The sequence below is a fragment of the Variovorax sp. GW823-FHT02B07 genome (assembly GCF_058797695.1).
This window is the reverse complement of sequence record NZ_JBXAJX010000012.1, coordinates 1-55,153: the sequence shown is the minus strand read 5'-3', so window position 1 is coordinate 55,153 and position 55,153 is coordinate 1. Positions and strand designations below refer to the sequence as shown.

Sequence of the window (55,153 nt, the reverse complement as noted above, 5' to 3'; positions counted from 1 at the left end):
TCCACACCACCGGGTCGCCGCACACCAGCGCGAGCGCCGCGTTCCACGACCACACGGCCACGGGAAAGTTGAAGGCCGAGATCACGCCGCACACGCCCAGCGGATGCCAGGTTTCCATCATCCGGTGCTCGGCGCGCTCGGTGGCCAGCGTGAGGCCGTAGAGCTGGCGCGAGAGGCCGACCGCGAAGTCGCAGATGTCGATCATTTCCTGCACCTCGCCCGCGCCCTCGGACGGGATCTTGCCGGCCTCCAGCGTGACGAGGCGGCCCAGGTCGCGCTTGGCGGCGCGCAGCTCTTCGCCCAGCAGGCGCACCAGCTCGCCACGGCGCGGCGCCGGCACCAGGCGCCAGGCCTTGAAGGCCTCGTGCGCGCGGCCGATGGCGCCGGTGGCTTCCACCGCCGTGGTCTGCGGCACCTGCGCGATCACCTCGCCGCTGACCGGCGAGCGCACCGTGAGCTCGCCGCGGGTGTGGGCGGTGCGGGGCACGCCCAGGCGATGCAGCAGTTGTTCGACCTCGGCGGGGAGGGACACGGGGGTCTGGGCTTCTGGCATGGACGCTCCAGGGAGAAGGAAGGACAGAAGAAGAAATGCGACAGCAGGAACGGGCCAATATGTGCGAAACCCGCGCCCTTGCCTAGCGAAAAATTGGAAGGACTTGGTGCGTTTTGCGAATGAACTTCGTGGCAACACCTTCGTTCGACGCACGATAAGCGCCTGCCCGCACAATGCGCGCGTGCCCCGAAAACCGCCCGATCCCTCGCCGCCCCCACCCTATTGGCTCTACCTGCTGGAATGCGAAGGCGGCGTGTACTACGCGGGCATCGCGCTCGACGTGGAGCAGCGCTTCTTCCAGCATGTCTTCGGGCTGGGCGCCAAGTTCACGCGCGCGCGCCCGCCGCAGCGCGTGCTGGCCGCGCGCCAGTACCCCGACAAGGGCGCCGCGCTGCGGGCGGAGATCGCGCTCAAGGCGCTGCCTCGCGCGCGCAAGCTGGCGTTCTTCGACAGTTAGCCACCCGCCGCAGGCGACCTGCACAGCATCACCGGCAGACACTGCAGATAGCGCACGGCGCCGGCCAGCCCTGCGCCGTGGGCTGGAGGAGCAGGCGGCACCGCCCGATGCGGAAATCCGGCAGCAGGCGCTCGATGCCGCCGCGGCCTCGCGCCCGCTGCTGGCCGAGGCCTTCGCCAGCTACCGCAAGGCCGGCCCCGACGCGATGTTCGAGGTCGGCGTGGACCTCATGCTCGAAGGCGCGAAGGCGCGCCTGGCGGCTGACACCCAGCGCAGCGCCAAGCCGCGCCGCTGAGCCGGCTCAGCGGTTGCGGTTGTCTTCCAGGATCCAGCCCGCCGCCTTCTCCGCCATCATCAGCGTCGGGCTGTTGGTGTTGCCGCTCGTGATGGTGGGCATCGCGCCCGCATCGACCACGCGCAGGCCGTGCACGCCGCGCACGCGCAGGCGCGCATCGAGCACCGCCATCGGGTCGCCGTCGGCGCCCATCTTCGTGGTGCCGACCGGGTGGAAGATGGTGGTGGCGATGTCGCCGGCCAACCGCGCGAGGTCGTCGTCGGTCTGGTACTGCACGCCGGGCTTCCACTCCTGCGGCTTGTACTTGGCGAGCGCGGGCTGCTGCGCGATGCGGCGCGTCACGCGCAGCGAATCGGCCGCCACCTTGCGGTCTTCCTCGGTGCTCAGGTAGTTGGGCGCAATGGCGGGCGCGTCTTCGAAACGCGCGCTCTTGATGTGCACCGTGCCCCGGCTCGTCGGGTTCAGGTTGCACACGCTCGCGGTGAAGGCCGGGAAGCTGTGCAGCGGCTCGCCGAAGGCGTCGAGCGACAGCGGCTGCACGTGGTACTGGATGTTGGGCCACGCGCGGTCGGGCGAGCTGCGCGTGAAGGCGCCGAGCTGCGACGGCGCCATGCTCATCGGGCCGCTGCGCTTGAGCAGGTATTCGAGGCCGATCTTCGCCTTGCCGACCAGCGACGAGGCCAGCACGTTGAGCGTGGGCGCGCCCTCGATCTTGTAGACCGCGCGGATCTGCAGGTGGTCCTGCAGGTTGGCGCCGACGCCGGGCGCGTCCAGCGCCACGTCGATGCCGTGCTGGCGCAGCAGCTCGGCCGGGCCGACGCCCGACAGCTGCAGGATCTGCGGCGAGCCGATGGCGCCCGCGCTCAGGATCACTTCGCACTCGGCGTGCGCCGTGGTCATCTCGGTGCCGTCCCACACCTGCGCGCCGGTGCAGCGTTTCGTGCCGTCGGGCAACGTCTCGAACAGCAGGCGCGACACCTGCGCGCCGGTCCACAGTTCGAAGTTGGGGCGGCCGTAGCAGGTGGGCCGCAGGAAGGCCTTGGCGGTGTTCCAGCGCCAGCCGTTCTTCTGGTTGACCTGGAAGTAGCCCACGCCTTCGTTGCTGCCGCGGTTGAAGTCGGCGGTGTGCGGCACGCCGGCCTGCACGGCCGCGTCGGCAAAGGCATCGAGGATGTCCCAGCGCAGCCGCTGCTTCTCGACACGCCACTCACCGCCCGCGCCGTGCATCTCGTCGGCGCCCAGGTAGAAGTCTTCGTGCTTGCGGAAGGCCGGCAGCACGTTCTCCCAGCGCCAGCCTTCGTCGCCCGTGAGCTCAGCCCAGTGCTCGTAGTCGCGCGACTGGCCGCGCATGTAGATCATGCCGTTGATGCTGGAGCAGCCGCCCAGCGTCTTGCCACGCGGATAGCGCAGCGTGCGGCCGTTGAGGCCCGCGTCGGGCTCGGTGTTGTAGAGCCAGTCGGTGCGCGGGTTGCCGATGCAGTACAGGTAACCCACCGGAATGTGGATCCAGTGGTAATCGTCCTTGCGGCCGGCCTCGATGAGCAGCACGCGCTTGGTCTTGTCGGCGCTCAGCCGGTTGGCGATGAGCGAGCCGGCGGTGCCGGCGCCGATGATGATGTAGTCGAAGGTGGTGTCGCTCATGGCGGCTGGCTTTTTGTCTCTCGTTGTTCTTCGGATGCGAAGCGCCGCGCGTGCGGCGCCCCCTTTTACCTTTACTTCGCTGTCGGCATCACGAACTCGGCGCCCTTGCCGATGCTCTCGGGCCAGCGCTGCATGATCGACTTCTGCTTCGTATAGAAGCGCACGCCCTCTTCGCCATACGCGTGCATGTCGCCGAACAGGCTCTTCTTCCAGCCGCCGAAGCCGTGCCAGGCCATCGGCACCGGGATCGGCACGTTGATGCCGACCATGCCGACCTGGATGCGGCGGCCGAACTCGCGCGCCACGTTGCCGTCGCGCGTGAAGCAGCTCACGCCATTGCCGAACTCGTGCGCGTTGATGAGGTCGACGGCTTCCTTGAAGGTCGCGACGCGCAGGCAGCCCAGCACGGGGCCGAAGATCTCTTCCTTGTAGATGCGCATCTCGGGCGTGACGTGGTCGAACAGCGTGCCGCCCATCCAGAAGCCGTCGCCGCAGCCTTCGCCCGCCTTGTTGCCGTCGAAGCTGCGGCCGTCGACCAGCAGCTTCGCGCCTTCCTTCTCGCCCTGCGCGATGTAGCCGGTGATGCGCTCGTGCGCGGCGCGCGTGACGATCGGGCCCATCTCGGCCGCGAGGTTGGTGCCGTTGAGCACCTTCAGCGTCTTCGTGCGCTCGACGAGCTTGGGCAGCAGCCGGTCGGCCACGTCGCCCACCAGCACCGCGACGCTGATCGCCATGCAGCGCTCGCCGGCCGAGCCGTAGCCGGCGCCGATGAGGGCGTCCACGGCCTGGTCGATGTCGGCGTCGGGCATGACGACCATGTGGTTCTTCGCGCCGCCCAGCGCCTGCACGCGCTTGCCGTGGCGCGCGCCGGTTTCGTAGATGTAGTTGGCGATGGGCGTGGAGCCCACGAAGCTGATCGCCTTGACGTCGGGGTGCTCCAGCAGCGCGTCGACCGCGGCCTTGTCGCCCTGCACCACGTTGAACACGCCGTCGGGCAGGCCGGCCTTCTTGAGCAGCTCGGCCATCAACAGCGACGGGCTCGGGTCGGTCGGGCTGGGCTTGAGCACGAAGGTGTTGCCCGCGGCGATGGCCACCGGGAACATCCACATCGGCACCATCACCGGGAAGTTGAAGGGCGTGATGCCGGCCACAACGCCCAGCGGCTGGCGCAGCGTCCAGTTGTCGATGCCGGTGCTCACCTGGTCGGTGAAGTCGCCCTTGAGCAACTGCGGAATGCCGCAGGCGAACTCGACGATGTCGATGCCGCGGCTGACCTCGCCCTGTGCGTCGGTGAACACCTTGCCGTGCTCGGCGGTGATGAGGTGGGCGAGCTCGTCCTTGTGCTGGTTGAGCAGCTCGAGGAACTTGAACATGACGCGCGCCCGGCGGATCGGCGGCGTGTCGGCCCAGGCCGGGAACGCGGCCTGCGCGGCGGCCACGGCGGCCCCCACCTGGGCGGCGTCGGCCAGGCCGACCTTGCCGGTGACGGCACCGGTGGCGGGGTTGGTCACGTCCTGCGTGCGGCCGGAGGTGTTGGCGGCGGGGGCGCCGGCGATGTGGTGATCGATATTTCGGGTGCTGATGGGCATGTGCGGGTCTCCTGAAGGCAATTTGGCCCAATCCACGAAGAGAAAGCCAATGAATTCGCGTCGATGGCGCTATAAATCAGTCTTATATGACTACGTCATCGATGGACCTCCAGATTCTGCGCGCCTTCATCCTGGCGGCGCGCGAGGGCAACGTCTCGCGCGCCGCCGAAAAGCTGCACCTGACGCAGCCCGCGGTGAGCCTGCAGCTCAAGCGTTTCGCGGAAGAAACCGGGCTGGTGCTGTTCACCCGCACGCCGCACGGGCTGGCGCTCACGGCCGACGGCGCGGCCATGCTGCCGCAGGCCGAGCGCGTGCTGGCGGCCGTGGGCGACCTGCAGCAGGCCGCGCGCAACCTGCAGGTCACGGTGCGCGGGGCGCTGCGCATCGGCACCATCCTCGACCCCGAGTTCACGCGGCTGGGCGTGTTCCTGCGCGAGCTGGTCGAGGCCGCGCCGCAGATCGAGACCGAGCTGCGCCACGGCATGAGCGGCAGCGTGCTGGCGCAGGTGCTGCGCGGCGAGCTCGACGTGGGTTTTCACCTCGACCCGGGCAATCCGGACGACGCACCCGACGACGCCGCCCCGGCGCCGCTGGCGGTGCGCACGCTCACCCGCTTCAGCTACCGCGTGGTCGCACCGGCCGGCTGGGGCCCGCAGGTGCTGGGACGCGACTGGAAGGCGCTGGCCGCCCTGCCCTGGCTGGCCACGCCGCCCGAGTCGGCGCACCACCGGCTGCTGGAGCGCGTGTTCGGCCCGCTCGGCCTGGCGCCCCGGCGCGTGGCGCTGGTCGACCAGGAGGCCTCGATGCTCGACCTGCTGAAGTCAGGCGTGGGCCTGAGCCTGGTGCGCGACTCGATCGCCATCCGCGAAAGCCAGGCCCACGGCCTCGTGCTGGCCGACCGCGTGCGGCTGGATTGCGCGCTGCGTTTCGTCTCGCTGGCCGCGCGGCGCGACGAGCCCGTGATCGCCAGCGCCTGGGATGCGCTGGCCCGGGCCTGGAGCTGAAGATTGGCTGAAAAAAACGGCGTCTGGCCCTACGCAAACGAAGGGCCAGACGCACACAAGCCCCGGATGCACGCGGTTACGATGCGCGCTCTCGCTTGGACCTTTGTTTACGTTTTGTCCCGCACCTTTGCCCATGTCGCCCACCCCGTCGCCCGCTGACGCCCCCGCCACCGACGACGCCTTCGCGCCGCCGCGCGCGCAGACGCAGGACGTGGACGGCCGCACCTGGGCCGTGGCCAGCGGTTGCTGGACCACGCTGGCGATGTCGACGCGCCCGGCCTGGGAGGCGCTGGCCAAAGACCTCGCGGCGCTGCCGCCCGCGGACGACCGGGCCTGGGACCTGCGCCCCATCGGCCAGCTCGACCACATCGGCGCCCAGCTGCTGTGGGAACACTGGCGCCAGGCCTGGCCGGCCACGATCGAGCTGTCGCCGCAGCACCAGGCGGTGCTCGACCAGGTGGCGAAGTTCACGGTGGCCACGCCCGACGAGCCACCCAAATCGCTGAGCGACCGGCTGCACGCACTGGCCCACCACGGCCCGCGCGCGATGGTCGTGCTGCGCGACTTCGTCGGCCTCATCGGCCAGCTCGCGCTCGACCTGTGCACGCTGGCGCGCGCGCCGCACCGCGCGCCATGGCGCGACTTCTCGGGCCACCTCTATCAGTTCGGCGCCACGGCGCTGCACATCACGGCGCTGGTCGGCCTCTTGATCGGCGTGGTGCTGGCGTACCTGATCTCCCAGCAGCTGCGCAACTATGGCGCCGAGGCCTTCGTGGTGAACATCCTCGGGCTGTCGCTGATCCGCGAGCTCGGGCCGGTGCTGGCCGCCGTGCTGATCGCGGGCCGCTCGGGCTCGGCGATCACGGCGCAGATCGGCGTGATGCGCGTCACCGAAGAACTCGACGCGATGCGCGTGATGGGCATCCCGCACGGCTTCCGTCTCGTGATGCCGCGCGTGCTGGCGCTGGCCATCGCGATGCCGCTGATCAGCCTGTGGACCTCGATGGCGGCGCTGGCCGGCGGCATGCTCGCGGCCGATGCGGCGCTGGGCATTTCGCCGTCGTACTTCCTGTCGGCATTGCCGCGCGCGGTGCCCATCTCCAACCTCTGGCTGGCCCTGGCCAAGTCGGCGGTGTTCGGCGTGCTGATCGCGCTGATCGGCTGCTACTTCGGCATGAAGGTCAAGCCCAACACCGAGAGCCTGGGGCGCGGCACCACGTCGTCGGTCGTGACCTCGATCACCGCCGTGATCCTGGTCGATGCGCTCTTCGCAGTGCTCTTCAAGGGCATAGGATTCCGCGGATGAACGCCGCCGCGACATCCCCGTCGAGCACCGTGGTCGACATCCGCAAGCTCTGGACCGTGTTCAAGAGCCCCGATGGCGAACAGGTGGTGCACCGCGACCTCGACCTGCACCTTGACCGCGGCGAGGTGCTGTCGCTGGTCGGCGGCTCGGGCACCGGCAAGACGGTGCTGCTGCGCCAGATCCTCGGGCTGCAGAAACCCACGAAGGGCGCGGTCGAGGTGCTGGGCCGGGCGCCGGGCGAACTCAGCGCGGCCGGCGCGGCCAACGTGGGCATGCTGTTCCAGCACGGTGCGCTGTTCTCGGCCTTCAGCGTGCTGGAGAACATCGCCTTTCCGCTGCGCGAACTCAAGCTGCTGCCCGACGAGCTGATCCGCAACGCCGCGCTCGTGAAGCTGCAGATGGTGGGGCTGGAGCCGCAGCATGCGAACAAGAGCCCGTCGGACCTGTCGGGCGGCATGATCAAGCGCGTGGCGCTCGCGCGCGCGCTCATCATGGACCCGCCGCTGCTGCTGCTGGACGAGCCCACGGCCGGCCTCGACCCCGAAGCCTCCGACAGTTTCTGCGACCTGCTGCGCGGCCTGCACCGCGAGTTGGGCCTGACGGTCGTGATGGTCACGCACGACCTGGACACCCTGTTCGACCTGAGCACCCGCATCGCGGTGCTGGCCGACCAGAAGGTGATCGTGAGCGGCACGGCGCGCGAAGTCATCGCCTACCCGCATCCCTTCATCCACGAATACTTTCTCGGCGGGCGCGGCCAGCGCGCCCTGGAGGCGCTGCACGACAAGCCCGCCGCCGGCAAAGCACCACCCGCGCCGCGGCCCGAGGCCGCGCGCGCTGACGAAAGGTAGGTCCCCTCATGGAAAACAAGGCCCATGCCCTCGCCGCCGGCGCCTTCGTGCTCGGCCTGATCGCCGCGCTCGTCGCGCTGGTGGTCTGGTTCACGCGCGACAACACCGTGCGCAACGTCTACGAACTCTCCACCCGCGACGCCGTGAGCGGCCTGCAGCCGCAGGCCCAGGTGCGCTACCGCGGCATCTCGGTCGGCAAGGTGACCTCGATCGATTTCGACCCCAAGACCAAGGGCAACGTGCGCGTGCGCATCACGGTCGATGAGCGCGTGCCGCTCACCACCTCCAGCTTTGCCACGCTGAGCTACCAGGGCGTGACCGGCCTGGCCTTCATCGCGCTGGACGACGAGGGCGAATCGACCGTCGCGCTCAAGCCGAACAACGACAACCCGCCGCGCATTCCGCTCAAGCCCTCGATGCTCGCGAAGCTGCAGGACCGCGGCGAGGAAATCATCGACCAGGTGGAAGAAGTGACCAAGCGCGCCAACGCGCTCTTGGCCGACGCGAACCAGAAGCGCGTGGCCGACGCGCTGGAGAACATCGCGGCCGCCTCGGCCAGCGCCAACACGCTGCTCAAGCAGCTCGACAACACCGTCAAGACCGGCCTGAACCCGACGCTGGCCGCCATGCCCGAGACGCTGTCGACGGTGAAGAAAGCGGCCGGCGACGTCTCGCGCGTGGCCAACAACTTCAACTCCACCGTGGGCCGGCTCAACGCACCCGACGGCCCGGTCGAGCGCCTGAGCGAGGGCACCAAGGCGCTGGCGCAGGCGGTCGACTCGTTCAACGCCGCCACCCTGCCGCGCGTGAACCGCGTGGCCGACGACACCGCCCACGCGGTGCGCCGCCTGGGCCGCGCGGCCGACAGCATCAACGACAACCCGCAATCGCTGCTGTTTGGCAACGGCGGCGCGGCCGCGGGCCCGGGCGAGCCCGGCTTCGTTGCGCCCGCCGCACGCCACTGACCGGGAGCAGACCAACCATGCGCATGAAGAACACCCTCCCCGCCCTCGCCAGCCTCGGCTGCGTGCTGCTGGTCGCCGGCTGCGGCATGCTGCCCGACAAGCCGGCGCGCGCCACGCTGTACGACTTCGGCCCCGGCCTTTCGGCCACGGCACCGGCCACCGCTGCCGCGCCGGCCACCGCGCTGCCGGCGCTGTCCCTCGCGGAGTTCGACAGCAACACGCGCCTGGACGGCACGCAGATCCTGTACCGCCTGGGTTATGCCGACGCCAACGAGCTGCGCCCCTACGGCCAGTCGCGCTGGAGCCTGCCGCCCGCGCAGCTGCTGCGCCAGCGGTTGCGCGACACGCTGGCCGAGCGCCGCACCGTGCTCGGCCCCGAAGAAAGCGCGACGCTCGCGCGCACCGAGGGCATCGTGCCCGACACGCTGCGCATCTCGCTCGACGAGTTCAGCCACTACTTCGACGCGCCGGCCAGCAGCACGGGCCTGGTGCGCCTGCGCGCCACGCTGGTCCGCAGCGCCACCGGCGGCGACCGCGTGATGGGCCAGCGGACCTTCACCGTGCGCCGCCCCGCCGCCAGCGCCGACGCGCCCGGCGGCGTGAAGGCGCTCATCGCGGCGAGCGACGCGGCCATGGCCGAGGTCGTGCAGTGGGTCGACCAGTTGCAGCAGCAGGAGCCGCCGCAGCCGCGTGTGGCGGCGCCACGGCGCTGAACGGCTTTTCATTCCAACCAACCCTGAGGAGACCCGTCCCATGAACGCAACGCGCATCGTCGGCATCCTGCTGGTCGTGGCCGGCATCGCCGGGCTCGGCCTGGGCGGCTTCAGCTTCACCAAGGAAACCCACCAAGCCAAGCTGGGCCCGCTGGAGTTCTCGGTGAAGGAAAAACAGACCATCAACATCCCGGCCTGGGCCGGCGTGGCGGCGATCGTGGTGGGCGGCGCGCTGGTGCTGCTGGGTGGCAAGAAGGGCTGAGCGCCCGACCACCGCCATGGCCGACGCCTTCGTGCCGCTGGAAGGCGGCTGCACCTGCCGGCAGGTGCGCTACCGCCTGAACGCCCCGCCGCTTTTCGTGCACTGCTGCCACTGCCGCTGGTGCCAGCGCGAGACGGGCTCGTCCTTCTCGCTCAATGCACTCATCGAACCCGAGCATGTGCAGGTGCTGCAGGGCGCGGTCGATCTGGTGCTCACGCCCTCGGCCAGCGGACGCGGCCAGAAGTACGCGCGCTGCCCGGCCTGCCATGTCGCGCTGTGGAGCCACTACGCCGGCGCCGGCGACGCCGTGAGCTTCATCCGCGTGGGCACGCTCGACACGCCCGACCGGCTGCCGCCGGACCTGCACATCTTCACGATGTCCAAGCAGCCGTGGGTGGTGCTGCCGCCCGGCGCACCGGCGGTGCACGAGTACTACGACCGCAAGGACTACTGGCCCGCCGAGAGCCTCGCGCGCTGGCGCGTGCTGCGCGAGAAGATGCGGGCCGGCTAGGACTTCAGTCGCCCGCCATCCCGGCGACCAACTTCGGCAACAGGTCTTCCGACGCCCCCCGCAACACCACTGCCGCCGCATCGTCCAGATGCGGCAGCGGCTCGATGTTCAGCGTGACCAGCCGCGCACCGCGCGCCATCGCCAGCTTGGGCAGTTCGGCCGCCGGGTAGACGATGGTGGTGCTGCCGACCACCAGGAACAGGTCGGACTCCTGCGCGGCCACCTGCGCGTCGAGCAGCACGCCGGCGTTCAGCATCTCGCCGAACATGACCACATCGGGCCGCGCGTGCGAGCCGCAGCGCAGGCAGCGATGGAAGGGCCAGGGGCCGCTGCGGTTGCCGCAGTGGTCGCAGCGCCAGCGGCGCAGCGAGCCGTGCAGCTCCAGCACGTCCTGGCCGCCGGCCTTGCCGAGCAGGCCGTCGACGTTCTGCGTGATGAGCCGGGTCGCGGGGCGCAGCCGCTGCAACTGCGCGAGCGCGAGGTGGCCGGGGTTGGGCGACGCGGTCTCGATCAGCGACAGGCGCTGGGCCCAGAACTTCGTGAAGCCGCCGGGGTCGCGCGCGAGGTCCTCGGCATGCGAGAACTTGAGCGCGTTCTGGCTCATCCAGAGACCGTCGGCGTCGCGGTAGGTCGGGATGCCCGAGGCCTTGGACAGCCCCGCGCCCGAGAAGACCACGATGCGGCGCGCACCGCGCAGCAGCGCCACGGTGCGGTCGATGCGCAGCGCGAGGTCGTCGGAAGAAGAGAAAGAAGACAAGGCGGAAGAAAACAGGGTCATCGATCGGAAACGGAGGGCACCACGGCGCCGGTGGCGCTCGCCCCCAAGCGCTGCGACACCGTGCCCGCGCAGGCCTTGAGCGCGCGCGCGATCTCGCCGTCCCAGGCGGTGTGGAAGATGCCGGCCGGGCCGATGGCGGTCACGGCCAGCACGATGGCGCCCGTGTGGTCGAACACGGGCGCGGCCATGGCGCTCACGCCCTCGATCACCTCGCCGTCGGAGCGGCTGATGCCGTGGTCGCGCACTTCCTGGCACTGGCGCTCGAAGTCGCTCCACGAGGGCAGCGGCTGCACCGGCGGCATGCCGGCCGGCGGCGCGGGCTCGGCGGCGCCCTTGCGCTGCTTCTGGCGCTGGCGCTCGTCCTCGAGCTGCGCGCGCACCACCCCCGGGTCGAGGTAGGCGGCAAAGACGCGGCCCGAGGCCGTGTTGGTGAGCGAGAACACCGTGCCGTGGCGCATGTTCACGTGCACCGGCGAGGGCGACTCGGCCGTGCGCACGATGGTCGCGCCGCGCGCGCCCCACACGGCCAGCGCCACCGTGTGGCCGATCTGCTGCGCGAGCTGGCCGATCAGCGGCGTGGCGATGTGCACCGGGTCGGCCTGCTGCAGGCTGATCAGCCCCAGTTGCAAGGCCAGCGGGCCGAGCAGATAGTGGCCGCTGGCGCGGTCCTGCTCGATGAGGCCCAGCCGGCCGAAGCTCACCATGTACGGGTGGGCCTTGGCGGCCGTCATGTCCGCTTCGCGGGCAAGGTCTTTGAGCGCCATCGGGCGGCCGTGGTGCACCAGCGCGCGCAGCAGCTGCCCGCCGACTTCGATGCTCTGGATGCCGCGCTGGGCGCGGTCGGTGTCAGTCGCTGCCATGGCCGCCTTGCCGTCTGGTTGTTCGTTCATGAAGAAGGCATTAGACATGAACTGATCTCGGGCTTACACTCCGCGCATTCGTTATCTGCAAACTCGTTCGCCTTAAACGAATCAGACGAATCCCAAAACCACCCCACCGGAGACACACGATGAGCCAAGCCAAGAAATTCGCCAGCCACGCCGACCTGGAAGAAAAGAAGATCACCTTCAGCCAGATCTCGGAGCACGCCTGGGCCTACACGGCCGAGGGCGACCCCAACACCGGAATCATCATCGGCGACGACTGCGTGCTGGTGGCCGACACCCAGGCCACGCCCGCCATGGCCGCCGACGTGGTGCGCCGCATCCGCGAAGTGACCGACAAGCCCATCAAGTACGTGGTGCTCACCCACTACCACGCGGTGCGCGTGCTGGGCGCGGCAGGCTACGGCGCCGAACACATCCTGGCCAGCCAGGACACGCGCGACCTGATCGTCGAGCGCGGCGAGGAAGACAAGGCCAGCGAAATCGGCCGCTTCCCGCGCCTGTTCCAGAACGTCGAGACGGTGCCCCCGGGCCTGACCTGGCCCACCATGACCTTCACCGGCAAGATGACGCTGTGGCTGGGCAAGCTCGAAGTGCAGCTGCTGCAGCTGGGCCGCGGCCACACCAAGGGCGACACCGTTGTCTGGCTGCCGCAGGAGCGCGCGCTGCTGTCGGGCGACCTGGTCGAGTTCGGCGCCACGCCGTACGCCGGCGACGCCTACTTCCAGGACTGGCCGCAGACGCTGGACAACATCGCCGCCCTGAAGCCCCTGGCCCTGGTGCCGGGCCGCGGCGCCGCGCTGACCACGCCCGAAGCCGTGGCCGAGGGCCTGAACGGCACGCGGGCATTCATTTCGGACGTGTACGCCAGCGTGCAGGAAGGCGTGAAGGCCGGGCGCGACCTGAACGCGGTCTACAAGGAAACCTACGCGAAGCTGCAGCCCAAGTACAAGCAGTGGGTCATCTTCGACCACTGCATGCCCTTCGACGTGAGCCGCGCCTACGACGAGGCCTCGGGCCACGCCGACCCGCGCGTGTGGACGGCGCAGCGCGACATCGACATGTGGAAGGCCCTGGAAGGCTGATCGCGCCGCGACCTTCCCCCGCGCGGGGAAGGCGACGGAAACGACAAGGACACGGAGACACCACGTGATCGACTATCAAAGCCTGCGCTTCGACTACACCCGCCACGCCGACCAGGACGCCGCCGCGCCCGCCCGCCACCCCGTGGTGGTCGTGGGCGCCGGCCCGGTGGGCCTCACGCTCGCCATCGACCTCGCCCTGCGGCAGGTGCCCGTGGTGCTGCTCGACAACGACAACAGCCTGTCCAGCGGGTCGCGCGCGATCTGCTTCGCCAAGCGCACGCTCGAGGTGTTCGACCGCCTCGGCTGCGGCGACCGCATGGTGGACAAGGGCGTGTCGTGGAACGTCGGCAAGGTGTTCTTCCATGACGAGCAGGTCTACCGCTTCGACCTGCTGCCCGAGCCCGGCCACGAGCGCCCGGCCTTCATCAACCTGCAGCAGTACTACGTCGAGGGCTACCTCGTCGAACGCGCCGCGGCCTTGCCGCTGATCGACCTGCGCTGGAACAACAAGGTCACCGGCATCGCGCAAGGCGACGACGGCGCGGTGCTGACCGTGGAAACGCCCGAGGGCGAGTACCGCCTGCAGGCCGGCTACGTGGCCGCCTGCGACGGCTCGCGCTCCAACCTGCGCCAGATGCTGGGGCAGGAAGCCAAGGGCCGCGTGTTCCGCGACCGCTTCCTGATCGCCGACATCACGATGGACGCGCAGCTGCCCACCGAGCGCCGCTTCTGGTTCGACCCCTCGTTCCACCCCGGCCAGAGCGTGCTGCTGCACAAGCAGGCCGACGGCATGTGGCGCGTCGACTTCCAGCTCGGCTGGGACGCCGACCCGGTGGAAGAGCGCAAGCCCGAGCGCATCACGCCGCGCGTGCGCGCGTTGCTGGACAGCATCGGCTTCGAAGGCGTGCAGTTCCAGATCGGCTGGGCCAGCGTCTACACCTTCGCCTGCCAGCGCATGGAGCGCTTCCGCCACGGCCGCGTGCTGTTCGCGGGCGACTCGGCGCACGGCGTGTCGCCCTTCGGCGCGCGCGGCGCCAACTCGGGCGTGCAGGACGCCGACAACCTCGCCTGGAAACTCGCGGCCGTGCTGGCCGGCGACGCGCCCGATGCGCTGCTCGACAGCTACGCCAGCGAGCGCGAATACGCGGCCGACGAGAACATCCGCAATTCGACGCGCGCCACCGACTTCATCACGCCCAAGAGCGAGGTGAGCCGCCTCTTCCGCGACGCGGTGCTCGAACTGACCAAGCGCCACGCCTTCGCGCGCTCGCTGGTCAACAGCGGGCGGCTGTCGGTGGCCACGGTGCTGCGCGACTCGCCGCTCAACACGCCCGACGCCGACCCCTTCGTCGGCGCGATGGTGCCCGGCGCGGCCGCGGCCGACGCGCCCGTGCGGCGCGCCGACGGCAGCTCCGGCTGGCTGCTGCGCGAATGCCACGTGGCGCGCTTCACCGCGCTGGTGTTCGGCCAGGACGACGCCGCCGAGCGCAGCCTGCAGGCGCTGAAAAGCAGCGACCTCGCGCTGCACATCGTGCGCGTGGAAGGCACCGGCGCCGACGCCGAACTCGCCACGCAGCGCTACGACGCGCAGCCCGGCACGGTCTACCTGCTGCGGCCCGACCAGCACGTGTGCGCGCGCTGGCGGCAGCCCACGGCGGCGAAGCTTCGCGCGGCCCTCGACCACGCACTGGCAAAGGCATGACCCCGATGCAACCGCAACTGATCACCACGCCGAACCTCGAAGCGCCCGACGATTTCTACGAGGCGCTCATCGAGGCCCACCAAGGGCTTTCCACCGAGGAAAGCCACGCCTTCAACGCACGGCTCGTGCTCGTGCTGGCCAACCACGTCGGCTCGCTGGCCGTGCTGCGCGAAGCCTTCGACGCGGCGCGCGCCGGCTGAACGGCCGCACGCTCCCACCTCATCGCGACTTTCGAAAGACAAGCCCATGACCCAAGCAACACCCGCCGCCGAACGGCGCTACCAGAGCGGCTTCGGCAACGAATACGCCTCCGAGGCCGTGCCCGGTGCGCTGCCGCAAGGCCGCAACAACCCGCAGCGCGGCCCCTTCGACCTGTACACCGAACTGCTCTCGGGCACCGCCTTCACGGCGCCGCGCCACGAGAACCGCCGCACCTGGCTGTACCGCCGCCAGCCCTCGGTGGTGTCGGGCCGCTACCAGCCCTACGCGCAGGCGCACTGGACCACCGGCGCCGACCGCGAGATCGCGCTGCCGCCCGAGCCGATGCGCTGGGGCCCGCTGCCGCTGGACGGCGCGGCCGACGTCGACTTCATCGACGGCATGCACACGCTGGCCGCCAACGGCGACGCCGAGTCGCAGGTCGGCATCGGCTCGCTGATGTACATGGCGGGCCGTTCGATGGACAAGCGCGCCTTCGTCAACGCCGACGGCGAGATGCTGGTGATGCCCCAACAAGGCCGCCTCGTCGTCACGACCGAACTCGGCGTGCTCGACGTCAAGCCCGGCGAAATCGTGGTGCTGCCGCGCGGCATGGCCTTCAAGGTCGCCCTGCCCGACGGGCTCTCGCGCGGCTACGTGTGCGAGAACTACGGCGCGCACTTCCGCCTGCCCGAGCTCGGCCCGATCGGCTCGAACGGCCTGGCCAACGCGCGCGACTTCCAGGCGCCCGTCGCAGCCTTCGAGGCAGACGGCGGCGCCTACGAGCTGGTGAAGAAATTCGGCGGCCGCTTCTGGACCGCACCGACCAAGCAATCGCCCTTCAACGTGGTCGCCTGGCACGGCAACCTCGCGCCGGTGAAGTACGACACGGCCAACTTCATGGTCATCGGCTCGATCAGCTTCGACCATCCCGATCCGTCGATCTTCACCGTGCTGACCTCGCCCAGCGACACGCCCGGCACGGCCAACTGCGACTTCGTGATCTTCCCGCCGCGCTGGATGGTGATGGAAAACACCTTCCGTCCGCCATGGTTCCACCGCAACCTCATGAGCGAATTCATGGGCCTGGTGCTGGGCGAGTACGACGCCAAGCCGGGCGGCTTCAAGCCCGGCGGCGCGAGCCTGCACAACTGCATGGTGCCGCACGGGCCCGACGAGGAAGCCTTCGACAAGGCGACGCACGCCGACCTCAAGCCGCACAAGCTGGACAACACGCTGGCCTTCATGTTCGAGAGCCGCTACCGTTTCATCCCGACGAACTTCGCGCTGCAAAGCCCGGCGCTCGACACCGACTACACCGACTGCTGGGCCGGCCTCAAGGACCAATTCAAGCCATGAAGATGAAGAAGAGCGCTTTCGCCCTCACCCGCCGCGCGGCGGCCGTCGCACTGCTCGCGGCGCCGTTCCTGCTGGCGCACGCGGCCGACTTTCCGTCCAAGCCCATCAAGTTCATCGTGCCCTACACGGCCGGCGGCACCACCGACCTGGTGGCGCGCACCGTGGGCCAGAAGGTGTCGGAGAAGCTGGGCCAGCCGGTGCTCATCGACAACCGCGGCGGCGCGGGCGGCAACATCGGCATGGACGCCGTGGCCAAGGCCGCGCCCGACGGCTACACGATCGGCTTCGGCGCGATTTCGACCAATGCGTTGAACCCGCACATCTACAAGTCGATGGCCTTCGATCCGCGCAAGGACTTCACGGCCATCAGCCTGCTGGGCATGTCGACCATCGTGCTCGAAGTGCCCGCCAGCTCGGCCATCAAGACCGTGCCCGAGCTCATCGCCGCCGCGAAGAAGAACCCCGGCCTGCCCTACGCCACCGCAGGCACCGGCACCTCGATGAACCTGGCCGGCGTGATGTTCGCGCAGATGACCGGCACCGAGCTCACGCACGTGGCCTACAAGGGCAGCGGCCCGGCCATCACCGACATGCTGGGCAACACCATCGGCGTGATGTTCGACAACCTGCCGGCGTCGCTGCCGCACATCCAGGCCGGCAAGCTGCGCGCGCTGGCGGTGGCAGGCGGCACCCGCTCGCCTTCGCTCCCCGACGTGCCGACGATGGCCGAGGCGGGCCTCAAGGGCTACGCGCTGGAGCCGTGGTTCGGCGTGTACGGTCCGGCGAAGCTGCCGGCACCGATCGTGAAGGCGCTGAACGAAGCGTTCGTCGAAGCGCTCGCGATGCCCGACGTGAAGGCCAAGCTGCAGCAGGCCGGTTTCTCGCCGCGCGGCTCGACCGCGCAGGAGCTCGCCGCGCTCACCGACACCGAATACAAGCGCCTGGGCGACGTCGCCAAAAAAGCGGGCATGACCGCAGACTGATCCGATTCAAAGAAAGACCTCCATGACCGCACTCAACGCCACCCACGACCCGAAGCTGCGCAGCTGGGTCGCCGCCGCCAACGTGGCCGGCACCGACTTCCCGATCCAGAACCTGCCCTTCGGCCGCTTCCGCACGGCCGGCAGCAGCGAGACCTTCCGCATCGGCGTGGCCATCGGCGACCAGATCCTCGACCTGCGCGCCACCGGCCTCATCGACACCGACGACATGAACGTGCTGATGAACGCCTCGGTGAAAGACCGCCAGGCGCTGCGCGCCGCGATCTCCGCGGGCCTCGCCGAAGGCAGCGGCCAGCAGGCTGCATGGTCGAAGGCGCTGCTCGCGCAAGCCCAGGCCGAGATGACCGTGCCCTGCCGCATCGGCGACTACACCGACTTCTACACGGGCATCCACCACGCCACCACCATCGGCAAGCTGTTCCGTCCCGACCAGCCGCTGATGCCCAACTACAAGTGGGTGCCCATCGGCTACCACGGCCGCGCCTCGTCGATCGGCGTGAGCGGCCAGGTCTTCAAGCGCCCGCAAGGCCAGACCAAGGCACCCGACGCGGTGGCGCCGAGCTTCGGCCCCTCGAAGCGGCTGGACTACGAACTGGAGCTGGGCTTCCTCGTGGGCCGCGGCAACGCGCTGGGCGAACCCATCGCCATCGGCGACGCCGAAGACCACCTGTTCGGCGTGACCCTGCTCAACGACTGGTCGGCGCGCGACCTGCAGGCCTGGGAGTACCAGCCGCTGGGCCCGTTCCTCGCGAAGAACTTCGCCAGCACGCTGTCGCCCTGGATCGTGACGACCGAAGCGCTGGCGCCGTTCCGCGCGAAGTTCGAGCGCCCCGCCGAAGACCCGCAACCGCTGCCCTACCTCGACGCCCCGTCGAACCGCGACAGCGGCGCGCTCGACATCACGCTCGAAGTGCTGCTCCAGACCGCGAAGATGCGCGCCGACGGCGTGGCGCCCGTGCGCCTCACGCTGGGCAACACCACCGAGGCCGCCTACTGGACCGCCGCGCAGCTCATCACGCACCACACGGTGAACGGCTGCAACCTGCAGCCCGGCGACCTGCTGGGTTCGGGCACGCTGTCGGGCCCGCAGCCCGACCAGGCCGGCTCGCTGATGGAACTCACGCTGGGCGGCAAGCAGCCGGTCACGCTGCCGAACGGCGAGAAGCGCACCTTCCTGGAAGACGGCGACACGCTGGTGATGCGCGGCTGGTGCGAGCGCGAAGGCGCGGTGCGCATCGGCCTGGGTGAAGTCGCCGGGACGGTGGTCTGACCCTGGCCTGAGCGACGGTGCGCCCCGAGGGGCGCATCTTTCAGGGCGTCGGCGCCGCCGACGATGCCGCGCCCGCCGGTGCCGGCACCGCGGCCGCCGCGGGCCAGGCCACCTCGCTGGCCACGCGCGGCTTGCCCATCGGCGCGCCCGCGCGGCCGATGCGCACGGCGGCCATGTCGGCCTCGCTCGGGTACTGGTCCATGAGCCAGTAGTCGAACACGCGGCGCGCCAAAGGCGCCGCAGCACCCGCGCCCCATCCGGCGTTCTCGACGATGACGGCGAGCGCGATCTTCGGGTTGTTGGCCGGTGCGTAGGCCATGAACAGCGCGTGGTCGCGCTGGTGTTCTTCGAGCGCGCGCGCGTTGTACTTGGTGTTCTTGGCCTGCGTCACGGCCTGTGCCGTGCCGGTCTTGCCGGCCGCCTGGTAGCCCGCGCCCGCGAACACGCCGCGCGCGGTGCCGCTGGTGACCACGCTGGTCAGGCCCTCGCGGATCACCGCCACGTTGGCCGCCGTGTAGCCCAGGTTCTCGGCCGGCGGCTGCGGCAGCGGCACGACCTGCCCGCTGACCGTGTTGCGCATCGCCAGCGCCAGGTGCGGCCGGTGCTTCATGCCGCCGTCGGCCACGATGGCCGTGGCCTGCGCCAGCTGCAGCATGGTGAAGGCGTTGTAGCCCTGGCCGATGCCCAGCGAGATGGTCTCGCCCGCGTACCACTTCTTCTGCTCGGGCCGCTTGTAGGCGTTGCGCTTCCACTCGGTGCTGGGCAGCACGCCGCGCACCTCGCCGCCCAGGTCGATGCCGGTGATCTGGCCGAAGCCCATCGGCTTCATGAAGTCGTGGATCAGGTCCACGCCCATCTCGTTGGCCAGCGAGTAGTAGTAGATGTTGCTCGACACCTGGATCGAGCGGCGCATGTCGACGCCGCCCAGGTAGCCCTCGGGGCTGCCGAAGCGGTGGCCGCCGAAGTTGAAGTAGCCGGGGTCGTTCACCACCACGCTCGCGGCGCGCTTGCCGGTCTGCAGCGCCGCCAGCGCCATGAAGGGCTTGTAGGTGGAGCCCGGCGGGTAGGTGCCGCGCAGCGCGCGGTTCAGCAGCGGCTTGTCGATCGATTCGGTGAGCGCCTGCCAGCTCTCGGTGTCGATGCCTTCGACGAAGAGGTTGGGGTCGAAGGTGGGCTTGCTCACGAAGGCCAGCACCTCGCCGGTCTTGGGGTCGATGGCCACGAGCGCGCCGCGCCGGTCGCCGTACATGTCTTCCACCAGCTTCTGCAGCTTGATGTCCAGCGAGAGCATGACGGTGTTGCCCGGCGTGGCCGGGTGGCTCGCGAGCCGGCGCACGGCGCGCCCGCCGGCCGAGGTTTCCATCTGCTCGACGCCGGTCTGGCCGTGCAGCATCTTCTCGTAGCTCTGCTCGATGCCCAGCTTGCCGATGTAGTCGGTGCCTTTGTAGTTGGCCTGGTCTTCCTCGTCCCAGTCTTCCATCGCGGTCTTCTCGCGCTGGTTGATGCGGCCGATGTAGCCCAGCACGTGCGAGGCCAGCTCGCCCTGCGGGTAGTTGCGGAACAGGCGCGCCTTGATCTCCACGCCCGGGAAGCGGTAGCGCTGTGCCGCGAAGCGCGCCACTTCCTCGTCGCTCAGGCGGGTGCGGATCGGAATGGAGTCGAAGCTGCGCGAGTCTTCGCGCAGGCGCTTGAAGCGGCGGCGGTCGCGCGGCGACACCTCGAGCACGCTGGTCAGGCTGTTGATGGTCTCCTCGACGTCGCCGACCTTGGAGGGCGTGATCTCCAGCGTGTAGGCCGAGTAGTTGGAGGCCAGCACGATGCCGTTGCGGTCGAGGATGAGCCCCCGGTTCGGCACCACCGGCACCACGGCCGTGCGGTTGCTCTCGGCCTGCTCGGCCAGGTCGGCATGGCGCACCACCTGCAGGTAGACCAGCCGCGAGCCCAGCAGACTGAAGGCGAACAGCACCGCCAGGCCGATGACGATCACGCGGCGCTTGAAGCGCGCCAGGTCGGCGGCAACGTTGCGGATTTCGGTCATGGCGTCAGGAAGCTTAGGCGTGCGCAGGTGCGATGGCAAATGCGACGGGCGGCCGCCGCCGGGCCGCCCCAAGGCGGGCCGCGCCTCCCCCTCGGGGGGTGGAGTTACACGCAGCGAAGCGAAGTGAAAAGCCGGGGGGCACCATGACTAGAGGGGGCGGTTCTCGTCGGGTTCGGGCGTGCGGCGCTGGGGCGCCAGCAGCAGCGCGGTGGCCAGCGGCCACAGCGCCGCCTCGAGCGCCGGCGAGACCAGCACGCCCCAGCCCGGGAACACGCCGCCGCCGATCATGCGCGTGATCACCTCGATGAACTGCGACAGCGCAAACAGCGGCAGCACCTGCAGCGCCTGCGAGAGCACCGGGTACCACAGCAGGCGCCGGTGGATCATGATCGCGAAGAAGCCCAGCGTGGTGTAGGACAGCGCATGCTGGCCCAGCATCGACGACTGGTGCACGTCCATGAGCAGGCCGAACATGAAGGCCGCGCCGATGCCCACGCGCGCGGGCTGGTGCACGCCCCAGAACACGATCACCAGCGCCAGCAGGTCGGGCATCCAGGCGGCGCGGCCGATGGGGATCATGTTGACCAGCAGCGCCACGAGCAGGCTGGTCCACATGAAGACGGGGCTGACGGGCAGCAACAGCTGCTGCTGGCCGGGGCGCTTGATCATCGCGTGGCTCCCGCCGGTTTCTTCTCGTTCTTGCCGGCGCCCGGCTTGCCTTCGGGGCGCTTGCGCTGGGTGGACGCGGCCTCGACGTGCGGCGGCGCCACCGGGGCGCCCGAGGGCTCGAGCACCAGCACGTAGCGCGCCGCGGTCACGCGGGCCAGCGGCACGCAGTAGATGCGCGCAAAGGCCGAGTCGGCGCGGCGCTCGATGCGTTCGATCTTGGCCACCGGCAGGCCGGCCGGGTAGATGCCGTCGACGCCGCTGGTGGACAGCAGGTCGCCCTCCTGCAGGTCGGCATTGGCCGCCATGAAGCGCAGCTCCATGCCGCCGCCGTGCGCCGAGGCGTCGCCGAAGGCCACGCTGCGCACGCCGGTGCGGGTGTTCTGCACGGGAATGGCCAGGTCGCGGTCGATCACCAGCGTGACCTCACTCGTGAAGGGCAGCACCTGCGTCACCTGGCCCAGCACGCCGCGCGCGTCGATCACCGGCGAGCCGGCGGCCACGCCCTGCGCGAGGCCCTGGTCGATGACGATCTTGCGCGTGTAGGGGTCGGCCGCGTCGTACAGCACCTCGGCCGGGCGGCCCGGCGTGGTGGTGGTCTGGCGCAGCTCGAGCAGCTCGCGCAGGCGGGCGTTGTCTTGCGCGAGCGTGTCGGCGCGGCTGGCGGTCTCGGCCTGCAGCATCAGGGCCTTGCGGGCCTCGTCTTCGTTGCGCTGCGCGGTCTGCAGCTCTTCGAAGTAGCGGCTGCCGCCCATCACCAGCATGACCGGCTTGAGCGCCGCCATCTGCACCGGATAGAGCACCGCGCCGATGGCCGAGCGGATCGGCTTCACGAGGTGAAAGCGTGCGTCGGCGACCATGAGGAAGAGCGAGAGCGCGCCGAAGAAGATCAGCTTGCTGAGTGCCGATTGCCCCTGGTTGAACAGGGGTGGCGCTGTGCGATCGAGCGTGCCCAGAGGCATGTAGTCAGACCCGGCGGTGGTGCGGCATCAAATAACAAAAAGCCGGCCTGCGCAAGCAGAGGCCGGCCGATGATGGCTTTCGCCTTTTACTCGCTCGTGAAGATGCTGCCCAGACGGTCCATGCGCTCCAGGGCGATGCCGCAGCCGCGCACCACGCAGGTCAGCGGGTCTTCGGCCACGAGCACCGGCAGGCCGGTTTCCTCGGCGAGCAGGCGGTCGAGGTCGCGCAGCAGCGCGCCGCCGCCGGTGAGCATCATGCCGCGCTCGGCGATGTCGGCGCCCAGTTCGGGAGGCGTCTGTTCCAGCGCGTTCTTCACGGCCGAGACGATGTTGTTCAGGGGGTCGGTCAGGGCTTCCAGCACTTCGTTGCTGCTGATGGTGAAGCTGCGCGGCACGCCTTCGGAAAGGTTGCGGCCCTTGACTTCCATTTCCTTGACTTCGGAGCCCGGGAAGGCCGAGCCGATGTTCTTCTTGATGACTTCGGCCGTCGGCTCGCCGATCAGCATGCCGTAGTTGCGGCGGATGTAGTTGATGATGGCTTCGTCGAAGCGGTCGCCGCCCACGCGGACCGAGCCCTTGTAGACCATGCCGCCCAGCGAAATCACGCCCACTTCGGTGGTGCCGCCGCCGATGTCCACCACCATCGAGCCCGAGGCTTCGCTGACGGGCAGGCCGGCGCCGATGGCCGCGGCCATGGGTTCTTCGATGAGGTAGACGGCGGTGGCGCCGGCGGCTTCGGCCGCGTCCTTGATGGCGCGGCGCTCGACCTGGGTCGAGCCGCAGGGCACGCAGATGATGATGCGCGGGCTCGGCGTGAGCAGCGTGCGCGGGTGCACCATCTTGATGAACTGCTTGATCATCTGCTCGGTGATCACGAAGTCGGCAATGACGCCGTCCTTCATCGGGCGGATGGCCTCGATGTTGCCGGGCACCTTGCCCAGCATGGCCTTGGCTTCGCGGCCGACGGCCTGGATCACCTTCTTGCCATGGGGACCGCCTTCGTGGCGGATCGCGACCACGGAGGGCTCGTCCAGCACGATGCCCTTGTTGCGGGCGAAGATCAGGGTGTTGGCGGTGCCGAGGTCGATCGCCAGGTCGGTGGAGAAGTACCGACGGAAAGCTCCAAACATGTGCGGAATCCTCTGAGCACGGCCTGCGCATCGGCAGGTCGTCGCTCTATTTTTGGGTCGTTTGACGGGGTGAATTGATCGTTTTTGGCGCAAAAGCCGGCGCGTTCGCGGGGGTTGCGGCAAAGGCGGGATAATAACCGAATCCCCTCTGAATCCCGTGTCGGCACCCTCTTCGGCGTGCGATTGCCTCCGGTTTTTTCGACCCGTCAGCCATCTATGTCTCTTTCCGCTTCCGATATTGCACGCATCGCCTCCCTGGCGCGGCTGCAGCTTGCCCCAGATGAAAGCGAGCGCATGCTCACTCAAATCAACGGCTTCTTCGATCTGGTCGAACGCATGCGCGCGGTCGACACCACCAGCGTCGAGCCGCTGGCGCACCCCGTGGCCGCGCTCGAAGACGTGACCTTGCGCCTGCGCGACGATGTCGTCAGCGAGCCGAACAACCGCGAAGCCAACCAGAAGAGCGCCCCGGCCGTCGAAGCCGGCCTGTTCCTCGTGCCCAAGGTGATCGAATGATGAGCAGCGGTGAACTGCACCAATTGAGCGTGGTCGCGCTGGCGAAGGCCTTGGCCGACCGCAAGGTTTCGGCCGTCGAAGCCTCGCAGGCCTTCTTGGGCCGCATGAAGGCCCACGAATCGCTCGGCACCTTTGTCGACGTCAACGAAGAAGTCACGCTGGCCCAGGCCCGCGCGGCCGACGCGCTCCTCGCCAAGGGCAACGCGCCCGCGCTGGCCGGCGTTCCGATCGCACACAAGGACATCTTCGTCACCACCGATTTCGCCACCACCGCCGGCTCGAAGATGCTCGCGGGCTACCGCTCGCCCTTCGACGCGACCGTGGTGCGCCGCCTGGCCGAAGCCGGCGCGGTCACGCTCGGCAAGCTCAGCTGCGACGAGTTCGCGATGGGCTCGGCCAACGAGAACGTCGCCGTGCCCGCCGTGGGCCACGACCAAGCCGTGCCGGTGCGCAACCCCTGGAACCTCGAACGCATTCCGGGCGGCTCGTCGGGCGCCAGCGCCGCCGCCGTGGCCGCTCGCCTTGCGCCTGCCGCCACCGGCACCGACACCGGCGGTTCGATCCGCCAGCCCGCATCGTTCTGCGGCGTAACCGGCATCAAGCCGACCTACGGCCGCGCCTCGCGCTACGGCATGGTGGCCTTCGCATCGAGCCTCGACCAGGCCGGCCCGATGGCCCGCTCGGCCGAAGACTGCGCGCTGCTGCTGTCGGCCTTCTGCGGCCCTGATCTCGACCGCGATTCGACCTCGCTCGACAAGCCCGCCGAAGACTTCGGCCGCTCGCTGAACGATTCGCTCGAAGGCCTGCGCATCGGCGTGCCGAAGGAGTTCTTCGGCGACGGCGTGGCACCCGGCGTGCGCGCCGCCATCGACGCGGCGCTCGCACAGTACGAGAAGCTCGGCGCCAAGCGCGTCGAGGTCTCGCTGCCGCGCACCGAGCTGTCGATTCCCGTGTACTACATCCTGGCCGCGGCCGAGGCCTCGAGCAACCTGAGCCGCTTCGACGGCGTCAAGTTCGGCCACCGCGCCAGGCAGTACAAGGACCTGGCCGAGATGTACGAACGCACGCGCGCCGAAGGCTTCGGCGACGAGGTGAAGCGCCGCATCATGATCGGCACCTACGTGCTCTCGCACGGCTACTACGACGCCTACTACCTGCAGGCGCAGAAGGTGCGCCGCATGATCGCGGACGACTTCCAGCAGGCGCTGACGCAATGCGACGTGATCGCCGGCCCCGCCGCACCGACCACCGCCTGGAAGATCGGCGAACACGGCGACGACCCCGTGGCCGACTACCTCGCCGACATCTTCACGCTGCCCGCATCGCTCGCAGGCCTTCCGGGCATGAGCGTGCCTGCAGGCTTCGACAGCGGCATGCCCGTGGGCCTGCAACTGATCGGCAACTACTTCGGCGAAGCGAAGCTGCTCAATGCAGCGCACCGCTTCCAGCAAGCCACCGACTGGCACACGCGCACGCCGGAGGGTTTTTAAGATGAGCGACACCACCGCAGTGAACACCTTCGAAGCACAACAACAAGGCCGTCCGACCGGCCCGCTGGTGCGCGGCTATGAAGTCATCATCGGCTTCGAGACGCACGCCCAACTGTCGACCGCGAGCAAGATCTTCAGCCGCGCCTCCACCGCCTTCGGCGCCGAGCCCAACACGCAGGCCTGCGCGGTCGACCTGGCACTGCCCGGCACGCTGCCCGTGATGAACAAGGGTGCGGTCGAACGCGCCATCAAGCTGGGCCTGGCGCTGGGCTCGCACATCGCGCCGCGCAGCGTGTTCGCACGCAAGAACTACTTCTACCCCGACCTGCCCAAGGGCTACCAGATCAGCCAGTTCGAGATCCCGGTGGTGCAAGGCGGCGCGGTGTCGTTCTTCCTCGGCGAAGAAAAGAAGACCGTGCGCCTGGTGCGCGCCCACCTCGAGGAAGACGCGGGCAAGTCGCTGCACGAAGACTTCATCGGCCAGAGCGGCATCGACCTGAACCGCGCCGGCACGCCGCTGCTGGAGATCGTGACCGAGCCCGACATGCGTTCCACCGCCGAGGCCGTGGCTTATGCGAAGGAACTGCACAAGATCGTCACGTGGATCGGCATCTGCGACGGCAACATGCAGGAAGGCAGCTTCCGCTGCGACGCCAACGTGTCGGTGCGCAAGCCCGGTGAAAAGCTCGGCACGCGCCGCGAGATCAAGAACCTGAACAGCTTCAAGTTCATGCAGCAGGCGATCGACTACGAGATCAACTCGCAGATCGACGAACTCGAAGAAGGCCGCGCCATCGAGCAGGCCACCGTGCTGTTCGACCCCGCCACCGGCGAGACGCGCACCATGCGCACCAAGGAAGACGCGGCCGACTACCGCTACTTCCCCGACCCCGACCTGCCGCCCCTCGTGGTGGCCGCCGAGTGGATCGAGCGCGTGCGCGCCACGATGCCTGAGCTGCCGCGTGCCACGGCCGAGCGCTATGTGCGCGACCACGGCCTGTCGGAATACGACGCCGCGCAGCTCACGCAGGGTGCGGCGCTGGCCCGCTACTTCGACGACGCGGTGAACGCCGGCGCGGCGCCCAAGCTGGCCAGCAACTGGATCACCGGCGAGATGGCGCGCCGCCTGAACGCCGCCGAGATCGGCATCGAGGCCGCGCCCGTGAAGGCCGCGCAGCTCGCGCAGCTGGTGACGCGCATCGCCGACGGCACGCTGCCCAACAACGCTGCGCGCCAGGTGTTCGAAGCGCTGTGGAGCGGCGAAGGCAGCGATGTCGACGCGATCATCGAAGCCAAGGACCTGAAGCCGATGGCCGACACCGGCGCGCTCGACAAGATCCTCGACGAGGTGATTGCCAAGAACGCGAAGAACGTCGAGGAATACCGTGGCGGCAAGGAAAAGGCGCTCAACGGCCTCGTAGGTCAGGTCATGAAGGCCAGCGGGGGCAAGGCCAACCCTGCGCAGGTCACCGAGCTGCTGAAAGCCAAGCTGGGCTGATCCAGCCACCAACCACCGGGGCCTTGCGCCAGGCCCCGGCCGGTTCGTTCAGCGCGGGTTGCCGCCGTTCTGCGGCGACCAGAGCGTCTTCAGGCGCCCGCGCTCTTCGTCGAAGCGCGCATTCACGCGCTTCTTCTCGTCTTCCTGCTCCGCGATGAAGCGGTTCTGCACGGCCACGCTCTGCGTGTTGTCCTCGATCCTGCGGCGCACCGCGCCGGGCGCCTTGCTCGTGTCCTGCTTGTAGAACTCGAGTTCTTCGTCGATCTTCTTGCGGTCGTCGGCGAGCTCGGCGATGCGCTTCTTCGCGGCCTGGATCACGGCATCGATCTGCGACAGGGCCTCGACGCGCTCGCGGTCGTGCGTGGTGGCATTGGGGTAGCGCACCAGCAGCGCGCGCTCGCGGCGGCGCTCGTCGATGAGCCGTGCGGCCTGGATGGCGGCTTCGCGCGCGCGGTCCTCGCGCTCCTGCTGCTCGCGCGCCGTGTAGGTCGGCTCCAGCTTGCGGCGCACCGTGCCGCTCGGGCCCAGTTCGCGCTGCTCGCGGTCGCTGCACTCGGCGATCGGCCGGTCGGCCGTGAGCGTGCGCCCGCGCGCGTCGACGCAGGTGTAGATGCCGACACCGGGGCCGTCCGTCTTGGCGGGCTGGGCCAGCGCCGTTGCGCACGACGACAGGGCCGCCAGGCCCAGCCACAGCGACGCCACGGCAGCGGCAGAAGAGGGATCGCGCGCGGGGCGTCGCATCGGCGCTGCGTCTCAGGCGCCGTAGCGCGTGCGGTAGGCCAGCACGCGCTCGCGGTGCGCGCCGAGGTCGGCGGCGGCGTTGCCCGAGAGGTAGCTCAGCAGGTCGTCCAGCGTGGCGATGGGCACCACCGCGAGGCCGAGCTGGTTGCGCACGTACTGCACGGCGCTGTGGTCCACGTCGACGCCGTTCTCGGTGGCTTTTTCCTGCCGGTCCAGGGCGATGGCCACGGCATGCGGCGTGGCGCCCGCGGCCTGGATCGCGGCGATGGATTCGCGCACCGCGGTGCCGGCCGACATCACGTCGTCGACGATCAGCACGCGGCCCTTCAGCGGCGCGCCCACCAGATTGCCGCCTTCGCCGTGCGCCTTGGCTTCCTTGCGGTTGTAGGCAAAGGGGTAGTTGCGCCCGCGCCGGGCCAGCTCGGCGGCCACGGTGGCGCCCAGCGGGATGCCCTTGTAGGCGGGGCCGAAGATCATGTCGAACTCGAGGCCGCTTTCGACCAGGCGGTCTGCATAGAATCCGGCGAGCCGCGCGATCTTGGCGCCGTCGTCGAAGAGGCCCGAATTGAAGAAATACGGGCTCATGCGACCGGCCTTGGTCTTGAATTCGCCGAAGCGAAGCACGCCGGCGTCGAGCGCGAACTGGACGAAGTCCTGTGCCACCGCGCTGCTTGTCTGACCGTCTACAGCCATTGGAAATTCCTTGTGTTCAAACTGACCAGTCTCAATCTCAATGGCCTGCGCTCGGCGGCCACCAAGGGCGTCGCCGACTGGGTGGCCGAACTCGCGCCGGATTGTATTTGCATGCAGGAGATCCGCGTCCAGGCCAGCGATGTCGAAGGCCGCTTCGAGCAGATGGCGGGCCTGCAGGGCCACTTCCACTTTGCCGAGAAAAAAGGCTACGCGGGCACCGCCATCTACACGAAGCATGCGCCCAGCGCCGTGGTGGTGGGCTGGGGTGATCCCGAATTCGACGCCGAAGGCCGCTACCTCGAGCTGCGCTTCGACACGCCCAAGCGCAAGTTCTCGGTCATCAGCTGCTACTTCCCGAGCGGCAGCTCGGGCGAGGAGCGCCAGGCCGCCAAGTTCCGCTTCCTGAAGGGCTTCTTCCCGCACCTGCTGGCGCTGAAGAAGGAGCGCGAGTTCATCCTGTGCGGCGACATCAACATCGCGCACCAGGAAATCGACCTGAAGAACTGGCGCGGCAACCAGAAGAACAGCGGCTTCCTGCCCGAAGAACGCGCCTGGATGACGCGCCTGCTCGACGCCGGCACCGAAGGCGCCGGCCTGGTGGACGTGTACCGCCGCCTCAAGCCCGACACCACAGGCGACGCCTACACCTGGTGGAGCAACCGCGGCCAGGCCTACGCGAACAACGTGGGATGGCGGCTGGACTACCACCTGGCCACGCCGGCCATGGGCGCGCTGGCGCGCACCGAGGCGATCTACAAGACGGTCAAGTTCAGCGACCACGCGCCGATCACGGTGGAGTACGACTTCACGCTGTAAGTCGCCCGCCCGTCGATGCCCATCCCGACTCCGTCTCCTTCCACGAGCCCCTCCGCGCCACCTGCCGCGACGGCGGTTTATCTGCCGCGCGACGTGGTGAACGCGCCCGAGGTCAAGGCCGCGATTGCGCGCCGCAGCGCCGAGCGCGGCGACGACGCCGACATGGTGGCCTGGCTGCAGAACCACTTCTTCCGCTGGGCCATCGGCAGCTTCGGCAACGTGCTGCCGGTGCAGTCGCCCGCCGACTACCTGGCCGCGGCCGGGCCCGACAAGCCGCTGCCCGAGTGGCTGGCGAAGCAGCTGCAGCCGCGTGTGCCTGCCGCCGTGAACGCGGCGTCCGTGCAGGACAAGGAAAAGTCCAAGGGCCACAAGGGCAACACGGCCGAATCGCCCGCCGCCGAAGCCGCTCCGAAAACTTTCTACTACCTCGACCCCGACCACCTGCTGCTGGTCGACCGCGAACGCATGCTGGTCGAGTTTTTGCGCTCGCGGCGCGGCACGCGGCTCGAACAGAAGCTGCAGCGCATCACCTGCTTCATGGCCATGGCCATGTGGGAGCAGGAGCACCAGCGCATGCAGGCCAAGCGCAACAAGGGCTGGGTGCCCAGCAGCGGCCTGGCGCTGAAGGAAGTGCTGCGCACGCCCAACGGCGTGATCTTCGAGTTCATCGGCAGCCACGCCGCCTTGCGCGAGGAGATGGCCTACGAGTCGTTCCACATGCAGCACTGCCTGGGCCAGTTCGCCAACATCAAGAAGCTGAACGGCGGCTACGGCGAGCAGTACGCCAGCGCCGCGCAGAGCGGCCGGCTGCGCCTGTTCACGCTGCGCAGCGCGGGCAACCTGCCGCACGTGACCATCAGCCTCGAAGTGCATCCGGACGGGCTGCGGGTCGACCAGATCAAGGGCAAGCAGAACCGCCACCCGATCCGCAAGTACGCCGACGACGTGCTGCAGTTCCTGCGCACGCTGCCGCCGCGCGGCGAGCGCCACAGCGACTGCGAGGGCATGGGCCTAGTGTTCGAGCCCGAGGCCTCGGACGCCGCCCGGGGCGAATGGAAGTTCGTGACCGACGTGCAAAGCCCCGATTTCCTGCTCAGCGTGATGAGCGGCAACTTCCACCTGATCGAGCACTTCGAGCAGCCGCCGCCGGCGCTGCAATGGCTGCTGCTGCGCATCGCGCCGCACGAGCTGGCGCGGCTGCGGCAGATGGACGTGGCGGTGGCCGCCGCCGCCCGGCTGACGCTGCCCCCGAACCGGCTGCCGCCGTCGCTGCAGGCGGCCCCCACGCCGGCGCCCGCCACGATGCTGGAGATCGAAGGCATCTCGCTGAGCGCCGCCGTGTGCGCGCCGCCGCTGGGCGCTGCATTGCCATGACGCAGGCCATCGTCATCCTGATGCTGCTCGGGCTGTTGTACCTGGGGGTGCGCATCGCGTGGTTCGTCGTGCGCACGGCATTCCGCATCGTCGTGCGCGGCTCGGGCACGGCCATCGGCCACATGGAGAAGGCCAACGCCGACCTCGCGGTGCGCGCCGCACAAGCCAGGGCCGACGCCGGCAAGGTGGTGCCCAACCGCCGCCGCTGGGCGCTGGCGCTCGGCGACATCCTGCTGCTGCGCAACGGCCTGCGCTGCGACAGCGACACGCTGGCGCTCGACGTGCCCGCCGAGCAGCGCCAGCGTCTGGCCAGGCAGGTGCTGCGCGAAATGAACATGGCCGCCGACCTGCCCGAACGCGACATCGCCACGCAGATGCAGGCCGCGCTGGTCGGCTGGGTCGGCGGGCTCGGCCGCACCCACGCCAACTTCTACGAACAACTCGCGGCCGAAGGCCAGGTGCGCGACGCGCTGGCCTTCGACTGCGCGCGCACCGCCTTCCTGGTGCGCTGCATCGCGCTGCTGGGCTGGGTGCCCGAGTCGCAGGCCTGGCTGGTGCTGTTCCTCAACGCGCAGCGCGCACAGGACAGCTTCGAAAGCTGGGAAGACTTCGGCCACGCCTATGCGCGGGCCCGGCTGCACTGGCTGCGCATCAGCAGCCAGGACGGCCCCGCCTCGTCACGCGCCACGCTGGAGGTGCAGGAGCACCTGCAGAACACCCAGGGCAACTGGCTCACGCTGCCCTGGAAGCGCTACCGCATCTTCGATCCCCAACCCGTCACTCTCGCCCCCGCCGCGTCGGCCTGACGCGCGAGCCCCGCCCATGACCACCCACACGCCCTCTGCCGCAGCGACCGTGATTCCCCCCGCCCCCGCGCGCTGGAAGCTCTGCGACATCGACGCCCTGCTGCGCGCCGGCGACTACGCCGCACTCGACCAGCGGCTCGACGACGCGCTGGCCGCCAGCTTTCAAGACCGCGACGAGGAAGAGCGCTACTACGGCGCCTTGCCCGACGACCTGGCCGGCTGCACCGCCGACGGCGCCGAAGGCCTGGCCCGCCTGGCCGCATGGCAGGCCGCCCGCCCGCAGTCGGCCCACGCCTGGCTGTGCGAAGCGCACTATTGGTACCACTGGGCCTACGAGTACCGCGGCTCGGGCTGGGCCAGCACGGTCACCGCGCTGGGCTGGGAATGCGCCCATGCCTGCGCCACGCGCTGCGCCGTGGCCGCCCTGCGCGCATTGACGCTCGCGCCCACGATGTGGACCGCCTGCGCCCTGCTGCTGCAGAGCACCTCGGCCTTCAACGAGCCCGACTGGCTGACCGAGCTGGTGCGCAGCGGCCGCTGGCCCGACAAGCCGCTGCAGCACGACTTTTCGCTGGACGACGATGCGGCCACCCGCGACGAGTTGCTGGCGCAGCTCGCGCGCTCCGGCCTGGCGCACGACGAGCGCGTCGCCTGCCCCGAGGCCGCGCCCACCGCCCTGCCCTCGCCCGTGCAGGGCCGCAAGGTGATCAGCGGCACGTCCTACTGGATCCACGCCACGCTGCACGTGCACCCGCGGCTGTTCTTCTTCATGCGCCAGTGCGTCTGGTTCCAGCAGCCGCGCTGGGGCGGCAGCCACGAGCGCGTGCGCGCCTTCATCGCCTCGCCCGCCTGCGCCCACCTGAGCGAGGTCGAGAAAGACCGGCTGCGCCACGAGATCTGGCGCGACGACTACCAGGGCAACAGCGTCGACAAGGACGAAGACCCGGCCGAAGCCCAGCAGCGCATGGCCGCCACGCGCCAGCGCGCCCAGGAGGCGCTCTACCCCTACCACCGCTGGGAAACCCTGCGCTGGCTGGCCGTGAGCCACTACATGCTCGACCAGCACGCCGAAGCGCTGGCCTGCCTGCGCGAGGCCGAGAGCCACCATCCCATCGACGACGACTACGCGATGAACATGGCGGTGCACGTCGCCCTGGAGCAGGACCCCGACGGCCACTGGCTGGGCCAGGCCATCTGCAACAGCGCCAACGCCTACGAATGCAACACCGCGCTGATCCTGCACGGCTACTGCAGCCTGAAGGGCGCCTTCGGCTTCGTGCCCAACGCGGCGACCGGCAACGCCTGGCTGGCGGCCGCGCGCGAACGCAACGCCGGCACCGAGAACTGGGACGACCTGGCGCGCGCGCTGTGGCGCGTGCCGCGCAACCAGGAAGCCTTCGAGATCCTCGAGATGGGGCTGGCCGCCGGCGACACCTCATGCCTGCTCACGCTCGGCATCTTCCACGCGGGCGGCGAGCACGGCACCAAGGACCGGCAACAGGCGATGCACTGCTACGGCCAGGCTGCAGAGGCCGGCAACAGCGTCGCGGCCTACAAGCTGGGCTACCTCTGCCACGACATGGCCTGGGAAGACGCCACGCCCGCGGCGCAGCGCCCCGTGCTGCAGGCGCAGGCGGTCGAGGCCATGCTGAAGGCCCGCGAGCTGGGCCACGACGACGCCACCGAGGGCGCGTTGATGTTCATCAGCGACCTGTCCGAGATCCCCGTGCGCCACCGCCACCTGGACTTCGTGCGCGAGCACGCCACCAACGGCGACGCCATCGCCATGGCCACGCTGTCGACCCTGCTGGCCGACGCCAACGACAAGGTGCTCTACAACTACCGCGAGAGCGTGCGCTGGATCATGGGCGCGCAGGCCGTGGCGCCCGAGGACGAGTTCGTGGTGAACGTGACCAAGAACACCCACCAGGACGGCTTCCTGTCGTCCACGCTCTACAAGCTCACGCGCCGGCAGATCAAGGCGCACGAGATCCCGGGCGGCGACAACGCGATGGTGTGACCGCTAGCGTGACAGCGCCGGCAAGGCCTTCGCCAGCGTCTCGCTGAAGGCGCGCATCGCCTCGGTCTCGTGCGTGCCGCGCTTGGTCAGGCGAAAGAAGTCCATGCCCACGCGCGGCTTCAGCAGCACGTCGGTCTTCACGCGGTGACGGCGGCAGGCCGCCAGCGCGAAGGTGGGCATCACGGCGGTGCCGAAGCCGGCCTCGACCATCGAGATCAGCGTGCCGAAGAAGTTGAAGGCGGGCCGCTGCGCGTCGGCCAGGCCGATCTCGCCGAGCTGGCGTTCGATCACCTTCTGGATCGGGTTGCCGGGCGGCAGGCCGATCAGCGTGGCACCGCGCAGCGCGGACCAGGGCGCGGTGCCGACCGGCTCGCCGTCGGCCGTGGCCTGCGTGACGCGCATCAGCTCGAAGCGCCCCACGGGCGTGCGGTCGAGCCCCGTTGCGGCCTTGAAGAAGAAGCCCAGGCCGAGGTCGGCCTCACCCGCGGCCACCATCGCTTCCACATCGCGCAGGTCGGCGTCGAACAGGCGCAGCACGACCTGCGGATGCGCGGCGCGAAAACTCGCGAACACCCAGGGCAGCAGGTGCGAGGACACCAGCGGCGTGGCCGCGATGCGCAGCGTCTGGCGCGCCGCATCGCCCTCGGCGCCGAGTTCGGTGGCCACGTCATCGAGGTCGGTGACGAGCCGCTCCACCACCGGCAGCAGCCGGCGCCCGGCCGGCGTGAGGCTCACCATGCGCGTGGTGCGGTCGAACAGGCGGCAGCCGAGCTGCTTCTCCATCTCGCGGATCAGGATGCTCAGGCCGGCCTGGGTGATGTGCGCCTGCTCCGCCGCGCGGGTGAAGTTGCCGATGCGCGCCACCTGCAGGAAGGCGCGCATCTGGCGCGTGGTCAGGTTCATAAGAATTCATGATAAATCCATATCACATCTAAATTTCCCATATGCATCGTTTGCGGTCCCAATACGGACCCCATGAGCACCGCACCTAACGAAGTCATCATCCTCGGCGCCGGCATCGGCGGCCTGACCCTCGCCCTGAGCCTGCACCAGGCCGGCATCGCCTGCCGCGTGTACGAGGCCGTGCCCGAGCTGCGCCCGCTCGGCGTGGGCATCAACCTGCTGCCGCATGCGGTGCGCGAGCTGTCCGAGCTGGGCCTGCTCGACGCGCTCGACGCCGTGGGCGTGCGCACGCAGGAGGCGGTCTTCTTCACCGAGCACGGCCAGCTCGTGTTCCGCGAACCCGCCGGCCAGCACGCGGGCTACGACTGGCCGCAGTACTCGATCCACCGCGGCGACCTGCAGACGGTGCTACTGAACGAAACGCGCAAGCGCCTGGGGCCCGACAGCGTGCAGTGCGGCCACCGCTGCACCGGCGTCGAACAGGACGCCGACGGCGTGACGGTGCGCTTTGCCGACGGCCGCGCGCCGGTGCGCGGCGCGGTCGCGGTGGGCTGCGACGGCATCCACTCGGCGCTGCGCAAGCAGCTGTATCCGGACGAGGGCGCGCCGCGCTATTCGGGCATCAACATGTGGCGCGGCACCGCGGCCTGGAAGCCCTTTCTCTCGGGCGGCAGCATGGTGCGCGCGGGCTGGCTCACCGTCGGCAAGATGGTGATCTACCCGATCCGCAACGACATCGACGACCAGGGCCGCCAGCTCGTGAACTGGGTCGCCGAGATCCACGCGCCCCAGCCCGCGATGCGCGACTGGAGCCGCGCCGGCCGCCTCGAGGACTTCCTGCCCGCCTTCGCCGACTGGCACTTCGACTGGCTCGACGTGCCCGCGCTGATCCTGGCCTCCGACACCATCCTGGAGTACCCGATGGTCGACCAGGACCCGCTGCCGCGCTGGAGCCACGGCCGCCTCACGCTGCTGGGCGACGCCGCGCACCCGATGGTGCCGCGCGGCTCCAACGGCGCGGGCCAGGCGATCATCGACGCGCGTTTTCTCGCAGGCGCGATGAAGCGCGAAGGCGTGGGCATCGCGGCGCTCGAGACCTACGACCGCGTGCGCGTGAAGGCCACCACCGACGTGGTGCTGACCAACCGCAGCAACCCGCCCGACACCATCCTGCGCGAGGTGTTCGAGCGCTCGGGCGGAAAGCGCGTCGAGAACCTCGACGAGCTCGTCACGCAGCAGGAACTGCAGGCGATCTCCGACCACTACAAGCGCGTGGCCGGCTACGACCCGGCGGCGCTGAAGACGCGCGCGTCATACCTCTGAGCGCCGGCACATTCACAGATCAAGACGGAGACAAGACACGATGAAATTTCTGACCCGGACCTTCGCCACCCTGCTGGTTGCGGCCAGCGCCGCCGCGGCCCACGCCTGGCCCGACCAGCCGGTGACGCTGGTGGTGCCCTACACGCCCGGCACCGGCATCGACCTGATCGCGCGCCAGCTCTCGGCCCGCCTGCCCGCCGTGCTCGGCCAGCCGGTGATCGTGGAGAACCTGGCCGGCGCCAGCGGCAACATCGGCAGCGAGAAGGTGGCGCGCGCCAAGCCCGACGGCTACACGCTGCTGGTGCAGGTCAACACGCTGGTGATGAACAAGGGCCTGTACAAGTCGCTCGCCTACGACCCGGTGGCCGACTTCACGCCGGTGTCGCAGACCTCGTGGGGCACGCTGCTGCTGGTGACCAACCCGTCCACCCAGAAGGCGGGCTCGCTCGCGCAACTGGTGGCCACCGCCAAGGCCAACCCCGGCAAGCTGACCTACGCCACGCCGGGCGTCGGCACGCCGCACCACCTGTCGATGGCGCTGCTGATGCAGGGCACCGGCACCGACCTGCTGCACGTGCCCTACACGGGCACGGCCGGCGCCGTCACCGACCTGCTCGGCGGGCGCATCGACGCGATGTTCCTGCCGGTGCACGTGGCGCTGCAGCACATCCAGGCCGGCAAGCTCAAGGCGCTCGCCACCGGCAGCGGCCACCGCCTGCCGCAGCTGCCCGACGTGCCCACCCTGGCCGAGGCCGGCGTGACCGCCGACAACGTCGACATGTGGTACGGCGTGCTCGCGCCCAAGGGCACGCCGGCCAACGTGGTGGCGCGGCTGAACACGGAGATCGCCGCGGTGCTGAAGTCGCCCGAGGTGGCGAAGTCCTTCGAGTCGCAGGGCATGGTGCCCGCCAGCTCGACGCCGGCGGCGTTCGGCGCGCTGATCCAGAAGGATGCGCAGCGCTGGGCGACGGTGGTGAAGAAGGGGAACATCACCGCCGACTGAGCGCGGCGGGAAGCGCAGCTACTTGCGCGCAGCCGCCCGGTACAGGTTCTCGACCTTCGGCACGTTCGCCTCGAGCTTGGCGATGCGGTCCGGCCCGCTCGGGTGGGTCGACAGGAAGCTCAGGCCGCCCTGGTTCTTGGAAGCGGTGGCCATCTTCTTCCACAGCGACACCGAGGCCTGCGGGTCGTAGCCCGCGCGCGCGGCGAGTTCGAGGCCCACGAGGTCGGCGTCGGTCTCGTCGCTGCGGCTGAACTTCAGGGTGATGAGCTGCGTGCCGGCGCGCGCCGCGAGGTCGCCGACCTGGCCGAGCCCCAGCAGCTGCGCGCCGATGGACAGCGCCGCGCCGGTGCCGACGCTCTTGGCCATGCGCGCGCGGGCGTGTTCGCGCAGCGCGTGCGCCATTTCATGGCCCATGACCATCGCGACCTCGTCGTCGCTCAGCTTGAGCTGCTCGAGGATGCCGGTGAAGAAGGCGATCTTGCCGCCGGGCATGCAGAAGGCGTTGATCTGCTTGCTGCCGATCAGGTTCACCTCCCACTTCCACTCGCGCGCGCGGGTGTTCCACGGCAGGGCGAAGGGAATGAGCCGCTGCGCGATGGTGCGCAGGCGTTGCAGTTGCGCGTTGCCATCGCCGGCCAGCGCGCCCTTGGCGCGCGCCTGCTCGAGCAGTTGGCCGTACTGCTGCACGCCAGCCGCTTCGATCTGGTCGGCGGGCACGAGGTTGCGCGCCACCGAGGCATTGCCGACATTGACCTGCGCCAGCGCCGGCGCGCTCAGCGCCGCACCGGCGGCGGCCAGCAGGAAGGCCCGGCGCGGGTTCCATGCCGAGGCTTCGGAGAGGGCGGAAAGGGGGCGTTCGCATCGTGTGCACATAGGTGCCCGGATGATAGGAACAAATGAAGACGAGCGGGCGCGCCGATGTCCTCCATAGCTCATGGACAATCCCCCACTCATGTCCGCACCGCCCGCCGAACCCACCCAAGCCCCCGCGAGCGCCGCGCTGCCCTGGCGCGACGCGCTCAAGGTCTACCTCGAACCCGCCACCCTGCGCATGCTCGCGCTGGGCTTCTCGGCCGGCCTGCCGCTGCTGCTGGTGCTGGGCACGCTGAGTTTCCGGCTGCGCGAGGCGGGCATCGACCGCACCACCATCGGCTACCTGAGCTGGGTCGGGCTGGCCTATGGCTTCAAGTGGGTCTGGGCGCCGCTGGTCGACCGGCTGCCGCTGCCGCCGCTGACCACGCTGCTCGGTCGCCGGCGCGGCTGGCTGCTGCTGGCGCAGGGCATGGTGATCGTCGGGCTGGTCGGCATGGCGATGAACGACCCGCGCCTGGGGCTGCAGCCGCTGATCTGGTGCGCGCTGCTGGTGGCCTTCGGCTCGGCCACGCAGGACATCGCGCTGGACGCCTTCCGCATCGAATCGGCCGAGACGCGCAAGCAGGCCGCGCTGGCCGCCGCTTATCAAACGGGCTACCGGCTGGCGATGATCTGGGCCGGCGCCGGCGTGCTGTGGGTCGCGGCCTGGGCCGAGGTGGCGCCCGCCGTGGCCGTCACCGGCGCGGCGGCCTACCAGAACGGCGCCTGGAAGACGGCCTACCTCGTCATGGCGGCCTCGATGGCGGTCGGCGTGCTCACGGTGCTGCTGTCGCCCGAACCGGTGCGGCGCGCGCTGCCGAAGGCGAAGAACGCAGGCGAATGGCTGCGAAGCGTGCTGATCGAGCCTTTTGCCGACTTCATCCGCCGCTACAAGTGGCAGGCGGCGCTGATCCTGGCGCTGATCGCCATCTACCGCATCAGCGACGTGGTGATGGGCATCATGGCCAACCCCTTCTACGTGGACATGGGCTTCACCAAGGACCAGGTGGCCACAGTCAGCAAGATCTACGGCGTGATCATGACGCTGGTGGGCGCCTTCGTGGGCGGCGTGCTGTCGATGCGCCTGGGCGTGATGCGGGTGCTGATGCTGGGCGCCGTGCTGAGCGCCGCGAGCAACCTGCTGTTCGCCTGGCTGGCCACGCGCGGGCACGACCTGACGGCGCTGATCGCGGTGGTCTCGGCCGACAACCTGGCCGGTGGCATCGCCTCGGCGGCCTTCATCGCCTACCTGTCGAGCCTGACCAACATCAGCTACTCGGCCACGCAGTACGCGCTGTTCAGCTCGCTGATGCTGCTGCTGCCGAAGTTCATCGCCGGCTATTCGGGCGCGTTTGTCGACGCCTACGGCTACAGCACCTTCTTCACCGCCACCGCGCTGCTGGGCGTGCCGGTGCTGCTGCTGGTGGCGCTGGCCTCGCGCATGACGGCCCGCACAGGCGACGGCGAGCGTCAATAGGGCCTGCGCCGGAGCTGTCATCTATAGGAAACAGCCGACGCAACCTGATACGCAACGCTGGTAGGCTGCGACATTCATTGCGTGAAAATTGCGCTTTCCCGCTTTTTCTTCTGTCGCCGACGCCCTTTCGCCTGTCGCCTGCTCCCACATCCATCGTGCCGTCCCGAATTTCTCCCCTTCAAATCAGTGCCTACACGGCCACCTCGGCCGTCGGCGTCGGCAAGGAAGCGCACGCCGACGCACTCGCGCACTCGCGCAGCGGCCTGCGCGCCAACGACTTCGGCGAGGCGCCGCTGCCGACCTGGATCGGCCGCGTCGACGGGCTGGAAGACGTGCGCCTGCCCGAATCGGCCGCGTTCTGGGACTGCCGCAACAACCGGCTGGCCTGGCTGGGCCTGCAGGCCGACGGCTTCCTCGAGGCGGTCGCGGCCGCGCGCCAGAAGTACGGCGCCACGCGCATCGCGCTGGTGCTCGGCACCTCCACGGCCAGCATCGGCGAGACCGAGCTGGCCTACACCCAGCTCGACGCCGACGGCAACTTTCCGCCGGACCAGCGCCGCGCGGCCGTCCACACGCCGCATTCGCTGGCCATGTTCGTGCAGCAGGTGCTGGGCATCGACGGCCCGAGCGAGACGATTTCCACCGCCTGCTCGTCCAGCGCCAAGGTGTTCGCCTCGGCCGAGCGCCTGATCCGCCTGGGCCTGGCCGACGCGGCCGTGGTCGGCGGCGCCGACACGCTGTGCGGCAGCGTGCTGTTCGGTTTCAACTCGCTGGAGCTGGTCTCCACCGAGCCCTGCCGGCCCTTCGACGCCGAACGCAAGGGCATCAGCCTGGGTGAGGCAGCCGGCTTCGCGCTGGTCGAGCGCGTGCAGGCGGGCGAAAGCGCCACGCAGCTGCTGGGCTACGGCGAGGCGAGCGACGCACACCACATGTCGACGCCACACCCCGAGGGCCTGGGCGCCGAGCGCGCACTCGACGACGCGCTGGCGCGCGCGGGCCTGGCCGCCGACGCCATCGACTACATCAACATGCACGGCACGGCGAGCCAGAAGAACGACGAGGTCGAGGGCGCGCTGGTGGCACGCCGCTTCCCGGCGCGCACGCACGCCAGCTCGACCAAGGGCTTCATGGGCCACACGCTGGGCGCCGCGGGCATCGTCGAGGCCGTGGTCTGCCTGCTGGCGATCGAGCGCGGCCTGATGCCGGGCACGGTCAACACGCGCACGCTGGACGAAGGCTTCGGCCCGCAGATCAAGCTCGAACCCGCCACGGGCGAGGTGCGCTACGCGCTCTCCAATTCCTTCGGTTTCGGCGGCAACAACTGCGCGCTGGTCTTCGGCAAGGCGGTCAACGCATGAACACGCCTCCGACGCTCTACATCGAAGGCCCCGCCTTCTGGACCCCCACGCTGCCCGGTTGGGAGGCCGCGCGCGCGGCCTTCCGCGGCGAAGGCGCGCTGGCCGATCCGCCCGCCAAGCGGCCCTCGCCGCAGGTGCTGGCCCCGGCCGAGCGCCGCCGCGCGCCCGACACCGTGGCGCTGGCGCTCGAAGTGGCCGCCGCGGCCATCGCGGGCGCCGACCGGCCCGCGGCCGACGTGCCCTGCGTGTTCACGTCGGCGCACGGCGACCTGTCGATCAACGACTACATGTGCAGCACGCTCGCGGGCGACCCGAAGATGCTGTCGCCCACCAAGTTCCACAACTCGGTGCACAACGCGGCCGTGGGCTACTGGACCATCGGCACCGGCTGCATGGCGGCCAGCAACGCCGTCTCGGCCTACGGCCACAGCTTTGCCGCCGGCCTGCTCGAAGCGGCCGTGCAGTGCGCGGCCGACCAGACGCCGGTGCTGCTGGTGGGCTACGACGCCCCCACGGTCGGCGCGCTGGCCTCGGTGACCGACAGCCGCGGCCTGCTGGCCGTGGCGCTGGTGATCGCACCCGAACGCACGGCCCGCACCGTGGCCAGCCTCGACTGGTCGCTGGTCGGCGACGGCACGGCGACCGCGCCGCGCTCGGCCGCCGCCGCCACGCTGAAGGACATCAACCCGATGGCCGACGCCCTGCCCCTGTTCGAGGCGCTGGCCCAGGCCCCGGGCAGCGCCGACGCGCCCATCGACCTGCCGCTGTCGGCCGCGCTGGCCCTGCGGCTGCGCCTGCAGGCCGCGGGCTGACCGGCCTGCGCCGGGGGGCGGCGGTGCGTGTTGACACACGCAACCGCGCCCCGGTACGTCATCATTGCCGCATGGCGCCCACGCAACCTGGGCGAGGCGCTATGTTTTTCGCAGCGATCCAGGTTGACAGGGCGATGCTGCGTTTACCCAACTTTACGGAGCGTTCAAGCCCGCTTGCTCCCGGTGAACGACCATGAAGCGCATGAGCACCCCCCAACTCCTGATGATCGAAGACGACGCCCGCCTGGCGCAGATGGTGGGCGAGTACCTGACGCAGTCGGGTTTCGCCTTCAACCACGCCGGCGACGGCGCCACCGGCCTGGAGCAGCTGCAGCAGCACGCGCCCGACCTGGTGATCCTCGACCTGATGCTGCCTGACACCGACGGGCTCGAGGTCTGCCGCCGCATCCGCGCCCTGCCCGGCCCGCTGGCCAAGGTGTCGGTGCTGATGCTCACGGCCAAGGGCGACCCGATGGACCGCATCATCGGCCTGGAGATCGGCGCCGACGACTACCTGCCCAAGCCTTTCGAGCCGCGCGAGCTGCTGGCGCGCATCCGCGCCGTGCTGCGCCGGCGCAGCGAGAACGCCACCGAGGCCGAAGCCTCCACGGTGATGCGCTTCGGCACGCTCGAGATCGACCGCAACGCGCGCACCGTGTCGGTGGCCGGCGCGCTGGCCGACCTCACCTCCTACCAGTTCGACCTGCTGGTGGCGATGGCCGAGCGCGCGGGCCGCGTGCTCACGCGCGACCAGATCATGGAAGCCGTGCGCGGCCGCGAGCTCGAGGCCTTCGACCGCTCGATCGACGTGCACATGGGCCGCATCCGCGCCGCCATCGAGGTCGACGCGAAGAACCCCAAGCGCATCCTCACCGTGCGCGGCGTGGGCTACGTGTTCGCCAAGCAGCAAGACTGACCCGGACCGCCCCGCGATGCTGCGCAGCCTCTACCGCCGCCACCTCTACGTCCGCATCTGGCTCGCGGTGGTCGGCGGCGTGGTCATCCTCACGCTGATGGCCAACTGGATCGTGCGCGTGGCCGCCGAGGCCGAGCGCGAACGCCTGGCGCCGGTGCCGCGCGAGGTGGTCGTGCTCGACAGCCAGGACCGCACCATCGGCACCGGCAAGGCCATGCGCGTGCCCGGCCAGGGCCTGGAGTTCGACGTGCAGCTGAGCGACGGCCGCGACATGACGCTGCGCGTGGCGCCGCGCGAGCGCCCCACCGGCACCGGCGGCTTCGCGCCCTGGCGCACCCCGTTCGGGCTGGGCTGGATGATTGCGCTCGTGGGCGTGGCGGTGGCGCTGGGCGTCTACCCGATCGTGCGGCGCATCACCCAGCGGCTCGAGACCCTGCAGCGCGGCGTGCAGCGCTGGGGCGAGGGCGACCTCTCGGCGCGCGTGATCGAGGAAGGACAAGACGAAGTGGCCGATCTCTCCAAGCGATTCAATGCCTCCGCCGAACGCATCGAGCAGCTCGTGCGTTCCCACAAGTCGCTGCTGGCGAACGCCTCGCACGAGCTGCGCTCGCCGCTCACCCGCATCCGCATGGGCCTGGAGCTCATGGGTGACCAGCCCAGCCCGGCGGCGCGCGAGGAAATCTCGCGCAACATCGGCGAGCTCGACCAGCTCATCGACGAGATCCTCTTGGCCAGCCGGCTCGACGCCAGCGAGGCCGACATGGGCACCATCGAAGCCGTCGACCTGACCGGTCTGGCCGCCGAAGAGTGCGCGCAGGTGAACGCCGAACTCGACCTGGCCGAAGGCACCGACAACACCACGCTCACCGTGCCCGGCGTGTCGCGCCTGCTGCGCCGCGCGATCCGCAACCTGCTCGAGAACGCCCGCCGCTACGGCGCCGGCGAGATCAGCGTCGAACTCGGCAGCGCCGGCGGCTACGCCACGGTGCGCGTCAACGACCGCGGGCCGGGCGTGCCGGCGACGCTGCGCGAACGCATCTTCGAGCCCTTCTACCGCCTGCCGGGCGCCAGCGAGCGCAATGGCGGCGTCGGCCTGGGGCTGGCGCTGGTGAAGTCGATCGCCGAGCGCCACGGCGGCTCGGTGCAGTGCGAAGACCGCCCGGGTGGCGGCGCGAGCTTCGTGATCCGCCTGCCGGCCAAGGGCCCTGCCGTCGCACCACACTGAGCGCCTTCGGGCGCGCAGGGGCAAGTCAGGTTCGGCCGAGGGGCCGCACCTAAAATCCCGCCCCTATGCAGAGATCGCACATCGTTCGGCCCGCGGCCATGTTCTGGGGGCTGGTGGTGTTCATGCCGGTCGGCGTCACCTACCTGTCGGCCATCGTGCTGCTGCTTGCCCTGCTGGTGGGCGGCGGCTTGCGCGAGCGCTATGCGCGGCTGCGCGCCAACCCGCTGTGGTGGCCGGTGGTCGCCTACGTGGCGTGGACCTTCATCGTGCTGGCCGTGCGGCCGCACTATCCCGAGACCCCCTCCAACCTGTTCCACGGGCTGCGCATCGCCTTCACCTTCCTGATGGCGATGGCGCTCACGCGCGAGGAGGCGCTGTGGGCGCTGCGCGGCTTCCTGTTGATCGCGGCGCTCAACATCGTGCTCATCGTGCTGCACTACAGCCTGGGCCTTCCGGTGCCGGGCGCGCTGCGCGGCGTGGTGATGGAAGTGGGCAACAAGTCGATCAGCAACGCGCTGCTGTTCAGCATCGTCGCGGCCAGCGCCGCGGTCTACGGGCTGTCGCAGATCACGGGGCACCGGCCCCTGCGCGCACTGGCGGCCTTCGCGCTCGTGCTCGGGCTGGGCGCCGTCGTCGCGCTGCCGCTCACGTCGCGCACCTCGGTGCTCGCGCTGCTGCTGGTGATTCCGGTGGTCTGCCTGCACCAGTGGAAGAACCACCTGAAGGCGCTGTCGGCTGCGCTGATCCTGGGCGCGGTGGTGATCGGCGCAAGCCTGTACCAGCTGCCGCAGCTGCAGCAGAAGGTCGAAACCGGCATCGAGGAACTCGAGAAGGCGCAGACCGGCGCCGTGTTCCACGGCAGCTGGATCATCCGCTACTACATGTACCGCGACACCGGCGCCATGATCGCCGACCAGCCCGTCGCGGGCTGGGGCATCGGCGGCTGGACCGACCAGTGGCACAAGCGCGGCCCGGCGCTGTTCGCCGACTCCAACATGCCGCACAACGACTTCCTCTGGGTGGGCGCGCAGAGCGGCATCCCCGGCATCCTGAGCCTGCTGGCGATCATGCTGGTCGCCGTCTGGCAGGCCTGGCGCCGGCCCGACATCGCCGGGCGCTACGCGCTGGCCGCGACGCTCATCGCGCTCATCGCGTCGAGCGTGAATTCGGCGATGCGCGACGCGCAGATCGGGCTGGCGGTGCTGTGGATCGCGATGGTCTACCTGCGGCTGGCGCAGGAATCGCAGGACCCCGATCCGTGGCGCGGCCTGTGGCCGAGGGCCCGGCCAAGCTGAAACGAAAAAACCGGCCGCGAGGGCCGGTTTCTTTTTTCCGCCTGGCCGCTCAGTGGCGGCTGGACACGGTCTCGCCCGCCTTCAGGCGGTACACCGTGCCGCAGTACGGGCACTTGGCTTCGCCGGTGCGCGCCACGTCGAGGTAGACCTTCGGGTGGCTGTTCCAGAGCTTCATGTCGGCCTTGGGGCTGGGGCAGAACACGCCGCCCTGGTGGTTGAGCTCCTTCGCGAGGAGTTCGACGACTGCATTGGTGGACATGTTGTTCCTCAGACCTTCGTGAGCCAGTGGGCGTACTTGGGGTTCTTGCCGTTCACGATGTCGAAGAAGGCCGACTGGATCTTCTCGGTGACCGGGCCGCGCGCGCCGCCGTCGCCCCGGTTGCCGATCTCGATGCGGTCGAGTTCGCGGATGGGCGTCACTTCGGCGGCGGTGCCGGTGAAGAAGGCCTCGTCGGCCACGTACACCTCGTCGCGCGTGATGCGCTTTTGCACCAGCTCGATGCCCAGGTCCTTGCAGATGTGCAGGATGGTGTTGCGCGTGATGCCGTTCAGGGCGCCGGCCGACAGGTCGGGCGTGTAGACCACGCCGCCCTTGACCACGAACACGTTCTCGCCCGCGCCTTCGGACACGAAACCGCTCGCGTCGAGCAGCAGCGCCTCGTCGTAGCCGTCGTCCAGCGCTTCCATGTTGGCGAGGATCGAGTTGGTGTAGTTGCTCACCGTCTTGGCCTGCGTCATCGTGATGTTGACGTGGTGGCGGGTGTAGCTGGAGGTCTTCACGCGGATGCCGCGGCGCATGCCTTCTTCGCCGAGGTAGGCGCCCCACGACCAGGCCGCGACCATGGCGTGGATCTTGTTGCCCTTGGGGCTCACGCCCAGCTTCTCGGAGCCGATCCAGATGAGGGGGCGCAGGTAGCAGCTCTCGAGCTTGTTCTCGCGCACGACCTGCTTCTGGGCTTCGTTCAGCTGTTCCTGCGAGAACGGGATCTTCATGCGCAGGATCTTGGCGCTGTTGAACAGGCGCTCGGTGTGCTCGGCCAGGCGGAAGATGGCGGTGGCGCCGTCGGCCGTCTTGTAGGCGCGCACGCCCTCGAAGGCGCCGCAGCCGTAGTGCAGCGTGTGGCTCAGCACGTGGATCTTGGCGTCGCGCCAGTCCACGAGTTCGCCGTCCATCCAGATCTTGCCGTCACGGTCGTCCAGCGAGGGGGGGATCGAGCTCATTTCCTGATTCCTTTGGGAGCGGTGTGGGGGTGCGACCCACTGGGAAGTCGCAAAAGCTTTCGATTTTACGGCCGAGCCCGGAACCGGGTGCCCGACAATGGCCGGTTGTGCCAACCAGTGGAAAAAGGGTTCCCGTGTCCGTATTCAAGAACGTCATCGTCTATCGCATCGAACCTGCCTGGTCCCAATCACTGACCGAGGCAGAAGAAGGGCTGGCCAAGCAACGCTTCGTGCCTTGCGGCCCCTCGCAGGAAAAGTCCGCCGGCTGGGTCGAGCCGCGCGGCGAGGCCAACGGCCCGCTGGTGGAGTCCATCGACGGCCAGTGGCTGGTCGAGTACATGATCGAAAGCAAGCAGGTCCCCGGCTCCGTGGTGCGCCGCAAGCTCGACGAGCGCTGCGCCCAGATCGAGACCACCACCGGCCGCAAGCCCGGCAAGAAGGAAAAGAAGGAGCTCAAGGAAGACATCACCCTCGAGCTGCTGCCCATGGCCTTCACGCGCAGCGCGCGCGTGACGGTGTGGATCGACAAGGCCGAGAACCGCCTCGTGATCAACTGCGGCAACGCGGCGCGCGCCGACGAAGTGGTCACCAGCCTCGTGAAGTCGCTCGACGGCTTTGCCGTGGCGCTGATCAACACGCAGATCGAGCCGGCCGCCGCCATGGCCAACTGGCTGTTGACGCAGGAGCCGCCGGCCGGCTTCAGCATCGATCGCGAGTGCGAGCTCAAGGCCTCGGACGACTCCAAGGCCGTGGTGCGCTACGCCAAGCACGCGCTGGACATCGACGAGGTCAAGCAGCACATCACCGACGGCAAGCGCCCGACGCGCCTGGCGCTCACCTGGGACGACCGCGTGTCCTTCGAGCTGACGCACGGCCTGCTGATCCGCAAGATCACCTTCCTCGAAGGCACGGGCGACGGCGCGGCGGGCGGCAAGAAGGAAGACAACTTCGACGCCGACGTGGCCATTGCCACCGGCGAACTCGGCCAGCTGGTGCCGGCGCTGCTCGATGCGTTGGGTGGTGAAGCGGCGTTCTCGGCGGCCCCGCCGGATGAAGCGCCGAAGGCTGCGGCCACTGCGCCTGCAACGCAGGCCGACACGCCCGAAGAAGAAGACGCGCCGTTCTGAGGTTCCGAATCAGGCGAAGCGCCCGCGCCGCCTTCAGGCCGCGGGCGTTTCTTCGTCGGCCGACGCCTCGGGCCGCGTGAGCGTCCAGCTCTGCAGCTTGCCGCCGTTGAACACGGCATCGACGTAGGAGCCGCCGGCATCGGTCCAGCGGTACAGCTCGGGCTGCTCGTTCTCGGGCGAGCGCTGCTCGCCGAGCGCGCGCGTCATCGCGATGACGTGCATCAGCGTCACGCCGGGCTTGAGCTTGGCATTCAGCATCACCGAGCTCGCCACCGTGCCGATGGGCCGGTCGGCGGCCCGCTTGAGCACCTGCATCGTGCGGTTGAAGTGCATCAGCAGGAACATCACGATCGCACCGCCGGCGAACGCCACGCCGCCCCATCCGTATTGGTGCCACGACAGGCCGAGGAGAACGACGGCCCCCACGGGCACCAGCAATTTCTGGAAATTCATGGGGCGCATTGTCGCCGCCCGGTGGAAGGCCCTCGCAGGCCGATGCAGTTGCCCCAGGGGTCGCGCACCTGGGCCATGTGCTCGTCGCCCTCGAGCCGCAGCGGGCCGCGGTACAGCGGCGCGCCGCAGGCCTCGAGGTGGGCCAGCGCCGCATCGAAGTCGGCGACGTTCCAGTACACGACCGAGCCCGAGGCACCCGCGCCGACCTTCGCATCGGCCGGCACGAGTTCCAGCAGCACGCCGTGGACCGACAGGCACTCGAAGGCCGGCGAGCCGATCGACAGCGGCACCGCATCGGGGAAGGCGTCGGCGTACCAACGCAGCGCCGCATTCACATCGGTGACGTGGACCATGACGGCGGCAATGGGCGGTGCGGTGGATTTCATTCGGCGACAGCGGGAAACGGCCCGCGATTGTGCGGCCGCGACCCCGCCGCAGTAGCCGCCGTGGCTACCGCCGGGCGCAGAAAGCGGTACTCCCGGCGAAAGGCGCACGATGCCGGGGCGGGTGCGGGCACATTTCGCCGCACGGGCATCTGCCCGGGCCACCGAGAAACGCATGAACATCCCGCGTTCCGTCACCATCGTTCGACTCACCCTTGCCGCCGCACTCGCGGGCACCGTCCTCAGCGGTTGCTACGTGGTGCCGCTCGGACAACCCGCTCCCGTCGCGCCGTCGCAGCAAAGCTACGCCGTGGCACCGGGGCCGGTGTCGCAGACCTTCAGCGCGCGGCTGTATCCGTCGAACGCCGAAGCCGCGCGCTACGGCGCCGTCGGGGGCACGGTGACCAACGACATGAACGGCCGCGGCCACTTCAGCGCGCAGATCGGTGCCGAACAGTTTCAGGGAGAGGCGACCCGCGTGGCCGGCTCGCGCACCGCCGGGGTGGCGAACGCCACCGGCAGTCGCGGCGGCAACCTGAGTTGCCAGTACACGATGAACTCCGCCACCTTGGGCAGCGGCCAGTGCGTGCTCAACAACGGGCCGGCGTTCACGATGCACATCGGAAGCTAAGCAAGCAAAGAACACAGAAGGCCAGGGAGGCCAGGGAAGGTAGGGAGGGTAGGCCCGGCGCGTGTCCACCGCGCGCCGGGCGTTTTTTTGTCCGTCCTACCAGTTCACGAGCTGCCGCATCTTGCGTCGCAGCTCGCGTTCGCGCTTCTGCTCGGCGTTCCAGTCGTCGCGGATGGCCAGCGTGACCGACAGCGCCATCAGCAGGATCACGAACGCAAAGGGCAGCGCGAACACGATGGTCGCCGTCTGGATCGCCTTGATGCCACCCGCGAACAGCAGGCTCAGCGCAATCGCCGCCACCAGCACGCCCCAGGTGATCTTGACGCGCGCCGGCGGATTCGGGTTGCCCTTGGTGCTCATGATGCCCAGCACCAGCGTCGCGGAATCGCCCGAGGTCACGAAGAACACGAACACCAGCAGCGTCGCCACGATGGACAGCAGCCCGCCCATGGGCATGGCCTGGAACATCACGAACATGGTGGTCGACACGTCGGCCTTCACCGACTCGACCAGCGGCACGCCCTGGAAGATCTCGAAGTTGAGCGCGGCGCCACCAAACACCGAGAACCACGCGAAGCCCACCAGCGTGGGCGCGATCACCGTGCCCAGGATGAACTGGCGGATCGTGCGGCCGCGCGACACGCGCGCAATGAACAGGCCCACGAACGGCGACCACGCCAGCCACCAGGCCCAGTAGAAGAGCGTCCAGTCGGCCACCCACGAGCTGTTGCGGAACGGGTTCATGCGCAGGCTCATGCGCACGAACTCGGCGAGGTACGAACCCAGCGTGTTGGTGAAGGTCTCGACGATGGCAATGGTCGGCCCCACCACCAGCACCGTGAGCGCCAGCAGCGCCGCCAGCACCAGGTTGCCCATCGACAGCCACTTCACGCCGCGCTCGACACCGGTGACCGCCGAGGTGATGAACAGCACCGTCGTCACCACGATGATCACCGCCTGCGTCCAGCGGCCGATGTCCGTGCCGAAGGCCGCGTGCAGCCCGCTGTTGATCTGCGTGGCGCCCATGCCCAGCGAGGCCGCCACGCCGAAGGCCGTGGCCACCACGGCCAGCACGTTGAAGGCCGGCGACAGCCGCTGCACGAAGCGCCACGGCAGCGCCTCGGTGGCCGAGCTGACCAGCGGCAGCGCCTTGCGGCGGAAGCTGAAGAAGGCGATCGACAGGCCGACGATGCCGTAGATCGCCCAGGGGTGCAGCCCCCAGTGGAAGAAGGCGTAGCGCATGGCCACGCCGGCCGCATCGGGCGTACCGGGGATCACACCGGGCGGCGGGTTCGCGTAGTGCGAGATCGGCTCGGCCACGCCCCAGAACACCAGGCCGATGCCCATGCCGGCCGCGAACAGCATCGCGAACCAGGCGCCGATGGAGAACTCGGGCTCGTCGTCCTCGTCGCCCAGCTTCAGGTCGCCGAAGCGGCTGAAGGCCAGAAAGAAGGCCAGCACCACCAGCCCGAGCACCACCCACAGGTAGAACCAGCCGAAGTTGCGCGTGATGTCGGCGAGCGCGGTGCTGAACACGCGGTCGAGCGACGCGGGAGACACCAGCCCCCACAGCACGACCACGGCGATCAGCCCGGCGGAGACGATGAGTTGCATGGCGGGACCCTCCGTAAAAATGAATGATGCGCCTGCAGCGCCGCGCGTCAGTCCAGACGCCGCACCACGTCCATCGCTTCTTCGATGCGGTCGACCGGGTGGATGGTCAGGCCTTCGATCTCCTTCGTGCCCTTGCGCGGCGCGTTGGCCTTCGGCACCACGGCCACGCTGAAGCCCAGCTTGGCGGCTTCGCGCAAGCGCTCCTGGCCGCGCGGCGCAGGCCGCACCTCGCCGGCCAGGCCGACTTCGCCGAAGGCGATGAAGCCCTTGGGCAGCGGCTTGCCGCGCAGGCTCGAGGTGATGGCCAGCATCACGGCCAGGTCGGCCGCGGGCTCGCTGATGCGCACGCCGCCCACCGCGTTGACGAACACGTCCTGGTCCATGCAGGCCACGCCCGCGTGGCGGTGCAGCACGGCCAGCAGCATCGCGAGGCGGTCGCGGTCCAGGCCCACCGACAACCGGCGCGGGCTCGGCCCGCCGTTGTCGACCAGCGCCTGGATTTCCACCAGCATCGGCCGCGTGCCTTCGAGCGTGACCAGCACCACGCTGCCGGGCACCGGCTCGGCGTGCTGGCTCAGGAAGATCGCGCTCGGGTTGGTCACGCCCTTCAGGCCGCGCTCGGTCATGGCGAACACGCCGATCTCGTTCACCGCGCCGAAGCGGTTCTTGATGGCGCGCACGAGGCGAAAGCTCGAGTGCGTGTCGCCTTCGAAGTACAGCACCGTGTCGACCATGTGCTCGAGCACGCGCGGGCCGGCCAGCGCACCTTCTTTCGTGACGTGGCCCACCAGCACCACGGCCGTGCCGCTGGTCTTGGCGAAGCGCGTGAGGTGCGCCGCGCATTCGCGCACCTGCGCCACCGAGCCGGGCGCGGAGGTGAGCTGGTCGGAGTACACGGTCTGGATGGAGTCGATCACCGCGATGGCCGGGCGCGTGGCGTCGAGCGTGGCGATGATTTTTTCGAGCTGGATCTCGGCCAGCACCTGCACCTGCGAGTGGTCGAGCCCGAGCCGCTTGGAGCGCAGCGCCACCTGCGAGCCGCTTTCCTCGCCGGTGACGTACAGCGCGTTCTGCCCCGCGCGCTGCAGCGCGTCGACCGCCTGCAGCAGCAGCGTCGACTTGCCGATGCCCGGGTCGCCGCCGATCAGCGTGACGCCGCCCGACACGATGCCGCCGCCGAGCACGCGGTCGAGCTCGTCGAGCCCGGTGGGCGTGCGTGCGACATCGGTGGCTTCGATTTCCGAGAGCGTGGCGAGTTCGGACGCGCCCGCGAGCGACGCGAACTGCGTGCCGAAGCGGTTGTTGGCCGGTCCGTTGGCCGCGCCGGCGACCTGTTCGATGAGTGTGTTCCATGCGCCGCAGCTGGGGCATTTGCCGAGCCACTTGGGGCTGGTGCCGCCGCATTCGCTGCAGACGAAAGTTGTTTTGTCCTTGGCCATGCAGCGAGTTTAGGGGGCGCGGTTCAGGCGATGGCGAATTCGCGCACCAGCAGGTCCGCGAACGCCGCCGCGGCCGGCGAGAGCGATCGGCCCTGCCGCGTCACGACCGCGATGTTGCGCGCCACCGTCGGGCGCATGAGCCGTCGCGCGACCAGCCGCGTGTGGTCGGCGTGCGCGAGGATCGACGCCGGCAGCAGCGCCGGGCCGAGCCCGCTGGCCGCCATCGCGAGCGCCGTGGTCAAGAGCGTCACCTCGTAGGCGATGTCCAGCCGCACGCCGGCGGTTGCCGCGGCAATGTCGATGCTGCTGCGCACGCCGTACCCGGGCTTGACCGTGATCAGCGGATGGCCCGCGAGCTGCCGCCAGGTGATGCGGTCGGTGCCAGGCAGACGCAGGTCGCGGTCGGCAATCACCGCGAGGTGGTCGTGCACGAACACGCGCTGGTCCAGCCCCGGCGTGCGCGCCTGCAGCGTGCCCACGCCGAAGTCGACCTGCTCGCCGAGCACCTTCTCCACGAACTGCCCGGGCGCGCAGTCTTCGATGGCCACCTTCACGTCGGGATGCAGGTCGAGGTAGCGGCGCAGGGCCTTGGGCATCAGCGTCTGCGCGATGGTGGACGTGGCCGCGATGCGCACGCGCCCGCGCCGGCCCGCCGCCAGCTCGGCCATGCCGGTGCCCAGTGCATCGAGTTCGGCCAGCACGCGCTCGGCGTAGGCGATGGCCTCGTTCGCGGCTTCGGTGCGTTGCAGCGAACGCGTGGTTCGGTCGAACAGGCGCACGCCGAGCCGCGCTTCGAGCTCGCGCAGCAGCACGCTGACGGCCGGCTGGGTCAGCGACAGCGCAGCCGCCGCACTCGACAACTGGCCGCTGTGGTACACGGCCGCGAACGCGCGCAGCTGCCGCACCGAGGGCACGCCGCGCATTGATAGTGGTTTTTTATGAATGGCCATGAAAGTTTCACTTTTTCCGCGAGCCGGTTCGGCACTGTAATGGCGCCTCACAAGAATCTGGAGACAAGCGACCCATGACCGAGCAACTGCAAGCCCAGGTGCTGATCGTCGGCGCCGGCCCCGTGGGGTTGACGCTGGCCATCGACCTGGCGCAACGCGGCATCGACGTGCTGATGACCGAGATCCGCCACCGCGGCGAGCCGCCCAACGTGAAGTGCAACCACGTGGCGGCGCGTTCGATGGAGGTGTTCCGCCGCCTGGGCGTGGCACAGGCACTGCGCGACGCGGGCCTGCCGGCCGACTACCCGAACGACGTGGCCTACCGCACTGCGGTGACGGGCATGGAGCTGTCGCGCATTCCGATCCCCGCGCGCCGCGAGCGCTACACCGCCACCGGCGGCCCCGACACCTGGTGGCCCACGGCGGAACCGCCGCACCGCATCAACCAGATCTTTCTCGAGCCGGTGCTGTTCGCGCATGCCGGGGGCACGCCCGGTCTGCGCATCCGCAACCGCACGCGCATCGACGACTTCGAGCAGGACGACGAGGGCGTGTGGGCCACCGGCGTGGACCTGGACGACGGCCGCGCGGTGCGCATCCGCTGCCAGTACCTCGTCGGCTGCGACGGCAGCCGCTCGACGGTGCGCAAGAAGATCGGCGCCAGCCTGCACGGCACCGACGTGGTGGGCCGCGTGCAGTCGACGTACTTCCGTGCGCCCGCGCTGCTGGGCCTGCTGAAGCACCCGCCGGCCTGGGCCACCTTCGCGCTGAACCCGCGCCGCTGCGGCAACGTGTACGCCATCGACGGGCGCGAGACTTGGCTGCTGCACAACTACCTGCTGCCCGAGGAGACCGACTTCGATTCGATCGACCGCGACTGGGCGATCCGCCAGATCCTCGGCGTGGACGACGACTTCGAGTACGAAGTGATCTCCAACGAAGACTGGGTCGGGCGCCGGCTCGTGGCCGACCGCTTCCGCGACCGCCGCGTGTTCATCTGCGGCGACGCCGCGCACCTGTGGATTCCGATGGCGGGCTACGGCATGAACGCCGGCATCGCCGATGCGATGAACCTCTCGTGGCTGCTCGCGGGCCGGCTGCACGGCTGGCTGGCCGAGGGCGCGCTCGCGGCGCACGAGGCCGAGCGCCAGCCGATCACCGAGCAGGTGTCGCGGTTCGCGATGAACCACGCGCTCGCGCTCCAGCGCCAGCGCGAAGGCGTGCCCGAGAACATCGAGGCGCCCGGGCCCGAGGGCGACGCGCTGCGCGCCGCGCGCGGCCAGGCGCTGTACGACCTGAACGTGCAGCAGTACTGCTGCGGCGGCCTCAACTTCGGCTACTTCTACGACGGCTCGCCGCTCATCGCCTACGACGGCGAGGCCGCGCCCGCCTACACGATGTACGAGTTCACGCCCTCGACCGTGCCGGGCTGCCGCACGCCGCACCTGTGGCTGGACGACGGGCGCTCGCTGTACGACGCGATGGCGATGCCCGGCGAGGGCTACACGCTGCTGCGCTTCGACCCCGCGATCGATGTCGCACCGCTCGAAGCCGCCGCCGCGGCGCGCGGCCTGCCGCTGCGCACGCTCGACATCCGCGCCTCGGCCGCCACCGCCGTGTACGACCGGCCGCTCGTCATCTCGCGCCCCGACCAGCACGTGGCCTGGCGCGGACATGCCGTGCCGGCCGACGCGCTCGCGCTGGTCGACCTGCTGCGCGGCGCCGCCGTGGTGGCCGCACCGACACCCGAAAAAGAAAGAGAGACAAGCCAATGAACCGTCGCCATGCCTTGCGCCATCTGGGCGCGCTGTCCGCCGCCGCCTGCGCCGCAGGCCCCGCCCTCGTGCGGGCACAAGGCGACAAGCCCATCACCATCGTCGTGCCCTACGCGCCCGGCGGCACGACCGACATGCTCGGCCGGCTCATCGCGCAGCAGCTGGGCACCGCCCTGGGCCGCACCGTGATCGTCGACAACCGGCCGGGCGCCGGCACCGCCATCGGCGCCTCGCAGGTGGCGCGCGCCGCGCCCGACGGCTCGACGCTGCTGGTCGCGACCAGCACCACGCTCGCCATCAACCCCTGGCTCTACAAGAAGCTCTCGTACGACCCCGCGAAAGACTTCGCGCCCGTCGGCCTCATCGGCGCAGTGCCGCTGATGGTGGTGGTGCACCCGTCGGTGCCGGCGACCACGCTGGCCGAGCTGGTTGCGCTCGCGAAGTCGCGGCCCGACGCCCTGAGCTACGGCTCCGCCGGCAACGGCAGCCCGCAGCACCTGGGCGCGGAGATGTTCAAGGTCGCGACCGCCGCGAACATGGTGCACGTGCCCTACAAGGGCAGCGCGCTCGCGCTGACCGACCTGCTCGGCGGCCAGCTGCAGCTCATGTTCACCGACATCGCGCCGGCCCTGCAGCACGTGCGCAGCGGCAAGCTGCGCGCGCTGGCCGTGACCTCGCGCAAGCGCCAGCCGACCTTCCCCGCCGTGCCGACCGTGGCCGAGTCGGGCGTGGCCGGTACCGCCGATTTCGAGGCGGTGGCGTGGCAGAGCGTGGTCGCGCCCGCAGGCACGCCCAAGGCCTTCATCGACCGCTGCAGCCAGGAGATCGCCCGCCTCGTCGCGCAGCCCGCGCTGCGCCAGAAGCTCGAGAACGAAGGCTTCGAGCCGGCCGCGCCGGGGGCGCACGGCGCGGGCGCGCCGGAACAGCTGGCAGCCTACATCCGCAGCGAAACCGAACGCTGGGGGCGCGTGATCCGCGCCTCCGGCACGACGATCGATTAGGGCCTGTTCACCCTATTTCCGGGGTCGCGAAGGTCTGCCAGCGCGGGCCAATCAAGGCGCGTGACGCCGCGCGTGCATGCGCACGCACAAGGAGCGCAACGCCGAGTGGCCCGCGCTGGCAGACCTTCCCGAAGGGTTGGCGGGCCAAGGGGCCGTCTGCGGCGTTGCCCGCGCTTGCAAGGCTTCAGCCTTGCTGCGCACGGGCGCCTTGCATCCAGCCC

General features: G+C 69.7%; 53 protein-coding genes (1 of these 53 cut by a window edge). 33 read left to right on the top strand and 20 right to left on the bottom strand.

All coding sequences use genetic code 11. The features are described 5' to 3' along the window. On the bottom strand, positions 1–553 hold the start of the coding sequence (gene amaB, locus AC1RGU_RS30505) for an L-piperidine-6-carboxylate dehydrogenase (RefSeq protein WP_492700219.1). 986 nt of this gene lie to the left of the window's left edge; 553 of the gene's 1,539 nt are visible here — the first part of the coding sequence; the start codon lies at positions 551–553; its stop codon lies off the left edge, out of view. A gap of 181 nt (positions 554–734) precedes the next feature. Between amaB and AC1RGU_RS30500 the strand changes: the two genes are divergently transcribed. Further along, positions 735–1,010: a GIY-YIG nuclease family protein gene (locus AC1RGU_RS30500; RefSeq protein WP_062472759.1), complete on the top strand. Its 276-nt coding sequence runs from the start codon at positions 735–737 to the stop codon at positions 1,008–1,010. Between the two features lie 301 nt (positions 1,011–1,311). Here AC1RGU_RS30500 and AC1RGU_RS30495 read toward each other — a convergent pair whose 3' ends face one another. Together AC1RGU_RS30495 and AC1RGU_RS30490 are read right to left on the bottom strand one after the other, a co-directional pair. Next, the gene (locus AC1RGU_RS30495) at positions 1,312–2,946 is read right to left on the bottom strand and encodes a GMC family oxidoreductase (protein ID WP_492700217.1); all 1,635 of its coding nucleotides are present in this window, start codon (positions 2,944–2,946) and stop codon (positions 1,312–1,314) included. Positions 2,947–3,017: 71 nt separating this feature from the next. Next, on the bottom strand, positions 3,018–4,535 hold the full coding sequence (locus AC1RGU_RS30490; protein ID WP_492700215.1) for a CoA-acylating methylmalonate-semialdehyde dehydrogenase: 1,518 nt from the start codon (positions 4,533–4,535) through the stop codon (positions 3,018–3,020). A gap of 86 nt (positions 4,536–4,621) precedes the next feature. Here AC1RGU_RS30490 and AC1RGU_RS30485 point away from each other — a divergent pair, with 86 nt between their 5' ends. The 7 genes from AC1RGU_RS30485 (at position 4,622) to AC1RGU_RS30455 (ending at position 10,147) form a co-directional block, all read left to right on the top strand. Continuing rightward, positions 4,622–5,539, top strand: coding sequence for a LysR family transcriptional regulator (locus AC1RGU_RS30485; protein ID WP_492700213.1), 918 nt, complete (start codon positions 4,622–4,624; stop codon positions 5,537–5,539). Positions 5,540–5,672: 133 nt separating this feature from the next. Further along, on the top strand, positions 5,673–6,845 hold the full coding sequence (locus tag AC1RGU_RS30480; RefSeq protein WP_070063474.1) for an MlaE family ABC transporter permease: 1,173 nt from the start codon (positions 5,673–5,675) through the stop codon (positions 6,843–6,845). Next, positions 6,842–7,696, top strand: a complete 855-nt coding sequence (locus AC1RGU_RS30475) for an ABC transporter ATP-binding protein (protein WP_492700211.1) — start codon at positions 6,842–6,844, stop codon at positions 7,694–7,696. Before AC1RGU_RS30480 ends, AC1RGU_RS30475 begins: the two co-directional genes overlap by 4 nt. 8 nt (positions 7,697–7,704) lie before the next feature. After that, positions 7,705–8,661, top strand: coding sequence for an MlaD family protein (locus AC1RGU_RS30470; RefSeq protein ID WP_369630928.1), 957 nt, complete (start codon positions 7,705–7,707; stop codon positions 8,659–8,661). Positions 8,662–8,684: 23 nt separating this feature from the next. Continuing rightward, positions 8,685–9,374 carry an ABC-type transport auxiliary lipoprotein family protein gene (locus tag AC1RGU_RS30465; protein WP_492700209.1) on the top strand — a complete coding sequence of 230 codons (690 nt, stop codon included), beginning with the start codon at positions 8,685–8,687 and terminating at the stop codon, positions 9,372–9,374. Between the two features lie 40 nt (positions 9,375–9,414). Next, on the top strand, positions 9,415–9,636 hold the full coding sequence (locus AC1RGU_RS30460) for a hypothetical protein (protein ID WP_070063477.1): 222 nt from the start codon (positions 9,415–9,417) through the stop codon (positions 9,634–9,636). A gap of 16 nt (positions 9,637–9,652) precedes the next feature. Next, complete coding sequence (locus tag AC1RGU_RS30455) at positions 9,653–10,147, top strand: GFA family protein (RefSeq protein WP_492700207.1); 495 nt, start codon at positions 9,653–9,655, stop codon at positions 10,145–10,147. Positions 10,148–10,151: 4 nt separating this feature from the next. Here the strand turns inward: AC1RGU_RS30455 and AC1RGU_RS30450 are convergent, their stop codons facing one another. Together AC1RGU_RS30450 and AC1RGU_RS30445 are read right to left on the bottom strand one after the other, a co-directional pair. Beyond that, entirely contained in the window at positions 10,152–10,925 is a 774-nt protein-coding gene (locus tag AC1RGU_RS30450; protein WP_095743229.1) for an SIR2 family NAD-dependent protein deacylase, read from the bottom strand. Beyond that, the gene (locus AC1RGU_RS30445; RefSeq protein ID WP_492700250.1) at positions 10,922–11,785 is read right to left on the bottom strand and encodes an IclR family transcriptional regulator; all 864 of its coding nucleotides are present in this window, start codon (positions 11,783–11,785) and stop codon (positions 10,922–10,924) included. Before AC1RGU_RS30445 ends, AC1RGU_RS30450 begins: the two co-directional genes overlap by 4 nt. A gap of 149 nt (positions 11,786–11,934) precedes the next feature. Here AC1RGU_RS30445 and AC1RGU_RS30440 point away from each other — a divergent pair, with 149 nt between their 5' ends. From AC1RGU_RS30440 to fahA, 6 genes are all read left to right on the top strand, one after another. Next, positions 11,935–12,894, top strand: a complete 960-nt coding sequence (locus tag AC1RGU_RS30440) for an MBL fold metallo-hydrolase (protein ID WP_492700204.1) — start codon at positions 11,935–11,937, stop codon at positions 12,892–12,894. Positions 12,895–12,958: 64 nt separating this feature from the next. Continuing rightward, complete coding sequence (locus tag AC1RGU_RS30435) at positions 12,959–14,596, top strand: FAD-dependent oxidoreductase (protein WP_492700202.1); 1,638 nt, start codon at positions 12,959–12,961, stop codon at positions 14,594–14,596. A 5-nt stretch (positions 14,597–14,601) separates the two neighbouring features. Further along, positions 14,602–14,796, top strand: a complete 195-nt coding sequence (locus AC1RGU_RS30430; protein WP_062472729.1) for a DUF2783 domain-containing protein — start codon at positions 14,602–14,604, stop codon at positions 14,794–14,796. A gap of 46 nt (positions 14,797–14,842) precedes the next feature. After that, on the top strand, positions 14,843–16,153 hold the full coding sequence (gene hmgA, locus AC1RGU_RS30425) for a homogentisate 1,2-dioxygenase (RefSeq protein WP_492700200.1): 1,311 nt from the start codon (positions 14,843–14,845) through the stop codon (positions 16,151–16,153). A 2-nt stretch (positions 16,154–16,155) separates the two neighbouring features. Next, complete coding sequence (locus tag AC1RGU_RS30420; RefSeq protein ID WP_492700248.1) at positions 16,156–17,136, top strand: Bug family tripartite tricarboxylate transporter substrate binding protein; 981 nt, start codon at positions 16,156–16,158, stop codon at positions 17,134–17,136. A 22-nt stretch (positions 17,137–17,158) separates the two neighbouring features. After that, a complete protein-coding gene (fahA, locus tag AC1RGU_RS30415; RefSeq protein WP_492700198.1) occupies positions 17,159–18,424 on the top strand; it encodes a fumarylacetoacetase in 1,266 nt (421 codons plus the stop codon). 40 nt (positions 18,425–18,464) lie between these two features. Here the strand turns inward: fahA and mrdA are convergent, their stop codons facing one another. From mrdA to AC1RGU_RS30395, 4 genes are all read right to left on the bottom strand, one after another. After that, complete coding sequence (gene mrdA, locus AC1RGU_RS30410) at positions 18,465–20,462, bottom strand: penicillin-binding protein 2 (protein ID WP_062472723.1); 1,998 nt, start codon at positions 20,460–20,462, stop codon at positions 18,465–18,467. Positions 20,463–20,609: 147 nt separating this feature from the next. Beyond that, positions 20,610–21,131, bottom strand: coding sequence for a rod shape-determining protein MreD (mreD, locus tag AC1RGU_RS30405; protein ID WP_062472721.1), 522 nt, complete (start codon positions 21,129–21,131; stop codon positions 20,610–20,612). Continuing rightward, a complete protein-coding gene (gene mreC / locus AC1RGU_RS30400; RefSeq protein ID WP_095743224.1) occupies positions 21,128–22,090 on the bottom strand; it encodes a rod shape-determining protein MreC in 963 nt (320 codons plus the stop codon). Before mreC ends, mreD begins: the two co-directional genes overlap by 4 nt. 86 nt (positions 22,091–22,176) lie before the next feature. Beyond that, positions 22,177–23,220: a rod shape-determining protein gene (locus AC1RGU_RS30395; protein WP_056583929.1), complete on the bottom strand. Its 1,044-nt coding sequence runs from the start codon at positions 23,218–23,220 to the stop codon at positions 22,177–22,179. A gap of 216 nt (positions 23,221–23,436) precedes the next feature. Between AC1RGU_RS30395 and gatC the strand changes: the two genes are divergently transcribed. The 3 genes from gatC to gatB are packed head-to-tail and all read left to right on the top strand — an operon-like array spanning position 23,437 to position 26,724. Continuing rightward, positions 23,437–23,736, top strand: coding sequence for an Asp-tRNA(Asn)/Glu-tRNA(Gln) amidotransferase subunit GatC (gene gatC, locus AC1RGU_RS30390; protein WP_492700197.1), 300 nt, complete (start codon positions 23,437–23,439; stop codon positions 23,734–23,736). Continuing rightward, entirely contained in the window at positions 23,736–25,226 is a 1,491-nt protein-coding gene (gatA, locus tag AC1RGU_RS30385) for an Asp-tRNA(Asn)/Glu-tRNA(Gln) amidotransferase subunit GatA (RefSeq protein WP_492700196.1), read from the top strand. Before gatC ends, gatA begins: the two co-directional genes overlap by 1 nt. Position 25,227: 1 nt before the next feature. Then, positions 25,228–26,724 carry an Asp-tRNA(Asn)/Glu-tRNA(Gln) amidotransferase subunit GatB gene (gene gatB / locus AC1RGU_RS30380; RefSeq protein WP_492700195.1) on the top strand — a complete coding sequence of 499 codons (1,497 nt, stop codon included), beginning with the start codon at positions 25,228–25,230 and terminating at the stop codon, positions 26,722–26,724. 48 nt (positions 26,725–26,772) lie between these two features. Here gatB and AC1RGU_RS30375 read toward each other — a convergent pair whose 3' ends face one another. Together AC1RGU_RS30375 and pyrE are read right to left on the bottom strand one after the other, a co-directional pair. Further along, a complete protein-coding gene (locus AC1RGU_RS30375; protein WP_489060241.1) occupies positions 26,773–27,465 on the bottom strand; it encodes a DUF4124 domain-containing protein in 693 nt (230 codons plus the stop codon). 12 nt (positions 27,466–27,477) lie between these two features. Beyond that, positions 27,478–28,158 carry an orotate phosphoribosyltransferase gene (pyrE, locus tag AC1RGU_RS30370; protein ID WP_056583914.1) on the bottom strand — a complete coding sequence of 227 codons (681 nt, stop codon included), beginning with the start codon at positions 28,156–28,158 and terminating at the stop codon, positions 27,478–27,480. Positions 28,159–28,170: 12 nt separating this feature from the next. On the opposite strand from pyrE, the gene AC1RGU_RS30365 reads away from it, so the two are divergent. From AC1RGU_RS30365 to AC1RGU_RS30350, 4 genes are read left to right on the top strand one after another with little or no spacing between them, the layout of a single operon-like run. Continuing rightward, positions 28,171–28,974: an exodeoxyribonuclease III gene (locus AC1RGU_RS30365; RefSeq protein ID WP_062472711.1), complete on the top strand. Its 804-nt coding sequence runs from the start codon at positions 28,171–28,173 to the stop codon at positions 28,972–28,974. Positions 28,975–28,989: 15 nt separating this feature from the next. Further along, positions 28,990–30,348 (top strand): hypothetical protein, encoded by a 1,359-nt coding sequence (locus tag AC1RGU_RS30360; RefSeq protein ID WP_492700193.1) that lies wholly within the window; start codon positions 28,990–28,992, stop codon positions 30,346–30,348. Further along, positions 30,345–31,154 carry a DUF1266 domain-containing protein gene (locus AC1RGU_RS30355; RefSeq protein WP_492700191.1) on the top strand — a complete coding sequence of 270 codons (810 nt, stop codon included), beginning with the start codon at positions 30,345–30,347 and terminating at the stop codon, positions 31,152–31,154. The genes AC1RGU_RS30360 and AC1RGU_RS30355 overlap by 4 nt, the downstream gene beginning before the upstream one ends. Before the next feature lie 16 nt (positions 31,155–31,170). Further along, on the top strand, positions 31,171–33,174 hold the full coding sequence (locus AC1RGU_RS30350) for a DUF4034 domain-containing protein (protein ID WP_492700189.1): 2,004 nt from the start codon (positions 31,171–31,173) through the stop codon (positions 33,172–33,174). Positions 33,175–33,177: 3 nt separating this feature from the next. Here AC1RGU_RS30350 and AC1RGU_RS30345 read toward each other — a convergent pair whose 3' ends face one another. After that, on the bottom strand, positions 33,178–34,077 hold the full coding sequence (locus AC1RGU_RS30345; protein WP_492700187.1) for a LysR family transcriptional regulator: 900 nt from the start codon (positions 34,075–34,077) through the stop codon (positions 33,178–33,180). 72 nt (positions 34,078–34,149) lie between these two features. Here AC1RGU_RS30345 and AC1RGU_RS30340 point away from each other — a divergent pair, with 72 nt between their 5' ends. Further along, a complete protein-coding gene (locus tag AC1RGU_RS30340; RefSeq protein WP_492700185.1) occupies positions 34,150–35,400 on the top strand; it encodes a flavin-dependent oxidoreductase in 1,251 nt (416 codons plus the stop codon). A gap of 40 nt (positions 35,401–35,440) precedes the next feature. Further along, complete coding sequence (locus AC1RGU_RS30335; protein WP_492700183.1) at positions 35,441–36,403, top strand: tripartite tricarboxylate transporter substrate binding protein; 963 nt, start codon at positions 35,441–35,443, stop codon at positions 36,401–36,403. Between the two features lie 18 nt (positions 36,404–36,421). Here the strand turns inward: AC1RGU_RS30335 and AC1RGU_RS30330 are convergent, their stop codons facing one another. Further along, a complete protein-coding gene (locus AC1RGU_RS30330) occupies positions 36,422–37,276 on the bottom strand; it encodes a M48 family metallopeptidase (protein ID WP_369645052.1) in 855 nt (284 codons plus the stop codon). A 61-nt stretch (positions 37,277–37,337) separates the two neighbouring features. Here AC1RGU_RS30330 and AC1RGU_RS30325 point away from each other — a divergent pair, with 61 nt between their 5' ends. The 6 genes from AC1RGU_RS30325 (at position 37,338) to AC1RGU_RS30300 (ending at position 44,338) form a co-directional block, all read left to right on the top strand. Continuing rightward, a complete protein-coding gene (locus tag AC1RGU_RS30325) occupies positions 37,338–38,732 on the top strand; it encodes an AmpG family muropeptide MFS transporter (protein WP_492700180.1) in 1,395 nt (464 codons plus the stop codon). Between the two features lie 155 nt (positions 38,733–38,887). Beyond that, entirely contained in the window at positions 38,888–40,090 is a 1,203-nt protein-coding gene (locus tag AC1RGU_RS30320) for a beta-ketoacyl-[acyl-carrier-protein] synthase family protein (RefSeq protein WP_492700178.1), read from the top strand. After that, positions 40,087–40,902 (top strand): beta-ketoacyl synthase chain length factor, encoded by an 816-nt coding sequence (locus AC1RGU_RS30315; protein WP_492700176.1) that lies wholly within the window; start codon positions 40,087–40,089, stop codon positions 40,900–40,902. Before AC1RGU_RS30320 ends, AC1RGU_RS30315 begins: the two co-directional genes overlap by 4 nt. A 193-nt stretch (positions 40,903–41,095) precedes the next feature. Next, positions 41,096–41,818, top strand: coding sequence for a response regulator (locus tag AC1RGU_RS30310; RefSeq protein ID WP_062476797.1), 723 nt, complete (start codon positions 41,096–41,098; stop codon positions 41,816–41,818). Between the two features lie 16 nt (positions 41,819–41,834). Continuing rightward, on the top strand, positions 41,835–43,043 hold the full coding sequence (locus AC1RGU_RS30305; RefSeq protein ID WP_492700174.1) for an ATP-binding protein: 1,209 nt from the start codon (positions 41,835–41,837) through the stop codon (positions 43,041–43,043). 65 nt (positions 43,044–43,108) lie between these two features. Then, positions 43,109–44,338 carry an O-antigen ligase family protein gene (locus AC1RGU_RS30300; RefSeq protein ID WP_492700172.1) on the top strand — a complete coding sequence of 410 codons (1,230 nt, stop codon included), beginning with the start codon at positions 43,109–43,111 and terminating at the stop codon, positions 44,336–44,338. Between the two features lie 49 nt (positions 44,339–44,387). Here AC1RGU_RS30300 and AC1RGU_RS30295 read toward each other — a convergent pair whose 3' ends face one another. Then, positions 44,388–44,597 carry a zinc-finger domain-containing protein gene (locus AC1RGU_RS30295; protein WP_007836801.1) on the bottom strand — a complete coding sequence of 70 codons (210 nt, stop codon included), beginning with the start codon at positions 44,595–44,597 and terminating at the stop codon, positions 44,388–44,390. Between the two features lie 8 nt (positions 44,598–44,605). After that, positions 44,606–45,559, bottom strand: a complete 954-nt coding sequence (locus AC1RGU_RS30290; RefSeq protein WP_095949799.1) for a branched-chain amino acid transaminase — start codon at positions 45,557–45,559, stop codon at positions 44,606–44,608. Positions 45,560–45,693: 134 nt separating this feature from the next. Here AC1RGU_RS30290 and AC1RGU_RS30285 point away from each other — a divergent pair, with 134 nt between their 5' ends. Beyond that, positions 45,694–46,686 (top strand): recombination-associated protein RdgC, encoded by a 993-nt coding sequence (locus AC1RGU_RS30285; RefSeq protein ID WP_369630908.1) that lies wholly within the window; start codon positions 45,694–45,696, stop codon positions 46,684–46,686. A 33-nt stretch (positions 46,687–46,719) separates the two neighbouring features. Here AC1RGU_RS30285 and AC1RGU_RS30280 read toward each other — a convergent pair whose 3' ends face one another. Beyond that, positions 46,720–47,148, bottom strand: coding sequence for a glycerate kinase (locus AC1RGU_RS30280; protein ID WP_095743211.1), 429 nt, complete (start codon positions 47,146–47,148; stop codon positions 46,720–46,722). After that, entirely contained in the window at positions 47,136–47,525 is a 390-nt protein-coding gene (locus AC1RGU_RS30275) for a VOC family protein (protein ID WP_219589620.1), read from the bottom strand. The genes AC1RGU_RS30280 and AC1RGU_RS30275 overlap by 13 nt, the downstream gene beginning before the upstream one ends. 172 nt (positions 47,526–47,697) lie before the next feature. On the opposite strand from AC1RGU_RS30275, the gene AC1RGU_RS30270 reads away from it, so the two are divergent. Next, the gene (locus AC1RGU_RS30270; RefSeq protein WP_492700169.1) at positions 47,698–48,153 is read left to right on the top strand and encodes a hypothetical protein; all 456 of its coding nucleotides are present in this window, start codon (positions 47,698–47,700) and stop codon (positions 48,151–48,153) included. A 96-nt stretch (positions 48,154–48,249) separates the two neighbouring features. Here the strand turns inward: AC1RGU_RS30270 and AC1RGU_RS30265 are convergent, their stop codons facing one another. From AC1RGU_RS30265 to AC1RGU_RS30255, 3 genes are read right to left on the bottom strand one after another with little or no spacing between them, the layout of a single operon-like run. Beyond that, positions 48,250–49,767, bottom strand: a complete 1,518-nt coding sequence (locus tag AC1RGU_RS30265) for a BCCT family transporter (RefSeq protein ID WP_492700167.1) — start codon at positions 49,765–49,767, stop codon at positions 48,250–48,252. 47 nt (positions 49,768–49,814) lie between these two features. Next, positions 49,815–51,206 carry a DNA repair protein RadA gene (radA, locus tag AC1RGU_RS30260; RefSeq protein ID WP_070063503.1) on the bottom strand — a complete coding sequence of 464 codons (1,392 nt, stop codon included), beginning with the start codon at positions 51,204–51,206 and terminating at the stop codon, positions 49,815–49,817. A gap of 23 nt (positions 51,207–51,229) precedes the next feature. Beyond that, positions 51,230–52,156: a LysR family transcriptional regulator gene (locus AC1RGU_RS30255; RefSeq protein ID WP_139704038.1), complete on the bottom strand. Its 927-nt coding sequence runs from the start codon at positions 52,154–52,156 to the stop codon at positions 51,230–51,232. A gap of 74 nt (positions 52,157–52,230) precedes the next feature. Between AC1RGU_RS30255 and AC1RGU_RS30250 the strand changes: the two genes are divergently transcribed. Further along, positions 52,231–53,931 (top strand): FAD-dependent oxidoreductase, encoded by a 1,701-nt coding sequence (locus tag AC1RGU_RS30250; protein WP_492700164.1) that lies wholly within the window; start codon positions 52,231–52,233, stop codon positions 53,929–53,931. Continuing rightward, positions 53,928–54,932 carry a tripartite tricarboxylate transporter substrate binding protein gene (locus AC1RGU_RS30245; RefSeq protein WP_492700162.1) on the top strand — a complete coding sequence of 335 codons (1,005 nt, stop codon included), beginning with the start codon at positions 53,928–53,930 and terminating at the stop codon, positions 54,930–54,932. Before AC1RGU_RS30250 ends, AC1RGU_RS30245 begins: the two co-directional genes overlap by 4 nt. The last annotated feature ends 221 nt before the right edge of the window (positions 54,933–55,153 follow it).

What these genes read in the sequence shown, in the direction of transcription:
- AC1RGU_RS30495 (WP_492700217.1), bottom strand. Translation starts at nt 2,946, where the DNA reads ATGAGCGACACCACCTTCGACTACATCATCATCGGCGCCGGCACCGCC.
- AC1RGU_RS30490 (WP_492700215.1), bottom strand. Translation starts at nt 4,535, where the DNA reads ATGCCCATCAGCACCCGAAATATCGATCACCACATCGCCGGCGCCCCC.
- AC1RGU_RS30485 (WP_492700213.1), top strand. Translation starts at nt 4,622, where the DNA reads ATGACTACGTCATCGATGGACCTCCAGATTCTGCGCGCCTTCATCCTG.
- AC1RGU_RS30480 (WP_070063474.1), top strand. Translation starts at nt 5,673, where the DNA reads ATGTCGCCCACCCCGTCGCCCGCTGACGCCCCCGCCACCGACGACGCC.
- AC1RGU_RS30475 (WP_492700211.1), top strand. Translation starts at nt 6,842, where the DNA reads ATGAACGCCGCCGCGACATCCCCGTCGAGCACCGTGGTCGACATCCGC.
- AC1RGU_RS30470 (WP_369630928.1), top strand. Translation starts at nt 7,705, where the DNA reads ATGGAAAACAAGGCCCATGCCCTCGCCGCCGGCGCCTTCGTGCTCGGC.
- AC1RGU_RS30465 (WP_492700209.1), top strand. Translation starts at nt 8,685, where the DNA reads ATGAAGAACACCCTCCCCGCCCTCGCCAGCCTCGGCTGCGTGCTGCTG.
- AC1RGU_RS30460 (WP_070063477.1), top strand. Translation starts at nt 9,415, where the DNA reads ATGAACGCAACGCGCATCGTCGGCATCCTGCTGGTCGTGGCCGGCATC.
- AC1RGU_RS30455 (WP_492700207.1), top strand. Translation starts at nt 9,653, where the DNA reads ATGGCCGACGCCTTCGTGCCGCTGGAAGGCGGCTGCACCTGCCGGCAG.
- AC1RGU_RS30450 (WP_095743229.1), bottom strand. Translation starts at nt 10,925, where the DNA reads ATGACCCTGTTTTCTTCCGCCTTGTCTTCTTTCTCTTCTTCCGACGAC.
- AC1RGU_RS30445 (WP_492700250.1), bottom strand. Translation starts at nt 11,785, where the DNA reads ATGGCAGCGACTGACACCGACCGCGCCCAGCGCGGCATCCAGAGCATC.
- AC1RGU_RS30440 (WP_492700204.1), top strand. Translation starts at nt 11,935, where the DNA reads ATGAGCCAAGCCAAGAAATTCGCCAGCCACGCCGACCTGGAAGAAAAG.
- AC1RGU_RS30430 (WP_062472729.1), top strand. Translation starts at nt 14,602, where the DNA reads ATGCAACCGCAACTGATCACCACGCCGAACCTCGAAGCGCCCGACGAT.
- hmgA (WP_492700200.1), top strand. Translation starts at nt 14,843, where the DNA reads ATGACCCAAGCAACACCCGCCGCCGAACGGCGCTACCAGAGCGGCTTC.
- AC1RGU_RS30420 (WP_492700248.1), top strand. Translation starts at nt 16,156, where the DNA reads ATGAAGAAGAGCGCTTTCGCCCTCACCCGCCGCGCGGCGGCCGTCGCA.
- fahA (WP_492700198.1), top strand. Translation starts at nt 17,159, where the DNA reads ATGACCGCACTCAACGCCACCCACGACCCGAAGCTGCGCAGCTGGGTC.
- mrdA (WP_062472723.1), bottom strand. Translation starts at nt 20,462, where the DNA reads ATGACCGAAATCCGCAACGTTGCCGCCGACCTGGCGCGCTTCAAGCGC.
- mreD (WP_062472721.1), bottom strand. Translation starts at nt 21,131, where the DNA reads ATGATCAAGCGCCCCGGCCAGCAGCAGCTGTTGCTGCCCGTCAGCCCC.
- mreC (WP_095743224.1), bottom strand. Translation starts at nt 22,090, where the DNA reads ATGCCTCTGGGCACGCTCGATCGCACAGCGCCACCCCTGTTCAACCAG.
- AC1RGU_RS30395 (WP_056583929.1), bottom strand. Translation starts at nt 23,220, where the DNA reads ATGTTTGGAGCTTTCCGTCGGTACTTCTCCACCGACCTGGCGATCGAC.
- gatC (WP_492700197.1), top strand. Translation starts at nt 23,437, where the DNA reads ATGTCTCTTTCCGCTTCCGATATTGCACGCATCGCCTCCCTGGCGCGG.
- gatA (WP_492700196.1), top strand. Translation starts at nt 23,736, where the DNA reads ATGAGCAGCGGTGAACTGCACCAATTGAGCGTGGTCGCGCTGGCGAAG.
- gatB (WP_492700195.1), top strand. Translation starts at nt 25,228, where the DNA reads ATGAGCGACACCACCGCAGTGAACACCTTCGAAGCACAACAACAAGGC.
- AC1RGU_RS30375 (WP_489060241.1), bottom strand. Translation starts at nt 27,465, where the DNA reads ATGCGACGCCCCGCGCGCGATCCCTCTTCTGCCGCTGCCGTGGCGTCG.
- pyrE (WP_056583914.1), bottom strand. Translation starts at nt 28,158, where the DNA reads ATGGCTGTAGACGGTCAGACAAGCAGCGCGGTGGCACAGGACTTCGTC.
- AC1RGU_RS30360 (WP_492700193.1), top strand. Translation starts at nt 28,990, where the DNA reads ATGCCCATCCCGACTCCGTCTCCTTCCACGAGCCCCTCCGCGCCACCT.
- AC1RGU_RS30355 (WP_492700191.1), top strand. Translation starts at nt 30,345, where the DNA reads ATGACGCAGGCCATCGTCATCCTGATGCTGCTCGGGCTGTTGTACCTG.
- AC1RGU_RS30350 (WP_492700189.1), top strand. Translation starts at nt 31,171, where the DNA reads ATGACCACCCACACGCCCTCTGCCGCAGCGACCGTGATTCCCCCCGCC.
- AC1RGU_RS30345 (WP_492700187.1), bottom strand. Translation starts at nt 34,077, where the DNA reads ATGAACCTGACCACGCGCCAGATGCGCGCCTTCCTGCAGGTGGCGCGC.
- AC1RGU_RS30340 (WP_492700185.1), top strand. Translation starts at nt 34,150, where the DNA reads ATGAGCACCGCACCTAACGAAGTCATCATCCTCGGCGCCGGCATCGGC.
- AC1RGU_RS30335 (WP_492700183.1), top strand. Translation starts at nt 35,441, where the DNA reads ATGAAATTTCTGACCCGGACCTTCGCCACCCTGCTGGTTGCGGCCAGC.
- AC1RGU_RS30330 (WP_369645052.1), bottom strand. Translation starts at nt 37,276, where the DNA reads ATGTGCACACGATGCGAACGCCCCCTTTCCGCCCTCTCCGAAGCCTCG.
- AC1RGU_RS30325 (WP_492700180.1), top strand. Translation starts at nt 37,338, where the DNA reads ATGGACAATCCCCCACTCATGTCCGCACCGCCCGCCGAACCCACCCAA.
- AC1RGU_RS30315 (WP_492700176.1), top strand. Translation starts at nt 40,087, where the DNA reads ATGAACACGCCTCCGACGCTCTACATCGAAGGCCCCGCCTTCTGGACC.
- AC1RGU_RS30310 (WP_062476797.1), top strand. Translation starts at nt 41,096, where the DNA reads ATGAAGCGCATGAGCACCCCCCAACTCCTGATGATCGAAGACGACGCC.
- AC1RGU_RS30305 (WP_492700174.1), top strand. Translation starts at nt 41,835, where the DNA reads ATGCTGCGCAGCCTCTACCGCCGCCACCTCTACGTCCGCATCTGGCTC.
- AC1RGU_RS30300 (WP_492700172.1), top strand. Translation starts at nt 43,109, where the DNA reads ATGCAGAGATCGCACATCGTTCGGCCCGCGGCCATGTTCTGGGGGCTG.
- AC1RGU_RS30295 (WP_007836801.1), bottom strand. Translation starts at nt 44,597, where the DNA reads ATGTCCACCAATGCAGTCGTCGAACTCCTCGCGAAGGAGCTCAACCAC.
- AC1RGU_RS30290 (WP_095949799.1), bottom strand. Translation starts at nt 45,559, where the DNA reads ATGAGCTCGATCCCCCCCTCGCTGGACGACCGTGACGGCAAGATCTGG.
- AC1RGU_RS30280 (WP_095743211.1), bottom strand. Translation starts at nt 47,148, where the DNA reads ATGCGCCCCATGAATTTCCAGAAATTGCTGGTGCCCGTGGGGGCCGTC.
- AC1RGU_RS30275 (WP_219589620.1), bottom strand. Translation starts at nt 47,525, where the DNA reads ATGAAATCCACCGCACCGCCCATTGCCGCCGTCATGGTCCACGTCACC.
- AC1RGU_RS30270 (WP_492700169.1), top strand. Translation starts at nt 47,698, where the DNA reads ATGAACATCCCGCGTTCCGTCACCATCGTTCGACTCACCCTTGCCGCC.
- AC1RGU_RS30265 (WP_492700167.1), bottom strand. Translation starts at nt 49,767, where the DNA reads ATGCAACTCATCGTCTCCGCCGGGCTGATCGCCGTGGTCGTGCTGTGG.
- radA (WP_070063503.1), bottom strand. Translation starts at nt 51,206, where the DNA reads ATGGCCAAGGACAAAACAACTTTCGTCTGCAGCGAATGCGGCGGCACC.
- AC1RGU_RS30255 (WP_139704038.1), bottom strand. Translation starts at nt 52,156, where the DNA reads ATGGCCATTCATAAAAAACCACTATCAATGCGCGGCGTGCCCTCGGTG.
- AC1RGU_RS30250 (WP_492700164.1), top strand. Translation starts at nt 52,231, where the DNA reads ATGACCGAGCAACTGCAAGCCCAGGTGCTGATCGTCGGCGCCGGCCCC.
- AC1RGU_RS30245 (WP_492700162.1), top strand. Translation starts at nt 53,928, where the DNA reads ATGAACCGTCGCCATGCCTTGCGCCATCTGGGCGCGCTGTCCGCCGCC.